This is a genomic window from Amycolatopsis sp. NPDC049159 (genome assembly GCF_040648295.1).
GTDB classification, from domain to species: Bacteria; Actinomycetota; Actinomycetes; order Mycobacteriales; family Pseudonocardiaceae; genus Amycolatopsis; species Amycolatopsis pretoriensis_A.
Window position 1 is genome coordinate 56,478 of sequence record NZ_JBEZDL010000001.1, and the last position, 54,258, is coordinate 110,735.

At 71.4% G+C, this 54,258-nt stretch carries 49 protein-coding genes and 1 pseudogene (1 of these 50 cut by a window edge); 36 read left to right on the forward strand and 14 right to left on the reverse strand.

The genetic code is table 11. The annotated features are described in order from the left end of the window. Together AB0B33_RS00255 and AB0B33_RS00260 are read right to left on the reverse strand one after the other, a co-directional pair. A protein-coding gene (locus AB0B33_RS00255; RefSeq protein WP_360764926.1) for an ABC transporter ATP-binding protein crosses the window boundary here: on the reverse strand, positions 1–204 show its start. 771 nt of this gene lie to the left of the window's left edge; the window shows 204 of its 975 coding nt (coding positions 1–204); its start codon is at positions 202–204; its stop codon lies off the left edge, out of view. Continuing rightward, a complete protein-coding gene (locus AB0B33_RS00260; RefSeq protein ID WP_360764929.1) occupies positions 201–1,292 on the reverse strand; it encodes an outer membrane lipoprotein carrier protein LolA in 1,092 nt (363 codons plus the stop codon). The genes AB0B33_RS00255 and AB0B33_RS00260 overlap by 4 nt, the downstream gene beginning before the upstream one ends. Positions 1,293–1,439: 147 nt before the next feature. Here AB0B33_RS00260 and AB0B33_RS00265 point away from each other — a divergent pair, with 147 nt between their 5' ends. The 3 genes from AB0B33_RS00265 (at position 1,440) to AB0B33_RS00275 (ending at position 3,937) form a co-directional block, all read left to right on the forward strand. Continuing rightward, positions 1,440–2,156 (forward strand): response regulator transcription factor, encoded by a 717-nt coding sequence (locus AB0B33_RS00265; RefSeq protein WP_360764932.1) that lies wholly within the window; start codon positions 1,440–1,442, stop codon positions 2,154–2,156. Continuing rightward, positions 2,153–3,469: an ATP-binding protein gene (locus AB0B33_RS00270; protein ID WP_360764934.1), complete on the forward strand. Its 1,317-nt coding sequence runs from the start codon at positions 2,153–2,155 to the stop codon at positions 3,467–3,469. The genes AB0B33_RS00265 and AB0B33_RS00270 overlap by 4 nt, the downstream gene beginning before the upstream one ends. A 78-nt stretch (positions 3,470–3,547) precedes the next feature. Then, positions 3,548–3,937: an NUDIX domain-containing protein gene (locus tag AB0B33_RS00275; protein WP_360764937.1), complete on the forward strand. Its 390-nt coding sequence runs from the start codon at positions 3,548–3,550 to the stop codon at positions 3,935–3,937. On the opposite strand, the gene trpS is transcribed toward AB0B33_RS00275, so the two are convergent. Next, the gene (trpS, locus tag AB0B33_RS00280; RefSeq protein WP_360764940.1) at positions 3,930–4,949 is read right to left on the reverse strand and encodes a tryptophan--tRNA ligase; all 1,020 of its coding nucleotides are present in this window, start codon (positions 4,947–4,949) and stop codon (positions 3,930–3,932) included. The two genes, AB0B33_RS00275 and trpS, sit on opposite strands and share 8 nt — an antisense overlap. Positions 4,950–5,130: 181 nt before the next feature. Here trpS and AB0B33_RS00285 point away from each other — a divergent pair, with 181 nt between their 5' ends. Then, on the forward strand, positions 5,131–5,430 hold the full coding sequence (locus tag AB0B33_RS00285) for a YciI family protein (protein WP_086859227.1): 300 nt from the start codon (positions 5,131–5,133) through the stop codon (positions 5,428–5,430). On the opposite strand, the gene AB0B33_RS00290 is transcribed toward AB0B33_RS00285, so the two are convergent. Then, entirely contained in the window at positions 5,427–5,579 is a 153-nt protein-coding gene (locus AB0B33_RS00290; protein ID WP_169734962.1) for a hypothetical protein, read from the reverse strand. The two genes, AB0B33_RS00285 and AB0B33_RS00290, sit on opposite strands and share 4 nt — an antisense overlap. Positions 5,580–5,772: 193 nt before the next feature. On the opposite strand from AB0B33_RS00290, the gene typA reads away from it, so the two are divergent. The 6 genes from typA to AB0B33_RS00320 all read left to right on the forward strand — a co-directional run bounded on the left by typA (position 5,773) and on the right by AB0B33_RS00320 (position 15,097). Further along, positions 5,773–7,698 carry a translational GTPase TypA gene (gene typA, locus AB0B33_RS00295; RefSeq protein ID WP_247018781.1) on the forward strand — a complete coding sequence of 642 codons (1,926 nt, stop codon included), beginning with the start codon at positions 5,773–5,775 and terminating at the stop codon, positions 7,696–7,698. A gap of 336 nt (positions 7,699–8,034) precedes the next feature. Next, complete coding sequence (locus AB0B33_RS00300; RefSeq protein WP_360766171.1) at positions 8,035–9,771, forward strand: ABC transporter family substrate-binding protein; 1,737 nt, start codon at positions 8,035–8,037, stop codon at positions 9,769–9,771. Between the two features lie 290 nt (positions 9,772–10,061). Further along, entirely contained in the window at positions 10,062–11,873 is a 1,812-nt protein-coding gene (locus AB0B33_RS00305) for an ABC transporter family substrate-binding protein (protein WP_360764945.1), read from the forward strand. 186 nt (positions 11,874–12,059) lie between these two features. Then, complete coding sequence (locus AB0B33_RS00310; protein ID WP_360764948.1) at positions 12,060–13,076, forward strand: ABC transporter permease; 1,017 nt, start codon at positions 12,060–12,062, stop codon at positions 13,074–13,076. Then, entirely contained in the window at positions 13,069–13,998 is a 930-nt protein-coding gene (locus tag AB0B33_RS00315; protein WP_360764951.1) for an ABC transporter permease, read from the forward strand. The genes AB0B33_RS00310 and AB0B33_RS00315 overlap by 8 nt, the downstream gene beginning before the upstream one ends. Before the next feature lie 82 nt (positions 13,999–14,080). After that, on the forward strand, positions 14,081–15,097 hold the full coding sequence (locus AB0B33_RS00320) for an ABC transporter permease (RefSeq protein WP_360764954.1): 1,017 nt from the start codon (positions 14,081–14,083) through the stop codon (positions 15,095–15,097). 7 nt (positions 15,098–15,104) lie between these two features. Here AB0B33_RS00320 and AB0B33_RS00325 read toward each other — a convergent pair whose 3' ends face one another. Next, positions 15,105–15,455, reverse strand: a complete 351-nt coding sequence (locus AB0B33_RS00325; RefSeq protein WP_360764957.1) for a hypothetical protein — start codon at positions 15,453–15,455, stop codon at positions 15,105–15,107. A 117-nt stretch (positions 15,456–15,572) separates the two neighbouring features. Continuing rightward, on the reverse strand, positions 15,573–17,354 hold the full coding sequence (locus AB0B33_RS00330; protein ID WP_360764960.1) for an ABC transporter ATP-binding protein: 1,782 nt from the start codon (positions 17,352–17,354) through the stop codon (positions 15,573–15,575). A gap of 113 nt (positions 17,355–17,467) precedes the next feature. Between AB0B33_RS00330 and mshB the strand changes: the two genes are divergently transcribed. The 3 genes from mshB to AB0B33_RS00345 are packed head-to-tail and all read left to right on the forward strand — an operon-like array spanning position 17,468 to position 19,468. Continuing rightward, entirely contained in the window at positions 17,468–18,310 is an 843-nt protein-coding gene (gene mshB / locus AB0B33_RS00335; protein ID WP_360764962.1) for an N-acetyl-1-D-myo-inositol-2-amino-2-deoxy-alpha-D-glucopyranoside deacetylase, read from the forward strand. After that, positions 18,307–18,696, forward strand: coding sequence for a hypothetical protein (locus AB0B33_RS00340; RefSeq protein ID WP_360764965.1), 390 nt, complete (start codon positions 18,307–18,309; stop codon positions 18,694–18,696). The genes mshB and AB0B33_RS00340 overlap by 4 nt, the downstream gene beginning before the upstream one ends. Then, positions 18,689–19,468, forward strand: coding sequence for a hypothetical protein (locus tag AB0B33_RS00345; RefSeq protein ID WP_360764967.1), 780 nt, complete (start codon positions 18,689–18,691; stop codon positions 19,466–19,468). Before AB0B33_RS00340 ends, AB0B33_RS00345 begins: the two co-directional genes overlap by 8 nt. Positions 19,469–19,494: 26 nt before the next feature. Here the strand turns inward: AB0B33_RS00345 and AB0B33_RS00350 are convergent, their stop codons facing one another. After that, on the reverse strand, positions 19,495–20,256 hold the full coding sequence (locus AB0B33_RS00350) for a site-2 protease family protein (protein WP_290062035.1): 762 nt from the start codon (positions 20,254–20,256) through the stop codon (positions 19,495–19,497). Positions 20,257–20,519: 263 nt separating this feature from the next. Here AB0B33_RS00350 and AB0B33_RS00355 point away from each other — a divergent pair, with 263 nt between their 5' ends. From AB0B33_RS00355 to AB0B33_RS00365, 3 genes are all read left to right on the forward strand, one after another. Next, positions 20,520–20,807 carry a WhiB family transcriptional regulator gene (locus AB0B33_RS00355; protein WP_247025525.1) on the forward strand — a complete coding sequence of 96 codons (288 nt, stop codon included), beginning with the start codon at positions 20,520–20,522 and terminating at the stop codon, positions 20,805–20,807. Between the two features lie 133 nt (positions 20,808–20,940). After that, a complete protein-coding gene (locus tag AB0B33_RS00360) occupies positions 20,941–24,204 on the forward strand; it encodes a glycosyltransferase family 2 protein (RefSeq protein WP_360764970.1) in 3,264 nt (1,087 codons plus the stop codon). Then, positions 24,201–24,674, forward strand: a complete 474-nt coding sequence (locus AB0B33_RS00365; protein WP_360764973.1) for a hypothetical protein — start codon at positions 24,201–24,203, stop codon at positions 24,672–24,674. The genes AB0B33_RS00360 and AB0B33_RS00365 overlap by 4 nt, the downstream gene beginning before the upstream one ends. Positions 24,675–24,810: 136 nt before the next feature. On the opposite strand, the gene AB0B33_RS00370 is transcribed toward AB0B33_RS00365, so the two are convergent. After that, complete coding sequence (locus AB0B33_RS00370) at positions 24,811–25,275, reverse strand: metallopeptidase family protein (RefSeq protein WP_086865629.1); 465 nt, start codon at positions 25,273–25,275, stop codon at positions 24,811–24,813. 79 nt (positions 25,276–25,354) lie between these two features. Here AB0B33_RS00370 and AB0B33_RS00375 point away from each other — a divergent pair, with 79 nt between their 5' ends. From AB0B33_RS00375 to manA, 5 genes are all read left to right on the forward strand, one after another. Beyond that, positions 25,355–25,708 carry a DUF3499 domain-containing protein gene (locus tag AB0B33_RS00375; protein ID WP_247018803.1) on the forward strand — a complete coding sequence of 118 codons (354 nt, stop codon included), beginning with the start codon at positions 25,355–25,357 and terminating at the stop codon, positions 25,706–25,708. Positions 25,709–25,788: 80 nt separating this feature from the next. After that, positions 25,789–27,144 (forward strand): phosphomannomutase/phosphoglucomutase, encoded by a 1,356-nt coding sequence (locus AB0B33_RS00380; RefSeq protein ID WP_360764978.1) that lies wholly within the window; start codon positions 25,789–25,791, stop codon positions 27,142–27,144. An 85-nt stretch (positions 27,145–27,229) separates the two neighbouring features. After that, positions 27,230–27,442, forward strand: coding sequence for a Trm112 family protein (locus tag AB0B33_RS00385; RefSeq protein WP_360764981.1), 213 nt, complete (start codon positions 27,230–27,232; stop codon positions 27,440–27,442). Next, entirely contained in the window at positions 27,426–28,520 is a 1,095-nt protein-coding gene (locus AB0B33_RS00390) for a hypothetical protein (RefSeq protein WP_360764983.1), read from the forward strand. Before AB0B33_RS00385 ends, AB0B33_RS00390 begins: the two co-directional genes overlap by 17 nt. Before the next feature lie 43 nt (positions 28,521–28,563). Next, the gene (gene manA, locus AB0B33_RS00395) at positions 28,564–29,793 is read left to right on the forward strand and encodes a mannose-6-phosphate isomerase, class I (RefSeq protein WP_360766176.1); all 1,230 of its coding nucleotides are present in this window, start codon (positions 28,564–28,566) and stop codon (positions 29,791–29,793) included. A gap of 803 nt (positions 29,794–30,596) precedes the next feature. On the opposite strand, the gene AB0B33_RS00400 is transcribed toward manA, so the two are convergent. Further along, a complete protein-coding gene (locus tag AB0B33_RS00400; protein WP_360764986.1) occupies positions 30,597–33,527 on the reverse strand; it encodes a BTAD domain-containing putative transcriptional regulator in 2,931 nt (976 codons plus the stop codon). A 213-nt stretch (positions 33,528–33,740) separates the two neighbouring features. Between AB0B33_RS00400 and AB0B33_RS00405 the strand changes: the two genes are divergently transcribed. The 3 genes from AB0B33_RS00405 to AB0B33_RS00415 all read left to right on the forward strand — a co-directional run bounded on the left by AB0B33_RS00405 (position 33,741) and on the right by AB0B33_RS00415 (position 37,230). Next, positions 33,741–34,658, forward strand: a complete 918-nt coding sequence (locus tag AB0B33_RS00405) for a cation diffusion facilitator family transporter (RefSeq protein WP_360764988.1) — start codon at positions 33,741–33,743, stop codon at positions 34,656–34,658. Between the two features lie 99 nt (positions 34,659–34,757). Continuing rightward, positions 34,758–36,287 carry an amino acid permease gene (locus AB0B33_RS00410; RefSeq protein WP_247018815.1) on the forward strand — a complete coding sequence of 510 codons (1,530 nt, stop codon included), beginning with the start codon at positions 34,758–34,760 and terminating at the stop codon, positions 36,285–36,287. Between the two features lie 274 nt (positions 36,288–36,561). Further along, entirely contained in the window at positions 36,562–37,230 is a 669-nt protein-coding gene (locus tag AB0B33_RS00415; protein ID WP_360764991.1) for an LPXTG cell wall anchor domain-containing protein, read from the forward strand. 59 nt (positions 37,231–37,289) lie between these two features. Here the strand turns inward: AB0B33_RS00415 and AB0B33_RS00420 are convergent, their stop codons facing one another. After that, positions 37,290–39,545 (reverse strand): hypothetical protein, encoded by a 2,256-nt coding sequence (locus tag AB0B33_RS00420; RefSeq protein ID WP_360766178.1) that lies wholly within the window; start codon positions 39,543–39,545, stop codon positions 37,290–37,292. Positions 39,546–39,637: 92 nt separating this feature from the next. Between AB0B33_RS00420 and ahcY the strand changes: the two genes are divergently transcribed. From ahcY to AB0B33_RS00440, 4 genes are all read left to right on the forward strand, one after another. Beyond that, on the forward strand, positions 39,638–41,110 hold the full coding sequence (gene ahcY, locus AB0B33_RS00425; RefSeq protein ID WP_247018819.1) for an adenosylhomocysteinase: 1,473 nt from the start codon (positions 39,638–39,640) through the stop codon (positions 41,108–41,110). A 110-nt stretch (positions 41,111–41,220) separates the two neighbouring features. Beyond that, positions 41,221–41,508 carry a toxin-antitoxin system HicB family antitoxin gene (locus tag AB0B33_RS00430; protein ID WP_360764994.1) on the forward strand — a complete coding sequence of 96 codons (288 nt, stop codon included), beginning with the start codon at positions 41,221–41,223 and terminating at the stop codon, positions 41,506–41,508. Next, positions 41,505–41,945 carry a type II toxin-antitoxin system VapC family toxin gene (locus AB0B33_RS00435; RefSeq protein WP_360764997.1) on the forward strand — a complete coding sequence of 147 codons (441 nt, stop codon included), beginning with the start codon at positions 41,505–41,507 and terminating at the stop codon, positions 41,943–41,945. The genes AB0B33_RS00430 and AB0B33_RS00435 overlap by 4 nt, the downstream gene beginning before the upstream one ends. Beyond that, on the forward strand, positions 41,942–42,283 hold the full coding sequence (locus tag AB0B33_RS00440; protein ID WP_360765000.1) for a VOC family protein: 342 nt from the start codon (positions 41,942–41,944) through the stop codon (positions 42,281–42,283). The genes AB0B33_RS00435 and AB0B33_RS00440 overlap by 4 nt, the downstream gene beginning before the upstream one ends. 344 nt (positions 42,284–42,627) lie before the next feature. Here the strand turns inward: AB0B33_RS00440 and AB0B33_RS00445 are convergent, their stop codons facing one another. Continuing rightward, on the reverse strand, positions 42,628–43,626 hold the full coding sequence (locus AB0B33_RS00445) for a hypothetical protein (protein WP_103341215.1): 999 nt from the start codon (positions 43,624–43,626) through the stop codon (positions 42,628–42,630). Between the two features lie 247 nt (positions 43,627–43,873). Here AB0B33_RS00445 and AB0B33_RS00450 point away from each other — a divergent pair, with 247 nt between their 5' ends. The 3 genes from AB0B33_RS00450 (at position 43,874) to AB0B33_RS00460 (ending at position 45,917) form a co-directional block, all read left to right on the forward strand. Beyond that, the gene (locus AB0B33_RS00450; protein WP_360765003.1) at positions 43,874–44,449 is read left to right on the forward strand and encodes a papain-like cysteine protease family protein; all 576 of its coding nucleotides are present in this window, start codon (positions 43,874–43,876) and stop codon (positions 44,447–44,449) included. Then, on the forward strand, positions 44,446–45,201 hold the full coding sequence (locus AB0B33_RS00455; protein WP_360765006.1) for a hypothetical protein: 756 nt from the start codon (positions 44,446–44,448) through the stop codon (positions 45,199–45,201). Before AB0B33_RS00450 ends, AB0B33_RS00455 begins: the two co-directional genes overlap by 4 nt. An 83-nt stretch (positions 45,202–45,284) precedes the next feature. After that, positions 45,285–45,917, forward strand: a complete 633-nt coding sequence (locus AB0B33_RS00460) for a dTMP kinase (protein WP_360766181.1) — start codon at positions 45,285–45,287, stop codon at positions 45,915–45,917. Here the strand turns inward: AB0B33_RS00460 and solA are convergent. Continuing rightward, the gene (gene solA / locus AB0B33_RS00465; RefSeq protein WP_360765009.1) at positions 45,906–47,036 is read right to left on the reverse strand and encodes an N-methyl-L-tryptophan oxidase; all 1,131 of its coding nucleotides are present in this window, start codon (positions 47,034–47,036) and stop codon (positions 45,906–45,908) included. The two genes, AB0B33_RS00460 and solA, sit on opposite strands and share 12 nt — an antisense overlap. A gap of 56 nt (positions 47,037–47,092) precedes the next feature. Continuing rightward, complete coding sequence (locus tag AB0B33_RS00470) at positions 47,093–47,542, reverse strand: hypothetical protein (RefSeq protein ID WP_360765012.1); 450 nt, start codon at positions 47,540–47,542, stop codon at positions 47,093–47,095. A 64-nt stretch (positions 47,543–47,606) separates the two neighbouring features. Between AB0B33_RS00470 and AB0B33_RS00475 the strand changes: the two genes are divergently transcribed. After that, entirely contained in the window at positions 47,607–48,575 is a 969-nt protein-coding gene (locus tag AB0B33_RS00475) for a WYL domain-containing protein (RefSeq protein WP_360765015.1), read from the forward strand. Here AB0B33_RS00475 and AB0B33_RS00480 read toward each other — a convergent pair. Continuing rightward, positions 48,572–49,357, reverse strand: a complete 786-nt coding sequence (locus tag AB0B33_RS00480) for an IclR family transcriptional regulator (protein ID WP_247018832.1) — start codon at positions 49,355–49,357, stop codon at positions 48,572–48,574. The genes AB0B33_RS00475 and AB0B33_RS00480 overlap by 4 nt on opposite strands. A gap of 336 nt (positions 49,358–49,693) precedes the next feature. Between AB0B33_RS00480 and mtrA the strand changes: the two genes are divergently transcribed. The 4 genes and pseudogenes from mtrA to AB0B33_RS00500 form a co-directional block, all read left to right on the forward strand. After that, entirely contained in the window at positions 49,694–50,371 is a 678-nt protein-coding gene (mtrA, locus tag AB0B33_RS00485) for an MtrAB system response regulator MtrA (protein ID WP_005150760.1), read from the forward strand. A gap of 7 nt (positions 50,372–50,378) precedes the next feature. Further along, positions 50,379–52,103 (forward strand): MtrAB system histidine kinase MtrB, encoded by a 1,725-nt coding sequence (mtrB, locus tag AB0B33_RS00490; RefSeq protein ID WP_360765019.1) that lies wholly within the window; start codon positions 50,379–50,381, stop codon positions 52,101–52,103. A 59-nt stretch (positions 52,104–52,162) separates the two neighbouring features. Beyond that, the gene (locus AB0B33_RS00495) at positions 52,163–53,872 is read left to right on the forward strand and encodes an LpqB family beta-propeller domain-containing protein (protein WP_360765022.1); all 1,710 of its coding nucleotides are present in this window, start codon (positions 52,163–52,165) and stop codon (positions 53,870–53,872) included. Between the two features lie 64 nt (positions 53,873–53,936). Next, positions 53,937–54,258, forward strand: a pseudogene (locus AB0B33_RS00500) (hypothetical protein); the annotation flags it as partial.

A 54,258-nucleotide genomic window follows, 5' to 3' on the forward strand; every position in this document is an offset into this window, starting at 1 on the left:
CCGGATGGTGGTCGTCTTGCCCGAGCCGTTCGGCCCGAGCATCCCCACGACCGCGCCCTGCGGGATGTCGAGGTCGACGTGGTCGACCGCGACCGTGCTGCCGTACACCTTGCGCAACCCGCGCGTGCGCGCGGCGAGCGGGACCGCCGGGGCGGACGCCTCCGAAGAGACGTCCGCCCCGGACTCCACAGCCGTGCTGGTCACTTCTGACCCAGCGCTTCGTAGAGAACCTGCTCCGGCACCGCACCGGCGGCGAACCGGCCGTCGTCGGTCAGGACCGCGCTGCCGACCTTCGTGGTGACGAGGTAGCCGCTGCCCCAGGCGCCGTCGACCTTCTTGGCGAACCGCTCGAGCAGTGCCTTCGGGTCGGCCGGCGCACCCTTGCGCTCGCCCTGGGCCTTCGGCGCCGCGTTCAGCGCGTCCGCCGGGACCTTGCCGGTGACGACGGTGTCCCAGCCGTCGCCGACGACCTTGACGTCCTGCTTGGCCTGCTCGGCGAGGTCCTTGTGCTGCTGGTCGACCGTCGGCGTCTTCTCCTGCACCTTCGCGCCCTTCGGCGGGGTGAAGGTGAAGAGGTCGGCCGGCTGCTGCGTGAACCGGATCTCGCTGAACGCGACCTCGAGCGCCGGCGTCGACGTGCCGTTGCTCAGCACCGACACCCGCAGCGGCATGCGCGTCTGCGAGTCGACCGCGACGCGGATCTCGCGCAGCAGCGTCCGCTCGGTCGGCTTCGGCGTCAGGACCAGCTCGTACGCGGGGCGGTCGGCGACGGTCGCGGTGCCGTCGACCGACACCGTGCTGCTCTCGCGGACCTTCGCCAGCAGTTCGGTGGACGCCGTGACCGGGTCGGGCGTCTTCTCGCTGCCCGCGCCCTTCTGCTTGGCCACGTCGGCCGGGATGGTCACCTTGGTCGCGGTGTTGGTCTTGGAGCTGTAGTCCCAGACGGTCGTGCCGTCGTGGACCACGGTCTCCTGGCTGGCCCCCTGCGTGACCGCGAGGCGGCTCTTGCCGGCGCCGTCGCTGAAGATGTGCGCCGAGTCCATGTTCAGCGCCGACGCGCCCGGCACCGCGTTCCCCACCGCGGGCAGGCCCAGGTCGTTGCTCACCTTCACGGTGCCGTCGAACGCGCCCGGCTTCGCCTTGACCACCGACTGGACCAGCTCCTCGGCGCTCACCTGCGGCAGCGCCGGCTTGTCGTCGGCGCTGGCCGGCATCGCGACGAACGCGAGCCCGCCGGCACCGAGCGCGGTGCCGACGACCGCGGCGGTGATGCCCTTCGTCTTCGGTTTCATGCGTCTCTCCCTGTGGTGTTCCCGGGCCGAGTGTGCCCGGTTCCCTGGCCACGACGCTTCCCTCTCGAGGCTGAGATACCCCTGAAGGTTCTCCCTCCCCGGCTGAGATCGTGCTGAGAGCCGCCGCACGACCTGCGCGAACCGGTCATGATGAACCTCGTGAAACCTCGGGTGCTGGTGGTCGACGACGAACCGGGCGTGCGGAAGGCGCTGCAACGCGGGTTGCGCGCGGAGGACATGGACGTGGTCACCGCCGCGGACGGGCCCACCGGGCTGCAGCTGGCGAGCACGGGCTCCTTCGACGTCATCCTGCTCGACATCATGCTGCCGGGCCTGTCCGGCTACCGCGTGCTGGAGCGGCTGCGCAAGGACGGCGTCACGACGCCGGTGCTGCTGGTCTCGGCCAAGGACGGCGAGATCGACCAGGCCGACGGCCTCGACCTCGGCGCCGACGGCTACCTCGTCAAGCCGTTCTCCTTCGTGGTGCTGGTCGCGCAGGTCCGCGCGACGCTGCGCCGGGCGGGGCCGGACGCGAGCCGCGGCACGCTGCGGCTCGGCGCGCTGGCCGTCGACCGCGGGCTGCGGCAGGTGCACTGGAACGACGAGGAGGTCGGGCTGAGCCCCCGCGAGTTCGCGCTGCTGGAAGTGCTCGTCGGACGCGCGGGCACGGTCGTCACGAAGGACGAGCTGCTGCGCGCGGTCTGGGGTGAGGAGCAGGCCGTGACGCGCAACCTCGTCGAGGTCTACGTCGGATACGTACGACGTAAGTTGGACGCGGTCGGCGCGGGCGCGCTGCTGCGGACCGTGCGCGGGCACGGTTACCTGGCCTCGGACGCGCAGCTCGACGAGGTCATCACCCCGTGATCGGCTGGTGGCGGGGCCGGTCCCTGCAAGTGCGGATCACCCTGCTGGCCGCGACGATCACCCTGGTCTGCCTGCTCGGGCTGGCCGCGCTGGCCGCGTCGAACCTGTCGCCGCTGCTCATCGGCTCGGTCGACCGCGAGCTCTCGAGCGCGCTCGGCCCGGCCGGCGCCGAGGTGGGCGCCGGGCGGCCGCTGTCCGGCGCGGCCCCGGTGACGCTGCGGGTGCTGGACACCGCGGGCGCGCCGGTGGACGGCGGGACACCCACCGGCCTTACGGTGTACGACATCTCGACGCTCAAGGCGGGCCAGCCGGTCCAGCGCGACGGCGCGCGGTACCTCGGCGCCGTCGTGAGCGCGCCGGACGGGGCGCAACGGCTGGTCGTGGCCGGTGCGGGCCTGGTCGGGTTCTCGGCCGCGGTGCACTACGGCGGGGTGTGGCTGGTCGTCGTCGCGTCGGTCGGCGCGCTGGTGGCGGGCTTCGCGACGTGGCTGGTGGTGCGCCTGTCGCTGCGGCCGGTCGCGCGCATGCGGGGTTCGGTGCGGGCGCTGCCGCCGGGCGCGCGGCTGGCGCTGCCGGACTCCCACGACGAGCTGCGCGCGCTCGCGGAGGAGTTCAACGCGCTGCTGGAACGGCAGGAGCAGGCCGCCGAGCGGCTCCGGCGGTTCACCGGCGACGCGGCGCACGAGCTGCGCTCGCCGGTCGCGTCGATCCGCGTCCAGGCCGAGGTCGCCGTGACGAACCCGGATCCGGAGCTGTCGCAGGAGACGCTGTCGGACATCCTCACCGAAGCCGAGCGGCTGTCGTCGCTGCTGGACGGGCTGCTGTCGCTGGCGCGGTCGGACGCGGGGGAGGTACCGCCCGCCGCGCCCGTCGAGCTGGTGAGCGAGGTGCGTTCTGCGGTGGCCCGGCTGCCGGCGGAGGCACCGGAGACGCGGGTGAACACGGCGGTGGCGCAGGCGTGGGCGTCGTCCGCGCACGCCGAGGTGGAGCTGGTGCTGGACAACCTGCTGCGCAACGCCTGCCGCTACGCGCGCGGGGAGATCGTGGTGTCGGTGCTGGCGTCCCGCTCGACGGTCCGGGTGGTCGTCGACGACGACGGCCCGGGCATCGCGCCGGAGCACCGCGAGAAGGTGTTCGACCGGTTCTACCGGATCGCCGACGACCGGGCCCGCTCGTCCGGCGGCACCGGGCTGGGGCTGGCGATGGTGGCGGAGACGGTCCGGCGGCGGGGCGGCCGGGTGCAGGTGGGCGAGTCCCCGGACGGGGGAGCGCGGTTCGTGGTGGTCTGGCGCGCGGCTACCGGTCGTGAGTGAGGAACAGGGTTGGAACCCTGTTTCCCACTCACGACCGGCCACGAGCGGGAGTGGGGCTTCCGGGTAGATTCCGGGGCTGTGAACGGTGTGATCGTGGGTGCCGCCCTCGTGCGTGACGGGAAGCTGCTCGCCCAGCAGCGCGCCTGGCCCGCCGACCACGCGGGACAGTGGGAGCTGCCGGGCGGCCGGGTCGAAGCCGACGAGTCCGACGCCTTCGCGCTCGCCCGGGAGTGCAGCGAGGAGCTCGACGTCGTGATCGAGGTCGGCGCGCGCGTCGGGGAGGACGTCCCGCTGCCGGGCGGGAAGGTGCTGCGCATCTACGCCGCTTCGCTCGTTTCACCCGGCGGGGAGCCGCGGGCCGTCGAGCACCGGGCCGTGCGCTGGCTCGGGCCCGACGACCTCGACGACGTCGACTGGCTGCCCGCCGACCGGATCCTGCTCCCGGAGCTGCGCGCGCTGCTCAGTTAGCGCCGATCATCCGCAGCGCCGCGTCGAGCCGGTGGGAGCCCCGCTCCCGAGCCCGTTCCGCACCCGCCTTGCGGACCCGGTCCAGCTCCGCGACGTCTTCGAGCAGCGTTAACGCTCGTTCACGCAGGGGTCGCAGCTCCTCGATCACCGCGTCGGCGACGGCGTCCTTCACCGCGCCGTACGACGTGAACTCCTCGGCCAGGTCCGCCGGCGAGCCGCCCCGGCAGGCGGCCAGGACCTCCAGCAGGTTCGCCATCCCCGGCCGGGTGTCCGGGGCGTGCACCGGCACCGAACCGCCGTCGGTGACCGCCCGGCGGATCTTGCGGCGGACCTGGTCCGGCTCGTCCAGCGCGAACACGACGCCGGCCGCGTCGCGCGTCGACTTCGACATCTTGCGCGTCGGGTCGGTGAGGTCCTTCACCCGCGCGCCCGCCGGCGGGAGGACCGCCTCCGGGATGGTGAAGACCTCGCCGTACGTGCTGTTGAAGCGCTTGGCCAGTGCCCGCGTCAGCTCGACGTGCTGCCGCTGGTCCTCGCCGACCGGGACCTCGTGCGCGCCCTGGAGCAGGATGTCCGCGGCCATCAGCGCCGGGTAGGTCAGCAGCGACAGCCGCACCCCGGCCTGGCCCTTGGACTTTCCATCCATGCCCCCGCCGCCACCCTCAGCGGAGGCGCTGCGCGCCGCTGATTTTTCTTTGAACTGGATCATCCGCGCGGCCTCGCCGTAGTTGCAGGTGCACTCCAGGACCCACGTCAGCGCCCCCAGCTCGCGGGCCAGGTCGGACTGGACGAACACCCGCTCGGGATCGATGCCGGCGGCGATCAGCACGGCGAGCTGCTCCCTCGCCAGTGACCGGAGTTTCGCCGGGTTGTGCGGGGTCGTCATGCCGTGCAGGTCGGCGACGAAGTACAGGTCGTCCGCGCGGCCCTCACGCGCCCAGCGGCGGACCGCGCCGAGGTAGTTGCCGAGGTGGACGTGACCCGACGGCGTGATCCCGGACAGCTTGCTCATGTGTTTTCCTTTCGGGGAGGGACCACCCCGGAGAAGGCACGAAAAAAGGCCGCCCGTCCGGGGCGGCCGCTGGTGATCAGCGCAGGACTAGACGGCCGCCGAGGGCGGCCACCAGCTGGACGTCTGCGCGTGCATGCAGCGAGCATAGGCGCGAAGGGGCTTGCGGGTCTACCGTCCAACCATGTATGTCGTCCTGTTGAACTACACGGCCCCGATCGAGCAGATCGACCTCGCGCTCCCGGACCACCAGGAATGGCTGAACAAGCAGTACGAACACGGCCACTTCCTCGCGTCCGGGCGGCGGAACCCGCGCGTCGGCGGTGTGATCATCACGCGTCCGCTGAACCGCGGGAAGCTCGACGCCATCCTGGCGTCCGACCCGTTCTGCGTGCAGCACCTCGCGCAGTACGAGGTCATCGAGTTCTCGCCGACCAAGACCGCTCCGGAGCTGCGCTTGCTCAACGAAGCGGTACCGCACTAGGCGGCCAGGTCCTGCTTCGCCTTCTTCAGAGCCAATACCGGGCACTTCTTGCAGCGCGGCTTCGACCGGCAGCACTTCTTCTTGACCTTGCCGGCCTTCATCAGCTTGCGCACGACCTTCCTGGGGTCGTCCGGCTGCTTCTTGCCCACGCGCACGCACCTTCCGGATCGGCGAGGTCACCGGGCCTCCACGTTAGGTGAGGCTAACCGATCTGGGGGCGTGGGGCTGCTCACAAACGCGTGGAAGGTATCCTTGGTGAGGTCCGCGTGTGACCAGAGCCGGTCACGGGATGCCTGACGGCTTGCGCGGCCACCCACACCTTTGAAGTTCAGGAGTCTTCGCGTGCCCGCAGCCAGCGCTACCGTCGAAACCGGCCGGCCGACCGGTAAGACCCGGCCCGACCTGCGCAACGTCGCGATCGTCGCCCACGTCGACCACGGCAAGACCACGCTCGTGGACGCGATGCTGCGCCAGTCCGGCGCCTTCGCCGAGCGGGCCGAGCTCGTCGACCGCGTGATGGACTCGGGGGAGCTCGAGCGCGAAAAGGGCATCACGATCCTCGCGAAGAACACCTCGATCCACCGCCAGACGCCCGAGGGCTCGGTGACCATCAACGTCATCGACACCCCTGGCCACGCCGACTTCGGCGGCGAGGTCGAGCGCGGCCTGGCCATGGTCGACGGCGTCGTCCTGCTGGTCGACGCCTCCGAGGGTCCGCTGCCGCAGACCCGATTCGTGCTCCGCAAGACCCTCGAGGCCCGCCTCCCGGTGATCCTGCTGGTCAACAAGACCGACCGGCCGGACGCCCGGATCTCCGAGGTTGTCGAGGAGACCCACGACCTGCTGCTCGAGCTGGCCAGCGACATCGAGGACGCCGACCACGACGCGATCCTCGACCTGCCGGTCGTCTACGCCTCCGCGCGCGCCGGCAAGGCGAGCCTGGAGCAGCCCGCCGACGGCGAGATCCCCGAGAGCGAGAACCTCGACCCGCTGTTCGACACGCTGCTCCGGCACGTGCCGCCGCCCGCCGCCGACCTCGACGCGCCGCTGCAGGCGCTGGTCACCAACCTCGACGCGTCCAACTTCCTCGGCCGCATCGCGCTGATCCGCATCCACGCCGGCAAGCTGCGCAAGGGCCAGACGGTGGCCTGGATGCGCGAAGACGGCAACGTCCAGAACGTCCGGATCTCGGAGCTGCTGGTCACCGAGGCGCTCACCCGCGTCCCGGCGACCGAGGCCAGCGCCGGCGAGCTGGTCGCCATCGCGGGCATCCCGGACATCACCATCGGCGACACCCTCGCCGACTCCGAGAACCCGGTGGCGCTGCCCCGGATCACCGTCGACGAGCCCGCGATCTCGATGACCATCGGCGTCAACACCTCGCCGCTGGCCGGGCGCAACGGCGGCGACAAGGTCACCGCGCGGCTGGTCAAGGCCCGCCTCGACCAGGAGCTGATCGGTAACGTCAGCATCCGCGTGCTGCCGACCGAGCGCCCCGACACCTGGGAGGTCCAGGGCCGTGGCGAGCTGGCGCTGGCCATCCTCGTCGAGCAGATGCGGCGCGAGGGCTTCGAGCTGACCGTCGGCAAGCCGCAGGTGGTCCTGCGCACGATCGACGGCAAGCTGCACGAGCCGTTCGAGCGCCTCTACATCGACTCGCCGGAAGAGCACCTCGGCGCGATCACCCAGCTCCTGGCCGCCCGCAAGGGCCGCATGGAGGACATGAGCGGCAACGGCACCGGCCGGATCAAGCTGGAGTACGTGCTCCCGTCGCGCGGCCTGATCAGCTTCCGCACCGACTTCCTCACCGAGACCCGCGGCACCGGCATCGCGAACCACGTGTTCGAGGGCTACTTCCCGTGGGCGGGCGAGATCCGCACCCGTCACAGCGGGTCCTTGGTCGCCGACCGCACCGGCCCGGTCACCGCGTACGCGATGATCCAGCTGGCCGATCGCGGCACCTTCTTCGTCGAGCCGGGCGCCGAGGTGTACGAGGGCATGGTCGTGGGCGAGAACCCGCGCTTCGAGGACCTCGACATCAACATCACCAAGGAGAAGAAGCTGACCAACATGCGTCAGTCCTCCGCCGACGTGATGGAGACGCTGGCCCGTCCGCGCAAGATGGGCCTGGAAGAGGCGCTGGAGTTCTGCTCCGTCGACGAGTGCGTCGAGGTCGCGCCGGAGGTCGTGCGGGTCCGCAAGGTCACCCTGGACGTCAACACCCGCGCGAAGGAGCGTTCGCGCGCGAAGAGCCGCGACAACGGCTGACCGTTTCGAGACCCCGAAAAGCCTCCCGGTGCGAGCCGCCGGGAGGCTTTTTCGTCCCTTCTCCAGCTACCCCCGGTGCAAAGGCGGCGAACGGGTTGTCACGAAATGCGGTTGCCTTCTCCTTATATCTTTATAGGGCGGTGGGTGGCGTTCGCGCGTGTTCCGCCGTTCCGGAACGGTCCGGGAACCCGGACGGTGGTTCGCGCGTCTTTTCCAGAGCGCCCACCTTGGGGCGGTGAGCCCGGCCGATCCGGGTATGGGAATCTCGGTTCCGGCCGCGAAGGCGGGCGTGGGAGCATGGCTGACCCGATCGGCGGAATCTGGGAGGAACGGGGCGTGCGGGTGAATCGCAAGGCGGTGCCGGTACTGGCACTGGCGGCCGTGCTGCTCACCTCGTGCTCGAACACCCCGCCACCCCCGGTGGTGTCCTCGTCGGTCGCACCGGTGTCGACCACCGGCAAGACCCCGTCGCAGATCGTCGTCGGCGTCGACGACGTGCTCGGCGGGTACAACCCGCACAACCTCGCGGACTCGTCCCAGGTGACCTCGGCGCTCTCGCAGCTGCTGCTGCCCTCGGTGTTCCGGCAGAAGGACGACGGCAGCAGCCAGCTCGACAAGAACCTCATGAAGTCCGCCCAGGTGGTCTCGCAGCAGCCGTTCGTGGTCGCCTACGAGATCCGGCCGGACGCGTCCTGGTCCGACGGCGCGCCCATCGCCGCCGAGGACTTCGACTACCTGCGCACCCAGATGCGCGACCAGCCCGGCGTGCTCGAACCCGCCGGCTACCGCCAGATCTCCGACCTGCAGTCCCGCGAGGGCGGCAAGCGCGTCGAGGTCACCTTCGCCAAGCCGTACCCCGGCTGGCAGGCGCTGTTCTCCGGCCTGCTGCCCGCCCACCTGCTCAAGGACGCCCCCGACGGCTGGCGCGGGGCCCTCGCGGCGAACTTCCCGGCCGTCGCCGGCCCGTTCTCGATCAAGAGCATCGACACCGCCCGCGGCGAGGTCATCCTCGAGCGCAACGAGCGCTACTGGGAGAAGCCCGCGGCGATCGACCGGATCGTGCTGCGCCGGTCGGACCAGAACACCCTGCTGGCCGCGCTGCAGAGCGGCAACGACCAGTTCGCGCTGGCCAGGACCACCGGCGACGAGCTCAAGCGGCTCGGCGAGCTGGGCTCGGCCGTGCGGCTGCACACGGTCGCCCGGCCGGTGGTGGCCGGCGTGCTGCTGCGCCCGGTCAGCGCCACCCTGCAGGACGCCCAGGTCCGCGCCGGGGTCGCCGCGTTCGTCGACCGGACCAAGCTGATCACCGAAGGCGTGGCCGGCGGCCCGTCGTCGGCGCTGCACGCCGACGCCCAGGTCAAGGCGCCTTCGGAGGCCGGGTACGCGGCGACCATCCCGCCCGGCCCGCCGACCGCCCCCGACGTCGCCAAGGCCGAGGAGTCGCTGAAGGCGGCCGGCTACGCCAAGACCGCGGGCACCTGGCGCAAGAACGGCAAGGCGCTCTCGCTCGTGATCGCCTCGCCGGGCACCCAGGAGCCGTACGCGTCGATCGCCAAGGAGCTCACCGCCCAGCTCGTCGCGCAGGGCATCGAGGTCAACGCGATCACCCCGCAGCCGCGCGACCTGTTCGGCGGCCTGCTCGCGATGCCGGTCGTCGACGGCGTCCAGCAGCCGACCGGCGACTCGGCCGGCAACGTCGGGATCGACATCGCGGTCGTGCCGCAGGCGGTCGGCGGCGACCCGGCCTCGGTGCTCGCCTCGAACTTCGGCTGCCGCCTCGAGCAGACGGCCACCGGAACGGACCCGGCCAAACCCGTCGTTCCGGGCAATTCGGCGGGCTTCTGCGACCCGGCGCTGCAGCCCTCGATCGACGCGGCGCTGTCCGGCTCGACGCCGATCACCGAGGCGCTGACCACCCTTGAGCCTGAACTTTGGCGCCAGAACGTGGTACTTCCGCTGTTCCAATTGGCTGACACCCTGGCGATCGGATCCGGCATCTCGGGCGTCACGCCGGGTCCCCCCATGGTGGGCCCGTTCGGGTCCGCGGTGAACTGGACTCGCGGCCCGAAGTAATCGCTCGACTACGCATTCAGTACTACCGGGTGATCTTTACGGACGCCTTCGAGTGGGTGACTTTGAATCCGTGAGGTAACCGTCGTATTTCTGGATGTCCACTGGAAGTCACCCTTTGGTCACGATCGACCCTGAACTGGTGACTGTCGGTGCTTTTCCTTTCTAGCGTGCACCCGCAGTGCGCCAGTTGAGTGTCGCTTGGCGTGTCGTAGGCTCCGGCCCATCCAAACCGGAGCGGTGTGGGCCCTTGTCCCGATATTCAAGGGCTCAGTGCTAGGAGGGCACACTTCATGAGGAGATCCAAAGCAGTCTCCGCTTTGTCGCTCGTCGCCGGCGCTTCGCTGCTGCTGAGCGCCTGCAGCGGTGGTGATTCGGGTTCGGGCAGCACCGATCAGAACGGATCGTCGACCGACGTCAAGTCGATGGCTGCCGGCAAGGCCGAGACCGGTGACCTGTTCAAGCTCGCGGACACCCCGGGGTACGACGGCACGGTCACGATCGGTATCGACGACGGGTACTCGGGGTACAACAACCAGACCCCGGACACCAACAGCTCGTACAACAACTACGTCCTGACCGCGGTGCTCTCCGGTACGTTGAAGCTCGACGGCAACAACAAGGTGCTGCTGAACAACGACGTCTTCGAGTCGTGGGACGTCACGACGAAGGACCCGCAGCAGGTCACCTACAAGATCAAGCCGAACGTCAAGTGGTCGGACGGGCAGGCGTACGACTGCAAGGACCTGTACCTGGCGTGGCTGTCGCAGAGCGGCCTGGCGAAGGGCCCGGACGGCAAGAACCCGTTCAACTCGGCCTCGACCACCGGGTACTCGCTGATCAAGACGGCGACGTGCAAGGACAACCTGACCTTCGTCACCGACTACAGCGAGCCCTACCTCGACTACAAGGGCCTCTTCAACGCGCCGGCGATCATGCCCGCGCACATCCTCGAGGCCAAGACCGGCATCGCGGACATCACGAAGCTGGCCCCGACCGGCGACCCGGCGCAGATCAAGGCCGCCGGTGACTTCTGGTCGAACGAGTGGAAGGGCTTCAAGGCGGACATCATGCCGTCGTCGGGCCCGTACAAGATCACCGCGTTCGACGCCAACCAGAAGGCCGTCACCCTCGAGAAGAACCCGACCTGGGTCGGCGGCAAGGGTGGCCCGTCGAAGATCGTCATCAGGGCCATGGAAGACACCAAGGCGATGGCGACCGCGCTGCAGAACGGTGAGATCGACGTCGCGGCGTCGACCCAGCCGGACGCCACCGCGGCCCAGACGATGAAGGGCCTCGCGGCGCAGGGCGTGACCTACGGTTCGGCCTCGCAGCTGACCTACGAGCACCTCGACCTGAACTTCAAGCGCATGTTCGCCGACAAGGACCTCCGCAAGGCGTTCCTCGAGTCGGTCAACCGCAAGGAGATCACGGACAAGCTGCTCAAGGAGGTCCAGGCGGACGCGGAGCCGCTGAACAGCGTCGTCTTCTTCCAGGGTGAAGAGGGCTACACCGACCTGTACAGCAGCAAGGCGGGCCTGGGCGCCGACGCGGCGGCCAAGACGCTGACTGACGCCGGCTGGGTCAAGGGCGGCGACGGCATCTTCGCCAAGAACGGTGTGCGCGCTTCGTTCAAGATCACGCACAACCAGAACGCGCGCCGCAGCCAGACCGTCGAGATCATCATCTCGCAGGCCAAGGCGGCCGGCATCGAGGTCAAGGACGAGACCGACGCCAACTTCCTCAAGGGTGGCCGCGTCTCGACCGGTGACTACGACGTCGCGCTGTTCGGCTGGTCGGCCCAGCCGTTCAAGGCGGAGTCGAAGTCGATCTACGTCTGCCCGGACAAGGGTGGCGAGCAGAACTACCAGTCGCTGTGCGACCCGAAGATCGACGACGCCTACAACGCCGCGGTGAAGGCGACCGACGAGCAGGTCAAGGTGCAGAAGTACCAGGAGGCCGACAAGGCCATCGCCGACGACTACGCGACCCTGCCGCTGTTCCAGACGCCGAGCATGTGGGCGTTCAAGGGCATCGACCGCGTCTACATGCAGTCGTACGACGGTGTGCTGTGGAACGTCGGCGAGTGGGAGCAGAAGAAGTAGGGCTCGTCCCGCCTCTTCTTTCCCCTCGCTCCAGATGACCTGGGAGGTACCGGGGTCCGGCCACGAGCCGGGCCCCGGTACCCACCGGAAGTAGCTGTTGACCGTAGGGTTACCGCCACTACGGTAGACAACCGGGTAGCGGTCCAGCGCACTTCTGACGACCAGGCCCGGATGAGGAGCAGTTCGTTGAACCTGGTGATCTACATCTTTCGCCGTCTGGCGATATCGATTCCCGTCCTCCTGGTCGGGACTTTCCTGTGTTTCGTCATGGTCGCCGGCACCGGCGACCCGCTGGGCGAGCTGCGCCAGAACCCGCAGATCAGCAAGGAAGCGCTGGCCGCCACGGCCACCAAGCTCGGTCTCGACCAGGGCATCATCCCCCGTTACTTCACGTGGCTCGGTGACTTCCTGACCGGCAACTGGGGCATCTCCATCGCGCAGGGCAACGCCCTCGCGCCGGTGGCCCCGAAGGTGATGGCCGCGCTCGGCGTCACGTTCAAGCTGGTCGTCGGCGCCGAGATCCTCGCGCTGATCATCGGCATCATCGTCGGCGTCCTGGCGGCGGTGAAGCAGTACTCGATCATCGACTACATCGCGACCACCCTCGCCTTCCTGCTCTTCTCGATGCCGATCTTCTGCATCGCGATCGTGCTGAAGCGCTACGCGATCGAGATCAACGGCTGGGTCCGCGACCTGGGCCTGTCCGACGTCCTCGGCAACCCGTGGCTGCGCACGACCAGCCCGGAGCAGCTGCGGACCGACGGCGTCGGGGACTTCATAACCAGCACGATCGGCGCGTACCTGCTGCCGACGCTGTCGATCATGGCGATCAGCTTCGCCGCGTACAGCCGGTTCCAGCGCGCCTCGATGCTCGAGGTCATGGGCTCGGACTACGTGCGCACCGCGCGCGCCAAGGGCCTCCCCAACGGGCGGGTCATCTTCCGGCACGCGTTCCGCAACGCCCTGATCCCCGTGACGACGCTGTTCTCGGTGAACTTCGGCTCGGTCCTGGCCGGCGCCATCATCACCGAGACGGTCTTCAACTGGCACGGCATGGGCACGTTGCTGGTCGAAGCGGTCACGAAGAACGACACCCAGGTCATGATGGGCTGGCTCGTGGTGATCGCCTCCCTCGTGATCATCGCCAACCTGATCGCCGACCTGATGTACGGCATCCTGGACCCGAGGATTCGCGTTGGCTGACTTGAACTCTCTTCTCGCGACCGAAAAAGCGACCGCCGACGGCACGCTCCCGCCGGACGCGCTCCCGGAACCGCGGAGCCAGGGCAAGCTGGTCCTGCGGAAGTTCCTGCACCACAAGCTGGCGATGGCGTCGACGGCGGTGCTGGTCCTGATCGTGCTGATCAGCATCGTCATGCCGATCTTCTGGAAGCACGGCTACCAGGACAGCTCGTTCCCGTCCTTCGCCAAGCCCAGCGGCGACTTCCCGCTCGGCACGACCCAGGTCGGCAAGGACATGGTGTCGCAGGTGCTGCGCGGGACGCAGTACTCGCTGCTGATCGCGCTCACCGTGTCGATCCTCGCGACCGTGATCGGCGTGGTGTTCGGCGCGGTCGCCGGTTACCTGCGCGGGTTCACCGACTCGGCGATCTCACGGGTGACGGACCTGTTCCTGATCATCCCGCAGATCGCCGCGGCGGCCATTCTCGCCAAGGTGTTCGGCGGCGGTACCTGGTACATCGTCGCGCTGGTGCTGTCCGCGTTCGCGTGGATGCCGATCGCCCGGATCACCCGGGCCGAAGCGATGTCGCTGTCCCAGCGCGAGTTCGTCGACGCGGCGCGCGCTTCGGGGGCCGGCATTTCCCGGATCATCTTCAAGCACCTGGTGCCGAACATGGTCGGCAGCATCACGGTCAACGCGACCCTCGCCGTCGCGCAGGCCGTGCTGGCGGAAGCCGCGCTGTCGTTCATCGGCCTCGGTGTCCAGCTGCCCGACACTTCGCTGGGCCGCGTCATCCTGGAGAACTACGCCCAGCTGCAGACGCGGCCGGCGCTGTTCTTTGGGCCGTTCATCGTGCTCGTGCTGATTTCACTGACGATCAACTTCATCGGTGACGGTCTTCGCGACGCCTTCGACCCGCGCCAGCGGAGAATGAAGGCCTGAACGCACGACGCGGGGGTGACCGGGGTTCCGGTCACCCCCGCGCTCGTTCTCGCCGCGGGATCGCCGGACCTGGGGGTTTCGGATGAACCTTGTGCTCTACGTGCTCAGACGGCTGGCCATCTCCGTCCCGGTCCTGCTGGTCGGCACGTTCCTCTGCTTCGTCATGGTGGCCAACACCGGCGACCCGCTCGGCGAACTCCGCAGCAAGCCGGGCATCAGCGCGTCGGCGATCGCCGACACCGAGCACAAGCTCGGTCTCGACCAGAGCGTGGTCGCCCGCTACTTCACCTGGCTCGGCCACTTCCTGACCGGCGACTGGGGCATCTCGATCGCCCAGGGCAACGCGTTCACGCCGGTGGCGCCGAAGGTGATGGCGGCGTTCAACGTGACGTTGGAGCTGGTCCTGACGGCGTCCGTGCTGGCGCTCTTCTTCGGCGTGCTGGTCGGCGTCCTGGCCGCGGTCAAGCAGTACTCGCTCTGGGACTACGCGGCGACGACGCTGGCGTTCCTGATGTTCTCGATGCCCATCTTCTGCGTGGCGATCGTCCTCAAGGGCTACGCGATCCGCGCCAACGTCTGGGTCCGCGACCTCGGCCTCGCCGACGTCCTCGGTGACCCCTGGCTGCGCACGACGAGCCCGGAGAGCCTGTCCGCGACCGGGGTGGGCGACGCGCTCGCGAAGTACGTCGGCGCGTTCCTGCTGCCGACGCTGTCCATCATGGCCATCACGTTCGCCGCGTACAGCCGGTTCCAGCGCGCGTCGATGCTGGAGGTCCTGGGCGCGGACTACGTCCGCACAGCGCGCGCCAAGGGCGTCTCGAACAGCCGCGTGATCTGGCGCCACGCGTTCCGCAACGCCCTGATCCCGGTGATGACGCTGTTTTCGGTCAACTTCGGCGCCACGGTGACGGGCGCGATCATCACCGAGACGGTCTTCAACTGGCACGGCATGGGCACGCTGCTGGTGGAGGCGGTCAACAAGAACGACCCGCAGGTCCTGATGGGCTGGCTGGTGGTGATCGCGGCGAGCGTCATCGTGGCGAACCTGCTGGCGGACCTGCTGTACGGCATCCTGGACCCCCGGATCCGCGTGGGCTGAGCCCGGCTCACCACAGCTCGGCGAGAGCGGCGAGGCGGTTGCGGAAGGTCCGGGCGTCGCCGGCCGGCAGGGCGTGGGCGACGAGGTCCAGGACGTGGCGCACCTCGTGCGGATCGGGGCAGCACCGCAAGACGCCGCACCCGGACTCCGGATCCCACAGCCGGTGGATCGGGTCGCGCACGAACCCCTCCCACGCCCGGAGCGCCTCGGCCGCGGCGCCGGGCCACAGCCGGGTGCGTTCGAGGCGGACGAGGCACGCCAAGCCCCTCGGTGAGAGACCGCCGAGCGTGGGGACGGGCTCGCCGGTGGTGCCGCGAGGGGGGTCCGCGCGGACCCGGGCCGGCGATCTACGCGCCATGGCCCTTTCGCGTGGTCGACATGGACCGATTCTCGCACGCGAGCCCCGCCCACCGCCTCGTAACGCAGGGAAGGCCGCCGCCCAGCCCGGGCGGCGGCCTTCAGTGTGCTCAGAGCGTCAGTCGGCCACGGGAGCCAGCTTGCCGGCCTCCCAGGCCGCGCGGCGCTCGGCCTGCAGGACCGGGTCCGCGACCGGGGCCGCCGACAGCAGGCGCCTCGTGTAGTCCTGCTGCGGCGAGTGGAGCACCTGGTCGCGCGTGCCGACCTCGACCAGCTTGCCGTGCTGCATCACCGCGACGCGGTCGGCCAGGAGGTCGACCACCGCGAGGTCGTGGCTGATGAACAGGCACGCGAACTGCAGCGACTGCTGCAGGTCGAGGAACAGGTCCAGCACGCGGGCCTGCACCGACACGTCCAGCGCCGACGTCGGCTCGTCCGCGATGAGCAGAGCCGGGTCGAGCGAGAGCGCGCGGGCGATGGCCACGCGCTGGCGCTGGCCGCCGGAGAGCTCGTGCGGGTAGCGGTTCATGTAGTGGCCGCCCAGCTCGACCTTGTCGAGCAGCGAACGCACCCGCGCCGACAGCTCCTTGCCGGAGAGCACCTTGTGCAGCACCATCGGCTCGGCGATCGACTCGCCGATCGTCATCTTCGGGTCCAGCGTGGACGCCGGGTCCTGGAACACGATCGAGAAGAACCGGCGAAGCGGGCGGATCTCCTTCGCCGACATCGTCGTGATGTCCTTGCCCGCGATCGCGATCGTGCCCTGGGTCGCGCGCAGCAGGCCCACGGCACAGCGGCCGACGGTCGACTTGCCCGAACCGGACTCGCCCACCAGGCCGACGATCTCGCCCTTGGCGATGGTCAGCGAGACGTCGTCCACCGCGCGGTTCTTGGCCTGGCCGCGGCGGCCCGGGTACTCGAGCACCAGGTTCTTGATCTCGAGGGCCGGCGCGGCCTCCTCGATCACGGCCTCCAGCTCGGCGTCGGCGAGCCGGATCTCCTCGGCGATCTTGGCGGCCTCGGTGCTGTCGGAGGCGATCCCGGTGTCGTCGAGCAGGCGGCGGCCTTCGGGGCGCTGGCCGAGCACCGGCACCGCGGCCAGCAGCCGCCGGGTGTAGTCCTCCTTCGGCGACGCGAACAGCTCGCGCACCGGCGCCTCTTCGACGATCTCGCCCTGGTACATGACGATGACGCGGTCGGCCATGTCGGCGACGACGCCCATGTCGTGGGTGATCAGCACGATCGCGGTGTCGAGCGTGTCGCGCAGCTTGCGCAGCAGGCCGAGGATCTCGGCCTGGACCGTGACGTCGAGCGCCGTGGTCGGCTCGTCGGCGATGATGACCTTCGGGTCGCACGAGATCGCCATGGCGATGACGACGCGCTGGCGCAGGCCGCCCGACAGCTGGTGCGGGTACTGCTTGAACCGCAGCGGCGGGTTCGGGATGCCGACCATCTCGAGCAGCTCGATCGCGCGCTGGTCGGCGGCGGCCTTGGAGATGTCGAGGTGCGAGCGGAGGGACTCACGCAGCTGCCAGCCGACCGTGTAGACCGGGTTCAGCGCGGTCATCGGCTCCTGGAAGATCATCGCGACCTGGTTGCCGCGGATCTTCTGCATGTCCTTCTCTTTGAGGTCCGCCAGGTTGCGCTCGCCGAGGCGCAGCTCGCCGGCGATCCGGCTGGTCTTCGGCAGCAGGCCCAGCACCGACATCGACGTGACGGACTTGCCGGACCCGGACTCCCCGACCACGGCGACGATCTCGCCGGGCTGCACGTCGAACCCGATGCCCTTGACGGCATTCACGACGCCGTCCTCGGTCTGGAACGACACGCTGAGGTCGGAGATCGACAGAACGGATCCGGACACGCCGGCGACGTCCGCCGAAGTTGCTTCAGTGCTCACCAAGATGCCCTTCGTGGGGGTACAGACGATCGCGACGCGGCGGTCGCGACTCGCGCGAGGATAACCGAGGGTGTCCCCGACGAAGGTCGGAGCACGGGAATTACGCTCAACCCGTGATCTCCCCGGTACCGCGCAGGCTGCTGCTCGTCCACGCCCATCCCGACGACGAGAGCATCACCACCGGCGCCACGATCGCACGATACGCCGCCGAAGGCGCCGAGGTGACCGTGGTGACCTGCACGCTGGGTGAGGAAGGCGAGATCATGCCGGGCCTGGCGGAGCTGTCCGGGCTGGGCGCCTGGGCCGCCGACCAGCTGGGCGGCTACCGCGTCAGCGAACTGAAGGCCGCGTGCGCCGCGCTGGGGGTGGCCCGGCACCGTTACCTCGGCGGGATCGGCCGGTGGCGCGATTCGGGCATGGCGGGCACGCCGTCGGCGGCGCACCCGCGCGCGTTCACCGGCGGCAGCGCCGAAGAGCAGGCCGCGCAGCTGGCGGAGATCCTCGACGAGGTGCGGCCCCAGGTCGTCGTCACCTACGACGCCTTCGGCGGCTACGGCCACCCCGACCACATCCGCGCCCACGAGATCACGATGGCCGCGGTGCCACGGGCGGCATCGGTGGCGCGCGTGTTCCACACGGTGGCGTCGAGGAACGCGGTGCGCACCGGGTTGAACGCGCTGCGTGCGGGCTCGCCCGAATACGGCGTCCCCGCCGACGAAGAGCTGCCGACGACCCCGGACGAAGAGATCACGACCGTGCTCGACGTCGCCGCGCACGTCCCCGCGAAGGTGGCCGCCCTGCGCGCGCACGCGACGCAGCTGGCGGTCGTCGAGGGGCCCGTTCCGTACTTCGCGCTCACGAACGAAGTCGCCCAGCCGATCGCGCCCGAGGACTACTACGTACTGGCGCACGGTCCCGCCGAGGGCGCGGCGGACGACCTGTTCGGCGGACTGTGACCGTGGAACCGCTGACCTGGGAGCAGCGGCTGCTCCTGCTGGTGCTCGTCTTCGACACGGTGCTGCTGGCGATCGTCGAGCTGTTCTTCCTGCCGTTGCGCATCGGGGTCGTGCCGCTGCCGGTGACGGTGCTGGTCGGCGCGGTGACGACGCCGTGGCTGGTGTCGACCACCGCGAAGCTGGTGCGGCCCGCTCTTTCGTGGGTACCCCTCGCCGTGTGGGTGCTCGTCGTGTTCGGGGTCGGCATGCTGGGTCCGGGCGGTGATCTGGTGCTGATCCAGGACTGGCGGGCCCTGCTGTTGCTCGGCGCGAGCGCGCTGCCGGGCGCACTGGTGCTCGGCGGCGGGCTGGGCCGTGCGGTGGGAAGGGGAGCGGGACGTGGCTGAGGCGATTTCCGACCGGCAGGTCGTGGCGGTGCTGCGGCCGTTCGTGCGCGCGTGCGGGCCGATGCTGGACGCGCTGCGCGAGTCCGACCCGTTCGGCCTGCAGGCCCGCGCGGCGGACGACCTGGCCGAGGTCGAGTCCGGCCTGAAGGCGAAGCTGATCCACGGCGTCACGTCGGTGAAGGTCCCCGGCACGGCGGCGTGGGCCCGGATGACGGGCTACGACCGGTCCAGCTGGTGGATGAACCGCGTCGGCCGCTTCACGGCGGTGCTGACGTCGATCCCGGGCCTGGGCGGCGCCCTCGCCGACCGCCTCCCGGTGCAGGACGCGCTGGGTTCGGCGTCGCAGGGGCTGCTGCTGTGCGCGATCGCGGGCGAGTACGGCGTCACGGACGTCGGCACGCGCGTGCGCCTGATCGCGTGGGTGCTCTTCGAGCGGGACATCGACGCGGACCTCGCGGCGGGTAAGCACGCGGAGCACGACGAAGCCGCGGAGGCGGACGAAGCCGCGAGGCTGACCGAGGATCTGACGGCGTCGGAAAAGAAGCACGGCAAAGCGACGATCAAGGCCGCCGGTCGCACGCTGTGGCGGCTCGGCCGCGGACTGCTCGGCATCACGGGGGAACTGGAGAAGCGGCCGCGCGGCAACTTCCTGCACCGTGCGATCGGCATGTTGCCGGTCGTCGGTGCCGCGGGGGACTACCTGGGTGAGCGGTCGGGCCTGCGGGTGGTCTGGAAACGCGCGCACGTCTGGCTGACGGAGCACCGCACCTGATTCCCGCGCGGCGCCCCCGCCAAACCTCAGTTCCAGAACTGGAAGACGCTGAACCCGATCTGCGCACCGTCCACATAGCCCCCGAAGGCGCCGAAGATCGAGTACGAGGCGTTCCACAGGAGCGCGTTCGCCGGCTTGATGAACCACAGGACGGCGAACAGGATGATCGGCGCCCACGGGCGGACCTGCGCGCCGATTTCGCGGGCCCGCGGGGGCAGGTACGGCTCGATCGCGCCCCAGCCGTCGAGGCCGGGGATCGGGAGGATGTTGAGGATGAAGGTCACGATCTGCAGCAGCGCCAGGTAGGACATCGCGATCACGAGGCCGCCCGCCATCGGGACCAGCGCGACCACCAGCGCCAGCGCCGCGCCGACCGCGAGATTGCTCAGCGGACCCGCCAGTGAAACCCAGGACGACGTCCCCCGGGAGCGCAGCGCGCCGCGGTTGATCCAGACCGCGCCGCCCGGGAGCGGGATGCCGCCGATGATGAGGAAGATCAACGGCAGGACGATCGACAGGACCGGATCGGTGTACTTCCGCACGTCCAGGGTCAGGTAACCCTTGTGGGCGACGCTGTAGTCGCCGCCGCGGTAGGCGACCATCGCGTGGCCGAACTCGTGCAGCGACAGCGACGCCACCCAGCCGGCGGCGACGAAGATCACGACGCCGGCGATGAGCAGCGGGTCGCGGTCGCGGACGAAAACGGTGTTGATGTCACCGAACGCGGCCATCGCCCCACCGGCGACGGTGAGCGCGAGGATGCCGAGGAAGACCGGGCTGGGGCGCACTGCTGACTTCTGCACGACTCCCAGTCTTCCGTATGCCCGGTGTGAAGTTACCGGCGTGTCCCCTTGCGCGATCGGGCTCCGACGTCCCCCGAACTCGCTACTCCGCTTGACCTGACCGCACTACACGGGTGTAATCACAGTGATGTCATTCGCCGCCAGAGGGGGCGGCGAGTGTCGTTTCACCACCGCCAGCCTGGGGAGTGCTAGGGAGCGAGGAGGCGGACGTGCGGTTGGAAGCCGATGGTAAGGAATGGGGGCACGTCATGAGTTGGGGCGAGATCCCGGAGCAGGCTCTGGGAGATCTCACCGAGCTCATCGATGCCACCGAAGAAGAGCAGGATTGGCAGGAACGCGCCCTGTGCGCGCAGACGGACCCGGAGGCGTTCTTCCCCGAGAAGGGCGGCTCCACCCGCGAAGCCAAGCGGATCTGCCTGGGCTGCGAGGTCAAGGACGAGTGCCTTGAGTACGCGCTGGCCAAGGACGAACGCTTCGGCATCTGGGGCGGTCTGTCCGAGCGGGAGCGCCGGAAGCTGAAGAAACGCGTCGTTTGAGGGGGAGTCACCGGTGATGCGTCGCGTCACCGGTGATTCCACGTGGTGAACGCCCGGCGTGGGTTCACCACCGGGTGACGGGCCGGGGCCGTAGGGTGGCCGCACCGACCCGCCGCCTGATCTGGAGCGTTCGTTGCCCCGCACCGCCGCGCCGCCCGCCCTGCGCACCGCGCCCGTTCTGGCCATTGTGGTCTGTCACAACGGCGAAAACTGGCTGCCGCTGGCGCTTTCTTCGTTGCGCCGCAGCACCGTCCGGCCGCGGCACGTGCTGGCCGTCGACACCGGCTCCACGGACGCGACCGCGCGGCTGCTCGCCGAAGCGGCGGACGACCCCGGCTCGGATTCTTCTCCCGTGCTCTCCGGTGTCATCACACTTTCGAGCGACACCGGCTTCGCGGCCGCGGTCGCCGAAGCCGTCGGGCACGCCACCGAACGCTGGGGCGACCCCGGATCGTGGCTGTGGCTGCTGCACGACGACTGCGCGCCCGAGCCCGACTGCCTCGACGAACTCCTGCGCGTCGCCACGAAAACGCCGTCGGCGACCGTGCTCGGCGCCCTCGGGCTCGACTGGACGGACCCGCGGCTGATCGTCGAAGCCGGTCTGTCCACCGACGCCTCCGGGCACCGCCAGCAGGTCGCCGCGCTCGGCGAGGAGCCGGCCGAGGTGCTCGCCGTGCCCAGCGCGGGCTCGCTCGTGCGCCGCGACGCGTGGGACGACCTCGGCGGCTTCGACCCCGGTTTCCCCTTGCTGCGCGAGGATCTCGACTTCGGCTGGCGCGCCAACGCGGCCGGCGGGATCGTCCTCTCCGTGCCGACCGCGCGGGTCCGGCACGCGCGCGCCGTCACCACCGGCCAGCGCACGGCGGACGCCGTCACCGCGCCGCTGCCCGCCGCGAACCGGGCTCACGGGCTGCGCGTCTTCCTGGTGAACTGCTCGCCCTTTTCCTTCTGGCTGGGGATGATCCGGCTCCCGCTGCTCTCGGTGCTGCGCGCGCTGGCGTTCGTCCTGCTGCGCCGCACCGGCGAAGCGCGGGCCGAGTTCGCCGCGGCCGCGTACCTCCTCAGTGGACGCGGCGGATTGCGCGCCGCCCGGGCCCGCCGGCGGCGGAATCCGCGGCCGGGCACGGTGCGCGGGCTCTTCACCGGGCGCGTCACCCGCCTCCGCAACGCTTTCCGGGCGGGCGTGGTCGGCCTGGTGCGCCGGGGCGTGGAGAGCGACGTCGCACTCGGGCGGGTCCCCGAGACCGTCGAAACCGAGTCGGCGTGGGTCACGCCGGAAGCGCTCGACGCCCGCGAGACCCGTCCCGTCGGCCCGGGCGCGCTGCCCGCGGGTGCGCTGCGCGGGCTCAGCTCACGCGGGTCCGGGCTGCGCCGGCCGGGCACGCTCGTCGCCGTCGCGCTGCCGGAAACCGCGGCGCCGGAACCGGTCTCCGACGAACCCGCCGAAGAGGCCGAGCCCGAACTCGTCTTCGTCGAGGTCAACCGGCGGCGGGTGCTCGCGGCCACGATCTTCGCGCCGCCGGTCGTGCTGCTCGTCGTGATGACGGCGCTCGGGCTGGTCGTCAACCGCGCCCGGCTCGGCCTCGACCTCTTCGGCGGCAAGCTGCTCCCAGTCGGCGGGCTGGGCGAGCTCTGGTCGTCGTACCTCACGCCGTGGCACGCGATCGCGGGCGGCACCGGCGCTCCCGCGTCGGCGACGCTGCCGGTGCTCGGCACGCTCGGCGCGGTCTTCGCCCCGCTCGGCGGGCCGGCCGCGCTCGTGGCGATCCTGCTCCTCGGCGACATCCCCTTGGCGGCGCTGAGCGCGTACGTGGCGACGCGGCGGCTTCGCGTGCGCCGCTGGGTCCGCGCGGTCGTCGCGGCGACGTACGCGCTCCTGCCGGCCGCGACCGCCGGGGTGGCGCAGGGCCGGCTCGACGTCGTCGTGGTGCACCTCGTGCTGCCGCTGGTGGCCGCCGGCATCGCCGGGCTGCTCGTGCGCGCGGACACGCGCTGGCTGCACATTTCCGCGCTCTCGGCGTTCGGGGTGGCGCTGCTGGGCGCGTTTTCCCCGCTGGCGCACGGGCTCGCGCTCGCCGGACTGCTGATCGGGTTCGTCGTACTGCCGGCGCCGACCGGGCTGGCCCGGCGGATCGCGTCGGTCGGCATCGTGGTGCTGCTGCCGCTGGCGCTGCTGCTGCCGTGGCCGACCGTGCTGCTGCGGCACCCGGAACTGCTCGTGCAGGGCCTCGGCGGCGCGGCCGCGCCGGTGTCCGGCACCGATCTGGCCGGCCTCGACCCCGGCGGGCCGGGCGCGTGGCCGATCGGCGTCGCGGTGATCGCCGCGGCGCTCGTGGCGGTGGTCGTCCGCCCGACGAAGCTCGCCGCGGGCGGGATCGCGCTGGCGGTGCTCGGCGCGGGCGGGCTGGTCCTGGTCCGGCTGGTCACGGCGACGCCGATGCAGGGCGGCGCCGCGGCCCACGGCTACGCGGGCGTTCCGCTGCTGATCGTCGGCGCCGGGCTGCTGTGGGTCGTGCTCGGTTCGTGGCAGCGCGGCGGTTCGGCCGGGGTGCCGTCGCCGTGGCTGCCGCAGGTGATGGCGGTGGCCGGGGTGGTGGTGTTCCTGGCACTGGCGGGCGGCGCCGTCGCCGTCGGCGGTCAGGGCCCGCTCCGCGCGGGTCCGCGGCCCGCGCTGGCCCCCGAAGCCGCGGCGGAGATCTCGGCGTCCGGCCGGTCGGTGCTGGACCTGGCGTCCGACGCGACCCGCCAGATCGGCGGCCGCCTGCCCCACTACGGCGACGACGAGCTGGCCCCGACCACGGGCACCCCGGCCCGCCTGGCGGCGTGGCGCCGCGACCTCGGCCAAGGCGACGCGGCGGCGGTCCAGCGCACGTTCGCGGCCGCGGCCGCCGCCGGCGTGGAGTACGTGGTGCTGCCGCCGGGAGCGGACCCGCGGGCGTACCCGCCGCTGGCGAAGGACCTGGTCTCGGTGGCCGCCCCGACGTCGGACGGCCGCGGCGTGCTCCGCCTGCTCGCCCCGGCGGGCCAGGTGATCCTCATCTCCCCGGAGCAGGCGAAGGCAGCGGTCACGGGCGGCGGCGCCCCGGGTCTGGCGCCGGGCGTGGCCCCGGTCCAGGCGGGTCTCCCGGACGTGCGCGTGCGCGTCTCGGACGGCCCGACCGGCCGCCTGCTGGTGCTGGCGGCGGAACAGGAAGCGGGCTGGAAGGCCTCGGTGGGCGGCAAAAGCGTCCCGATCGTGCCGGCGTGGGGCCACCAGGTGGCGGTGTCGGTCCCGCCGACGCCGTCGGAGGTGACGGTGGAGTACCCGGGCACGGAACGCAACCTGTTGCTGCTGGCCCAGCTGGCGGCGGTGCTGTTCACCCTGCTGACGGCGGTCCCGGCCCGGCGCCGCCCGTGACGGTCACCGCGCAGTGGGTCCACGTGTCGTGGACGAAGCACTCGCGTGGTGGTCCGGCCGCGGCGGTCCGCAACGCGGTCCCGGCCGGCTTCGCGTTGCCCGCGCTGCCGGGCGTGCTCGCGCACGTGGTGCGGCTGCGCGAGCAGGACGGGTTCGCGCCGGTCGCGTCGGCGGAGAGCCTCCGGGACGTGCCCGTGGACCTGCGGGAGGCCGATGGCCGGCTGAGGGTGCTGCCCCGCGTCGGCGAGCTGTTCGGGATCCCGCCCCGCGAGCGGCGCCCACCGGCGGTGAAGCTCGCGCCGGGCGAGTGGCTGCGCTGGCGGCTCAACTACCGCTTCAGCAGCGCGGCGGGCCGGCAGGACTGGTCGTACTGGCTGGACACGTTCAACATCGGCTACGGCGAGCTGCCCGCCGCCGCGTTCCTGGGCGAGCCTGTGTACTCCGTCGACGAGCGGGGGCCGGTCCGGTAGGTCACTGGCCTTCGATGAGGTCGGTGGTGGCGGGCCGGCCGCGCGAGTGGCCCATCGGTGCCGCCGAGTGCGACGCGAGCGGACCGTTCGCGACGGCCTTCGGAGCGCGAAGGGGCCCTCTCGACCCGCCGCAGCGTCACTCGCCTTCGATGACGTCCGGTTCCACGCCCAGGTACCCCGCCACCTGCTCCACCAGCACGTCGTGCACCAGCTCGGCCAGCTCCGACGGGTCCTTCGCCCGCGCCTCCAGCGGCCGCCGGTACAGCACGATCCGGGCGCGCGTCGGCATCCCCGTGCGGTCGACCCCCGCCGGGACCAGGCGCGACAGCGGGACCGCGCCGTCGTGGAGGACGCCGTCCGCCGGGGAGTGGCCGTTCTCCCGGATCTCCGGGACGTCGTCCACCGCCACGTCGAGCTTCGTCAGCTCGTGGCGCCAGCGGGCCTCGATCGGTTCCAGCGCGTCGAGCACCAGCGCGTCGAACCGCTCCGCGCGGCTCGCGGCGGCGGGCAGGGTCGCCGGGTACAGCGTCCCGCGCAGGCCCCGGCCGTGCCGGTCCCGTCGCAGGCGCCGCCGTTGTCGGTAGTCACGAGCCGTCGCCACCTCGGAAGTCTATGCGGTCGGCACGTCCCAGCGCGTGTCGCTCCTCCTACCTTGCGGCGACGCGCTATCGTTTCGGATCGTGCGGAACGTACGGAAGTGTTCGCGTACCGGCTGTCTAGAGCCGGCTGTGGCCACGCTGACGTATGCCTACAGCGACTCCACCGCCGTCGTCGGCCCACTGGCCACCGCCTCCGAGCCGCACTCCTACGACCTCTGCGAAGCGCACGCGCTGCGGCTGACCGTCCCCAAGGGCTGGGAAGTCGTGCGGCACGAAGGCGCCTTCGCCGCGCCGGACCCGTCGGCCGACGAGCTGACCGCGCTGGCCGAGGCCGTGCGCGAGGCCGGCCGCTCCGACAAACCGGCCCCGGCACCCGAGCCGGAAGGCCCCTCCGGGCGCCGCGGCCACCTGCGTGTCCTCCCCGGTCGCGCCTGAGCGCGTAACCGACCACCACCGCCGGTAGGCTTTCCGCGCGGCGCAGCGGGCGCCAGGACGACTAATCGCGGGGAGACGGCGTGCCAGACCTTTCGGGCATCGTGAAGGCCTACGACATTCGCGGCGTGGTCGGCGAGCAGCTCGACGCGGACCTCGTCCGCAACTTCGGTGCCGCGTTCGCCCTGCTCGTCAAGCCCGAAGCACCGTCGGTGGTGATCGGCCACGACATGCGCGACTCCTCGCCTGGTCTCGCGGCCGCCTTCGCCGAGGGCGTCACCTCGCAGGGGCTCGACGTCGTGAGCATCGGGCTGGCCAGCACCGACCAGCTCTACTTCGCCTCGGGTTCGCTGAACCTGCCGGGCGCGATGTTCACCGCGAGCCACAACCCGGCCAAGTACAACGGCATCAAGATGTGCCGCGCCGGCGCGTCCCCGGTCGGGCAGGACACCGGGCTCGCCGAGATCCGCGACACCGTCGAGCAGGGCGTGCCCGAGTTCGAAGGCCAGCGCGGCAGCGTGTCCGAGCGGGACGTGCTCGCCGACTACGCCGCCTACCTGCGCAACCTCGTCGACCTGTCGGCCAACCGGCCGCTGAAGGTCGTCGTCGACGCCGGCAACGGCATGGGCGGGCACACCGTCCCGACCGTCTTCGAGGGGCTGCCGATCGACGTCGTCCCGATGTACTTCGAGCTCGACGGCACCTTCCCGAACCACGAGGCCAACCCGCTCGACCCGAAGAACATCGTCGACCTGCAGGCGAAGGTGCGCGAGGTCGGCGCGGACGCCGGCGTCGCCTTCGACGGCGACGCGGACCGCTGCTTCATCGTCGACGAGCGCGGCGAGCCGGTTTCGCCGAGCGCGATCACGGCGCTGGTCGCCGTCCGCGAGCTGGCGAAGGACCCGGGCGGCACGATCATCCACAACCTGATCACGTCCAAGGGCGTGCCGGAGATCGTCGCCGAGCACGGCGGCAAGCCGGTCCGCACCCGCGTCGGGCACTCGTTCATCAAGGCCGAGATGGCCAAGACCGGCGCCATCTTCGGCGGTGAGCACTCCGCGCACTACTACTTCCGCGACTTCTGGCGCGCCGACACCGGCATGCTGGCGGCGCTGCACGTCCTCGCCGCGCTCGGCGAGCAGAACGGCCCGCTCTCGGAGCTGACCAGCGCGTACTCGCGCTACGCGGCCTCGGGTGAGATCAACTCCACGGTCGACGACCAGGTCGCCAAGATGATGGCCGTCAAGGACGCCTTCGGGGCGCGCTCCGGCGTCGAGATCGACGAGCTGGACGGCCTCACCGTGCAGCTGCCGGGCGGCGCCTGGTTCAACCTGCGCCCGTCGAACACCGAACCGCTGCTCCGCCTGAACGTCGAGGCCGCGAACGCCGAGGCCGTCCAGGGCCTGGTCGACGAAGTGCTCGCGATCATCCGCAACTGACCCACCCCCTAACCAGGGTGCCTAGGGGCCGAACTGTGTCCTGAAGTGCTCTTCACCACAGTGCCCCGCGTGGTATGGAGGAACCATGGCCATCACGCTCGACGCCCAGCTCCTCGAGATCTTGGCGTGCCCGTCGCCGGATCACGCCCCGTTGCGCCCCGGCGCACCGGACGATCCCGAGGCCGACGCGCTGACGTGCACCGAATGCGGCCGGGTGTACCCGGTGCGTGACGGGATTCCGGTGCTGCTCCTCGACGAGGCCACCACGCCCGGGAACCCCGATGTCGACAGTGCTTGACGACTCGCTGCTCGACGACCCGGGGCGGCTGGCGGAGGCCGACAGTTCGGGGCTGCTCCGGGCCGCCGCGATGGCCGGCGCCCAAGTGCGCGCGACCACCGAGATGGCGGCCGAGCTGGAGCTCGCCGAACGGCTCGACCGGGGCCGCCCGCGCGCGCTCGTGCTGATCGACCGGCCCGGCGTGAGCCGCACGCTCACCAGGCTGCTCGCTGCGCTGCTGACGCCGTCGTGCCCGGTGCCGGTGGTCGTCGCCGAGGTGGTGCCGAACTGGATCGGCGCGCTCGACGTCGTGTTCGCGCACACCGACGACCCCGGCGACCGCGAGCTCGCGGCGTCGCTGGAGCGCGCCGCGCGTTACGGCGCTTCGGTGGTGCTTTCCGCGCCGGCCGAAGGTCCGGTGGCGGCCGCTGTCGCGGGCAAGGGCGTGCTGCTGGCGCCGCGCATCCCGGTGCCCCCGGAGCTGGCGTTCCCGCGTGGCCTGGCCGCCGGCCTGCTCACCGCGAACGCGCTGGGGCTGCTGGTCTCCGACGTCCAGACGCTGGCCGACCAGCTCGACCTGGAAGCCGAAAAGGACTACCTGGCCCGGGAGTCGTTCGCGAACCCGGCCAAGGCGCTCGCCCTGCGCGTCGCCGACCGCGTCCCCCTGCTGTGGGGGCTGGACCCGGTGGCGGTCGCCGTCGGGGAGCACGCTGCGCACGCGTTCGCCGCACACGCGGCCACGGTGTGTGACGTTGAAGACTATCGGCAGGCTCTTGCGCGTCCCGCGTTGCGGCGGGCGGCACAATCGGACGGCCGGGAGCGTGACATCTTCGCCGATCCGGACGATTCCTCTGGTGAAATCCAGACTCGGGTACTGCTTCTCTCGGTGCGCACCGGTCCGGCCACGGACGCGGCGCGCTACCAAGTCGAGGATCTGCTCCCGGGCGCGGACGTCATCGCGCCGGCCGAGGAGATCGAGGCCGACGAAATCGTGCGGGCCGCGGTGCTGGCACTGCGGTTCGAACTGGCGGCGGTCTATCTCGGGCTGGCGGCGGGCAGGATCGGCGGCGCGGGCCGCTTCGCCCCCGCGACGGCGTGAGACCGGCCCGGGCCGGTGCCGAAGGAGTGGAGTTGAGGTGACAGTGGAGCTGCTGCGCAACGCGGTGCGGCCCTACGCCTGGGGATCGCGGACGGCGATCCCCGAGCTGCTGGGCCGTCCGGTCCCCGCGCCGCACCCCGAGGCCGAGCTGTGGATGGGTGCCCACCCGGGCGACCCGTCGCACGTGATCGGCCCGGACGGCACCGAGCGGAGCCTGCTGGAGCTGGTGGACGCCGACCCGGTGACGCAGCTCGGCGAGAAGTGCGCAAAGAGGTGGGGCGGGCGGCTCCCGTTCCTGTTGAAGATCCTCGCGGCGGAGGAACCGCTGTCGATGCAGGCGCACCCGTCGGCGGCGCAGGCCGCGGAGGGGCACGCCCGCGAGGAGAAGCTGGGCATCGCGCGCGACGCCGCGAACCGCAACTACCCGGACCCGACGGCGAAGCCGGAGCTGGTCTGCGCGCTGACGGAGTTCCACGCGCTGGCCGGGTTCCGCGCCCCGGACCGCACGGTGAAGCTGCTCAAGGCGATCGAGACGCCGGGGCTGGCGAAGTACACCGGGCTGCTCGAGGCGCAGCCGGACCCGTCGGGCCTGCGGGCGCTGTTCACGACGTGGATCACCTTGCCGCAGCGGACGCTCGACTCGCTGCTGCCGGAGGTGCTGGACGCCTGCGTCCGGCACGTCCAGGAGCACGGCGAGTTCGCGGTCGAGTGCCGGACCATCCTGGAACTCGGCGAGACGCACCCGCGCGACGCCGGCGTGCTGGCGGCGTTGCTGCTCAACCGGCTGACGCTGCGCGCGGGCGAGGCGATCTACCTGCCGGCCGGCAACCTGCACCTGTACCTGCACGGAACGGCCGTGGAGATCCTGGCGAACTCGGACAACATCCTCCGGTGTGGTCTGACGCCGAAGCACGTGGACGTCCCTGAGCTGCTGCGGGTGGTCGACTTCGCGTGCGGCGAGATGCCGGTCCAGTGCGGAGACGGTGGCGGCCGCCTGTCGGTGTACCGCACGGACGCACCCGAGTTCGAGCTGTCGCGCGTCGAGTGGGCCGAGGGTCAGGACGACGAGATTTCGGTCGACAGCGTCGGTCCGCAGATCCTGTTGTGCACGGCCGGTGACCTGTTGGTGACGGCGGACGACGGCGAGAAGGTGGAGCTGCGCCGCGGCCAGTCGGTCTGGCTCCCGGCGGCGGATCCCCCGGTGCGGATCCGCCCGCTGGACGGCGCGCGTGCGCAGATGTTCCGGGCGACTGCCGGGACTTGCGAGGACTGACGTTCAGGTGTTTTCGGCGGGGGCCTCTTCGGGGGCCTCCGCCGTTTTTGTGTGCGTTCCGTGTGGTGGCGTCGGCCAGTATCTGACTCAACGGGGGGACCCTGGTGCGCTGGCGCGCGCTGCCGGTCCGCTGGGGGTGGCGCCGGTCGGTTCCCGCCCGGCGCCCGTGGGCTGAAGGTGGTGCCGCGAGGGGGCGGCATCACCTGCCCAGGGGTTTCGCGCAGCCGGGCCGGGGAGGACCCGGAGGCGCGATCACAAGGGGCGGCGGGGATCACCGGTGCTGCGGTGCTGCCGGGGGGCGAGCACTGGAGGGGGCGGGCCGGTCGTGGGGGGGCGAGCAACGGTGGGCTGGCGCGGTCGGTGGGGGCCGTGGGCTGGGCGAGCACTGGCTGGGCGGGGCCAGGCAGGGTGGGACTGTGCGCTCGCGATGGGCGAGCAGCGGCTGGTGCCGGCGGGGCGCGGGGGCGAGCGATAGCGGGCTGGCGCGGTCGGTGGGGGCCGTGGGCTGGGCGAGCACTGGCTGACCGGCGGCGGTGGGGTGTAGCCGCTGGCTGGGCGAGCCGACTGGGTGGGGAGCCGGGCCGCGGCAGGCAGCTGGTGGGCCACGGCCGTTGAGGTGGGCGAGCGTCGGCCGGGTGGGGAGCCCGGCGGGCCTGCTGCGGTTCAGGTCGGGCGAACAGGTGGGCGGTTCGAGCGAAATCGGCCGACTGGGCGCTTGGGGGCGAGCATTAGCCGGGGCGGATGAGCAGCGGCTGCGGCCAGGGGCGGCGAAGGAGCCAGCGGCTCGCGCCAGGCCGTCAGGCTCACACCCGGTCGGTCAGAGCCAGCAGTGCTCGCCTCAGTGCTGCCGCGCTGGCGTCGCGGGGGTCGGTGTACTGCGCCACCTCCGCGGCCGCCTCCGCTGCTCCCTCCCCGTCGCCCAGCGCTTCGCACGCCCTCTCCAGCACCAGCCACGTCAGGCCCGTCGCCGATCTTCCGCCCATCTCGCGGAACTCTGTCAGGCACTGCCGTAGCACCGGGATCGCCTGCGCCGCACGGCCTTCGCCGATCCAGCCTGCCGCCAAGGCACGGGTGCACGACAGCTCGCGGGGGCGCTCGTCCAGTTCCCTGGCCAGCTCGCGAGCCTCTCCGAACGCCGCCATCGCGCGTTCGCGGTCGCCCGTTGCCGCGGAGATCGCGCCCAGGGTGCGCAGCGACTTCGCCAGCTCCGAACGGGCCGGGGTCCGGCGGAGGTGGTCCACCGACTCCGCGATCGCCGTTGCCGCTTGGGGGTCGGCGCCGTTCAGGAGGGAGGACCACGCGAAGCCGTGCAGGGCCATGCCGATCTGGCGGGCGTCGCCCGTTTCGCGTGCTGCCGTCAGGGCGATGTGGTCGACCTCCTGTGCCTCCGCCACCCGGCCGAGGCGCAGCAGGGCCGCCGATTCCGCCGAGCGGACGCGGATCGGCTCCGGGTGACCGTCCACAGTGAACAGTTCGCGGGCCTGGGCCGCCGTCTCCAACGCCTCTTCGGCGTGGCCCAGACCGATCAGGCAGTGCGCCAGGTTCGCCGTCACCCATGCGTGGGTGCGGTGATCGCCGCGCACCTCCAGCTCCTTCGCGCACTGGCGGTACGCGGCCGCGGCCTCTTCGTACTGGCCGCGTTCGTGATGCAGCAGCGCGAGGTTCGCCTCGGCGAGCAGCGTGACCGCCGGGTCGTCCGTCGCCGCCAGGACCGTTTCGTACGCCGCGCGCATCTCCGCGTATTGGCCGTGCAGGTACAAGTAGACGCTCAGCTTGTCCAGCAACCGCACCGCATCCGGGGCCGGCAGCCAGCCGATCAGCAGGACGAGGTTCGCGCGCTCGGCGGCGAACCAGTCGTCCGGGCGGGCCAGCAACCGCGTCACCAGCTCGTCGGGCAACGGCTGGGGAAGCGGTGCGGCGGCCGGCGGTGGCATCGGCACCGTGCGCGGCAAGCGGGCCGCCGCCGCGTCGGCCAGTGCGAGCGTTGCCGACAGCACCGTCCGGAGGCCGCCGGTGTCTTCGGCGAGCTCCGCCGCGTACAGCCGGACGAGGTCGTGCATCCGGTAGCGGCCCTCGCCGGCCGGGTCCGCGCCGCGTGCCTCCAGCAGGCTCGCCTCGACGAGCTCTTCGACGGCTTCGTCGGCGTCCGGGGCGCCGACCAACGTCGTCACGGCCCAGGCCGGGAGGTCGGCGAGGCGGCAGCGGCCGAGCAAGCGGAACGCGCGTTGCGCAGGCGGCCGCAGGCCTTCGTAGCTCAGCGCGATGCTGCTGCGGACGGCCAGATCGCTCACGGTCAGCTCGTCGAGCCTGCGGACCTCGTCTTCGAGGCGCCCGGCCAGCTCGCCGAGCCGCAGGTGCGGGCGGATGGCCAGCCGGCTGCCGGCGATCCGCAGCGCCAGCGGCAGCCGCGCGCACGCCGCGATGATCCGCTCGGCGTCGGCCCGCTCGCGGACGACCCGCGCGCCGGCGAGCCGGTTCAGCAGCTCGGCGGCGTCGGCGCCGGACAGCGGGCCGAGCGGCAGCCGGTGCGCCCCGGCGAGCCCGCTCAACCGGCGCCGGCTCGTCACCAGGACCGCGCAGCCCGGCGTCCCCGGCAGCAGCGCGCGGACGTCGCCGGGGTCGGCGGCGTCGTCGAGCACCACCAGCACCCGCCGGTCGGTGAGCCGGCCGCGGAACACCGCCGCGCGCGCCCGGACGTCGTCCGGTACCGCCGGGCCGGGCACGCCGAGCGCGCGCAGGAGGTCGGCCAGGACCTCGCCGATGTCGCGGCCGGCGAGCGGGACGTACAGCTGCCCGTCCGGGAAGCGCGCCCGCAGCCTGTGCGCGGCCCGCACGGCCAGGGTGCTCTTGCCCGCGCCCGGCTCGCCGCTGAGCACGGCGACGGGGACGCCGCGGTCTTCGCCCAGCACCCCGGTCAGTTCGGCGAGCTCGGCTTCGCGGCCGGTGAAGTCCCCGATGTCCGGCGGCAGCTGGCACACCGGCCAGACCGGCGGCGGCAACCGCGGCACGGGGTCTTCGCCGCGCAGGACGGCCGCGTGCACCCGGCGGGCCTCCGCGCCCGGTTCGACGCCGAGCTCCTCGATCAGGGTGGTCCGCAGCCGCTGGTAGACCTCGAGCGCGTCGCCCTGGCGCCCGGCCCGGTGCAGCGCGATCATCAGCTGCGCGGCGAGCCGTTCGCGCAGCGGGTGTTCGGTGATCATGGCCTGCAGCTCGCCGGTGAGTTCGCCGTGGCGCCCGGCGGTGAGCTCGGCGTCGGCGCAGTCTTCGAAGACGGCGAGCCGCTCGGACTCCAGCCGCGCGACGTCGGCGTCGAGCCGCGGCACGTGCAGCCCGGCCAGCACCGGCCCCCGCCACTGCGCGAGTGCCCGCCGGTAGTGCCCCGCCGCGGTGACGGCGTCGCCTGCCCGCTTCCCTTCCGCGACGGCGGACCGGAAGACGAGCAGGTCGAGCTCCTCCGGCTCGACGCGCAGCCGGTAGCCGAGCGGGCCGTGCTCGATCCGGAGGCCGCCGATCCGCTCGCGCAGCCGGGAGAGGTAGGTGTGCAGGTTCGAGGTGTGCGACTTCGGCGGGCCGCCGGGCCACAGCGCTTCGACCAGCACGTCGACGTGGACGTGCTGGTTGGCGTTGAGGAGCAGCACGGCCAGCAGGGTGCGCTGCCGCTCGCCGCGCAGCGCGACCCAGTGCCCGGGCGCCCCTTCGACGGCGAGCGGCCCGAGCACGCCGAAGTGAGCCATGTCCACCCTCCCGGTACCGGAACGGCCACCGTAGCGAAGGGGTCCGACAGAAACGGGCGGCCGCGGGAGGGCGGTGGGTGCGGCCGGGTCGAAGTGCCGAACGAACCGTCGCCCGAGCCGAACCCGCGCCCGAAGGCACGGGCGGTGGGGACCCGGCCGGACCGCGCCCATTACGCTCCACCCGGACATTCAGGACCTACCAGGGGAGCGGTCGTGTCAGCTGGAGGCGGAACCAAGGCGATCATCGCGGCCCTCGGGGCGAACGCCGGGATCGCGGTCGCGAAGTTCGCCGGCTTCCTCGTCACCGGGTCGTCGTCGATGCTGGCCGAGTCGGTGCACTCGCTGGCCGACACCACGAACCAGGGGCTGCTGCTGCTCGGGCAGAAGACGTCCAAGCGGGAAGCGGACCAGGAGCACCCGTTCGGCTACGGCCGCGACCGGTACTTCTACTCCTTCATCGTCGCCCTGATGCTCTTCACCCTGGGCTCCGCCTTCGCGATCTACGAGGGCATCCACAAGATCGGCCACCCCGAGCCGCTCGAATCGCCGATCGTCGCGGTGATCATCCTGCTCGTCGCGATCTGCCTCGAGGGCTACAGCTTCTACACCGCCATCGGCGAGTCGAAGAAGATCAAGGGCGACGCGAGCTGGTGGGGCTTCATCCGCCAGGCCAAGGAACCCGAGCTGCCGGTCGTGCTGCTGGAGGACGCCGGTGCGCTGCTCGGTCTCGTCCTCGCGCTGGCCGGCGTCGGGCTGTCCGTGGTGACCGGCAACCCCGTCTGGGACGGCGTCGGCACCCTCGGCATCGGCGCGCTGCTCGGGGTCATCGCGATCATCCTGATCATCGAGATGAAGAGCCTGCTCATCGGCGAAGGCGCCACCGCGCCGGTGCTCGCGGTCATCGTCGACGAGCTCGCCGCCGGGAAGGTCGAGCGCGTCATCCACATCCGCACCCAGTACCTGGGCCCGGACGAGCTGCTCGTCGCGGCCAAGCTCGCGATGGTGCCGGGGCTCGACACCGCCGAGCTGGCGATGGCCATCGACGACGCCGAGGCCCGCGTCCGCGCCAAGGTGCCCGTCGCGAAGCTGATCTACCTCGAGCCGGACCTCGACCGCAGCCTGGCGAAGTAGTTCCAAGATCCACTCCCCGGCGCTCGGCGAGCCGTCACGGACGTGACCCGTTAGGGTGACGTACCGCGATACACGCAGTTCAGCCGCAGGAGGTCAACGGTGCCCGGAACGGGATTGTGGCGCACTAAATCGATCGAACAGTCCATTTCGGACACTGACGAGCCGGACACCAAGCTCCGGCGGAACCTCAGTGCCTGGGACCTGACGGTGTTCGGCGTCGCCGTCGTCATCGGCGCCGGCATCTTCACACTGACCGCGCGCACCGCCGGTGACTACGCCGGCCCGTCGGTCTCGCTGGCGTTCGTGTTCGCGGCGATCGCCTGCGCGCTGGCCGCGCTCTGCTACGCGGAATTCGCCTCGACCGTGCCGGTCGCGGGCAGCGCGTACACGTTCTCCTACGCCACGTTCGGCGAGTTCATGGCGTGGATCATCGGCTGGGACCTGATCCTCGAACTCGCCGTCGGCGCCGCCGCGGTCGCCAAGGGCTGGTCGGTCTACCTCGAGACGGTGCTCGGCTACCTCTTCGGCAAGGGCAGCAAGACGACGTTCGACATCGGGAGCGTGACCGTCGACTGGGGCGCGCTGCTCGTCGTCGTGGTCCTGACGACGCTGCTGGCGCTGGGCACGAAGCTGTCTTCGCGGGTGTCGATGGTGATCACCGGCATCAAGGTCGCCGTCGTGCTGTTCGTGATCATCCTCGGCATCTTCTACATCAAGGGCGCCAACTACACGCCCTACATCCCGCCGGGTGAGACCGGCGGGGCCGGCCAGACCGGCGTCGACCAGTCGCTCTTCTCGCTGATCGCGGGCGGCGCGAGCAGCTCGTTCGGCGTCTTCGGCCTGCTCGCCGGCGCCTCGCTGGTGTTCTTCGCGTTCATCGGCTTCGACATCGTCGCGACCACCGCCGAGGAGACCAAGAACCCGCAGAAGGCCGTGCCGCGCGGGATCATGGGCTCGCTGGCCATCGTCACCGTGCTGTACGTCGCCGTGTCGCTGGTGGTCGTCGGCATGACGAACTACAAGAAGCTCGCCACCGACGCCGGCGACGGCAGCCACAAGACGCTCGCCACGGCGTTCTCCGACAACGGCGTCGACTGGGCCGCCAACATCATCTCCTTCGGCGCGCTGGCCGGCCTGACCACCGTCGTCATGGTGCTCATGCTGGGCCAGGTCCGGATCATCTTCGCGATGTCGCGCGACGGCCTGATGCCGCGCCGGCTGGCGAAGACCGGCGAGCACGGGACGCCGAAGGGCGCGACGCTGATCGTCGGCGGCCTGGTCGCGCTCGCGGCCGGCTTCTTCCCGGCGGACAAGCTCGAAGAGATGGTCAACGTCGGCACCCTGTTCGCCTTCGTGCTCGTCTCGGCGGGCGTGCTCATCCTGCGCCGGACGCGCCCGGACCTGCCCCGCGCGTTCAAGGTGCCGCTGGTGCCAGTCATCCCGATCCTGGCGATCCTGGCCTGCCTGTGGCTGATGCTGAACCTGACCGTGCTGACCTGGCTGCGGTTCGTCGCCTGGATGGTGCTGGGCGTGGTCATCTACTTCGCCTACAGCCGCCGGCATTCGCTGCTCGGCAAGCGGCAGGCCGACGGCGGCACCGGCGACCCCGTCAAGGAACTCGACGCCTGATCCGCACGAGAAGGCCCCGTCGACCGGATTGCCCAGGTCGGCGGGGCTTTCGCGTGCGCATGGTACGGAACGGCCGGTCACGAACGAGTTAAAAGGATCTTGCTCTGCGCGCCCAAAGGGGGACCCCACGTAAAGGGTCAAGTGACGTGCGATACCTTTCGTTCCTCCGCGTGCCACTGACGGGTGAATTACAGCAGTGTGGTTACACGCTCAGTGGTGCCGCGACCACAGATTTCGCAAGTGCTGTCCTCCCCGCCGGTACAGGAGTTCCCCTATGCGCAGACGTACCTTCCGCGGCGCCGTTGCGGTCATGGCGCTGACCACCGCTGCCCTCATCGGCACCGCCGGCTCCGCGCTGGCCTGCCACAGCGACGACAACCGCCCGCACCCCACGCCGGGCAAGGCGACGCCGTGCGCCGAGGGCACCGACCTCAGCCAGAGCGACGTCGACTTCAAGATCGTCAAGAACCGCCTCAACATCTCGAAGGTCAACGAGGGCGTGACGGTCAAGCGCATCGTCGTCATCGGTGGCGACGACGGCTTCAACGACTACACCCCGGGTGCCCGCGGCCTCGACAAGGCCGCGCCGTGGAACGACCTGCGCGCGCCGTTCAGCCGCAACGGCCGTCAGGCCGACATCGAGAAGTGGTACCTGTGCGGCACGAAGACCGAGAAGCCGACTGAGACCACCACGGCGCCGACGCGGCCGACCAAGCCGACCGAGACCACGAAGCCGAGCGCCCCGGCGTCCTCGGAGACGGTCGCGCCGACCAGCACCACCGCTCCGGCCGCCGTCCCGGCGGGCAACGAGTCGGGCACCGGTGGCGGCCTGGCCAACACCGGTTTCGACAACAGCTGGCTGATCTGGATCGCGGCCTTGCTGCTGGTCGCCGGTGGCGGTCTGCTCGCGCTGCTGAAGTTCCGCCGCAAGGCTTCCGAGTAAGCCTCAGCGAAGTGCCGTGAAGGCCACTTTCGGGAACTACGAGTTCCCGAAAGTGGCCTTCACGGCTTTCCGGGGAAGTCGCCGAAGAGCAAGCCCTGTTCGCCGCCGGAAGGTTTGCCGAGGCCGGCGGCCATCGCCACGGCGTGGTCCCACTCCGCGTCCACCACGTAGTCCTGGTGCCGGAGCACCCCCGGCGCCCAGCGGTGCCGCCCGGTCGGGCCGCGCAGCGGGTCCGGCAGCCAGTGGTCGCCGCCGAGGATGAGGACGCCGTTCTCGTCGGCCTTCGCCTTCAGCGGCCCGATGCCGCCTTCGGGCTGGTAGCCGACGCCGAAGAGCTGCCGGTCGGAGACCTCGTGCCGCCAGGTCGTCACGCCGCCGCCGAAGATGTCGGTGCCGCGGCAGAGGGCGCGCCAGCGGCCGTCCAGGTCGGCGAACAGCGTCTCGAGCGACTCCTGCGGCAGCAGCGCCGGGAACGCGCGCTGGTAGCCCCACTGCAGCGGGGACCCGGCGGTCAGCACGCCGACGCGTTCGAGGTCCGCCGCCGGCAGCTCGGCCGCGAGCCGGGCGGCCGCCATGACCGTGAGCAGGCTGCCGAGGTTGTAACCGGAGAGCACCACCCGCGTCCCCGGTTCGGCGAGGTGCTCGCGCGCCCGCGCGGCCAGTTCCGGGACGACCTTCAGCGCGTAGCACGGCGGGACCGTCGGGTGCGCCGCCCGCGGCCAGAAGCAGACGAGGTCGGCCAGCGCCCCGAGGTGCCGGCTGCGCTGCGGGGTGCGCGCGGCCGTGTAGACCACGCGCAGCAGGCCCGCGGCCAGCGCGCCGAGCGCGACCACGCCGATCGCGGACAACGGCTTGAACCAGCCGGGGACCAGCCCGAACCCGAAGCGCAGCACCAGCAGCGCCGCGCCGCCCGCGGACATCGCCGACGCCACCGCGAGGGCCAGGTGGTGCAGGTGCCGCCGTTCCCACGCCGAGCGCGCCCACGCCGCCGCGGCCTGGGCTTCCTGGCGCTCGTCGTGCTCCATCAGCTCGACGATCTCCGGGACGCCGCGCCGCAGCCGGCGCAGCGGGACGGCGACCGCGAAGCCCAGCAGGGCGAGCACCGCGGCCAGCGCCAGCCCGGCGCCCCACAGCACCGTGACCAGCAGGTACGTGTCAGGAACCTGCAGCAGTTCCGCGCCGGACAGCCGCCGGAGCGCTTCGGCGAGGCCGGCGCCGAACCCGCCGCCGAGCAACCCGGCCAGCGCGAGCACCGGCGCGGCCGCCCAGCCGCCCAGCCACGGCCGCAGCCGGCGTGGCTTGTGCCGCCAGCTCGGCCGGGCCAGCAGCGCGGCCGGCACCAGGACCAGCGCGAACAGCACCGCGACCGCGACCAGCGCCGCGCCGAGGCCTTCGACGACGCCGTTCGTGCCCGGCAGCGGGCCGGTCCCGGGGCGCAGGCGCACCGCGGCCACGACGACCAGCAGGCTCGCGAAGGCGAGCACGCCGGGCCGGGCGAACCGGCCGGTGTCGACGCCGATCGCGGCCGCGACGACGACCGCGAGCACCACGGCCAGCGTGACGATCCAGACGACCAGGCCGAAGGTGTCGCCCGGCACCCGGAACGGCCCGCCCAGCAGCAGCAACGCGACCGAGGCCAGCGCCGCGACGGTGTGCAGGCAGCGCAGCGCCGGCGTCTCCGGGTCGGCGCGCATCCGCAGCGGGCCGCCGGTGAGGTCGCCGTCGGCGTGCACCGCCCACGTCGCCGACGAGATCCGGTGCAGCACGAAGATCACGGCCAGCAGCGGCACGACGCCGAGCGCGATCCGCGCGGGCACCGTGCGGATCACGTCGGGGACCACCGGCAGGCAGCCCGAGCCGGGCGCGAGGCACTGGGTGGCGAACAGGTCGAGCGCGATCGCCGCGAGCTGGCCCATCAGCAGCATGGTCAGCAGCAGGGCGCCGACGCGCAGCAGGCCGCGGCACACGGCGCCGACGGCGCCCGGGAACCGGCGGTCCGGCAGCGGCGGCAGCATCCAGAAAGCGACGTTCGCCAGCGAGAACGGGAACAGCAGCGCCCAGGTGGCCTTGGCGGCGCCCCCGGAGGTCATGCCGTGCCACAGGTAGCCTTCGAGGGTCCGCGGGATCGTCCGGCCGAGTGCCGGCAGCACGGGCCCGGGCGCGGGCCGCCGCAGCCGGTCGGCCGGGCGGATCACCCGGCCCAGTCCGTCGCCGGCGACGTCGACGGTCGCGACCGCGTCGAGCAGCGTTTCCCCGCTGGTGCCCACGAGGCCGGCGACGCGGATTTCGACGACACGGGTGTCCGGGCCGGGCATCGGCACGGTAAGGGTCTCCTAACCGCTCTAGGGAAGGTCGAGCGGACAACGGTAGTGTTCCGGTGTCATCGAGTCTTGGAGGAATCGCCACTATGCCCCCCGAAAGCGTTGCGAAGCGGCACGAGACCCGCAACGGAATCGAATTCGCCGTCGCCGACCTCGCCGCCGCCGAGTTCGGCCGCAAGGAGATCCGCCTCGCCGAGCACGAGATGCCCGGACTGATGGCGCTGCGCCGCGAATACGCGGAGGTCTACCCGCTGCGCGGGGCGCGCGTGTCGGGCTCGCTGCACATGACCGTGCAGACCGCGGTGCTGATCGAGACGCTGGTGGCGCTGGGCGCGGAGGTGCGCTGGGCTTCCTGCAACATCTTCTCGACGCAGGACCACGCGGCCGCCGCGATCGTCGTCGGCCCGCACGGCACGCCCGAGGAGCCCAAGGGCGTCCCGGTCTTCGCGTGGAAGGGCGAGTCGCTCGAGGAGTACTGGTGGTGCACCGAGCGCATGCTCACCTGGGACGGCGAGGGTCCGAACATGATCCTCGACGACGGCGGTGACGCCACGATGCTCGTCCACAAGGGCACCGAGTTCGAGAAGTCCGGCGTCGTCCCGACCCCGGACGAGAACACCTCGGACGAGTTCCGCGTGTTCCTCGAGCTACTGCGCGCGTCGGTCGCGGCCGACACGGGCAAGTGGACGAAGATCGGCGAGGGCATCCGCGGCGTCACCGAGGAGACCACCACCGGCGTCCTGCGGCTCTACCAGCTCGCGGCGGCCGGCGAGCTGCTGTTCCCGGCGATCAACGTCAACGACGCCGTGACGAAGTCGAAGTTCGACAACCGCTACGGCATCCGCCACTCGCTGATCGACGGCATCAACCGCGGCACCGACGTCCTGATCGGCGGCAAGGTCGCGGTCGTGTGCGGCTACGGCGACGTCGGCAAGGGCGCGGCGGAGTCCCTCCGCGGCCAGGGCGCCCGCGTGGTCGTCACCGAGATCGACCCGATCTGCGCCCTGCAGGCGGCGATGGACGGCTACCAGGTCCGCACGCTGGAGAACGCGCTGCCCGAGGCCGACATCGTCATCACGACGACCGGCAACAAGGACGTCGTGCTGGTCGAGCACATGGCGAAGATGAAGCACCAGGCGATCCTGGGCAACATCGGCCACTTCGACAACGAGCTCGACATGGCGGGCCTGCAGCGGTACCCGGGCATCCGCCGGATCAACATCAAGCCGCAGGTCGACGAGTGGATCTTCCCGAACGGCAACACGATCATCGTGCTGTCCGAGGGCCGGCTGCTGAACCTGGGCAATGCCACCGGGCACCCGTCGTTCGTGATGTCGAACAGCTTCTCCAACCAGGTGATCGCGCAGATCGAGCTGTTCACCAAGCACGAGGAGTACGACAACGAGGTGTTCCGCCTCCCGAAGAAACTCGACGAGAAGGTCGCGAAGATCCACCTCGACGCGCTGGGCGGTGAGCTGACGAAGCTCACGAAGGAGCAGGCCGAGTACATCGACGTGGACGTCGAAGGCCCGTTCAAGCCGGAGCACTACCGGTACTGAGTTTTCCGCGTTTTGGCTGGTGAGGGCCGCCCCGAAAGTGTTCGGGGCGGCCCTTTGTTCTGCGTTGTGAACAGTGATAGCTCGAATGGGTGACGCGCTATCATGGTGGGGTGAAGCAGTTGATCACGAGGATCGACGACGAGCTGCACGCCCGGTTGAAGGCGAAGGCCGAAGCTGAGGGGCGCAGCATGAACGAACTGGTCACCGAGCTGCTGCGAGGTGCGGTCGCCAAGACCGAGACGCGCGCCGAATGGAAGCAGCGCCTGGTTGCCGAAGGCAAGCTGATCACCTTCGAGCCCGAAGGTGAGCCGCCGGGCCACGACGAACTGGAGGAACTCTCGCGCGGCTGGGGTACTGCCGTCAGCGAGGCGCTCGACTGGACCAGGGGTGAACAGTGACCGTGTTCTACGCCGACACGAGCGCCGTGGTCGGGGCCTATCTCACCGACGAGCCCGACCACGCCGAGCTGCGGAAACTGCTGATCGACGGTGACCACCGCGTGCTGACCAGCGAGCTGACCCGGCTGGAGTTCGCCAGCGCGATCACCGCGGCCAAGCGGACCGGGCGAATTCCGGACGCCCGTCGCTTCCTCGACCAGTTCGACGAGGACGCCCGAACGGTGCTGGGGGTCATCCCGCTGGAGCCACGGCGGATCTTCGCGGCGGCCCGGCGGCTGGTCACCGAGAACCACCCGGTGCGCACGCTCGACGCGATCCACATCGCGGTCGCGATGCACGACACCGCCGAACTGACCGCAGGCGAGCCGGTCACCTTCGTCACCCGCGACGAGCGCCAGGCCGATGCCGCGAAGGCCAACGGATTCGAGGTGCTGTGAGCGTCGAGCTCTTCGCCGGGATCGCCGTCCGCGACTTCGCCGGCGCCGTCGCCTGGTACGAACAGCTCTTCGGTTCCCCGCCGACGTTCATCGTGCACGACACCGAGGTCCTGTGGGAGGTCACGCCGCACGGCTCGGTCTACGTCGTGCTCCGGCCCGAGCGCGCCGGTCTCGCCATGCACACCCTCTTCGTCGAGGACCTGGACGAGCGCGTCGCCGGGATTTCCGCGCGGGGCATCGAGCCCGCGGACCGCGAGACCTACGACAACGGTGTGCGCAAGATCATCTACCGCGACCCGGAGGGAAACGAGCTCGGCATCGGCGGCGGACCCGCGTAGTCCGGGCGGCGCAACGGGGCTGGTGCCCGGCAAGGGAATCCGGTGGCGCCAGGCTGAGGGTGTTCACGCTGTCCCACGACGGCCGCTTCCGGGTCGGCGTCTACGAAATCCACGAAGACGGCCTGGTTCCCTGGCGCGGCGTCCGAAGCGGACCAACGACGACGAGGGCATCGGCACCGCCGCCCAGCGGGCGCTCCAGTACGCGGTTACCGAGCGGGCGACCGAAATCGAAGCAGCCCGCAAACGCCGTGCCGCGCCGAAGCCGCCCGCCGTCGTGTGCTCGCCAAAGCGAAGTCGCGCCAGACACCGCGGCCGCTGGCGTCGCTTTCACGTGAAAGCGACGCTCAGTTCCACTCCACCGCGACGCCGGCCAGCCCCGGGCCCGCGTCGTTGAAGAACGCGCTGCTCACCCCGCCCATGTCGCACGCCAGTTCCTCCGCCACCACCGGCAGGGCGTCGTCGCGCGCCCGCACCTGGCGCGTGCACCGCGCCGGCAGCGCGTTGCGGTCGAAGCGCAACTGCACCAGGTAACTCGCGCACCGGTCCCGCAGCATCCGGTAGTACCCCGGCGACGCCGAACCGGAATCGTCGCGGACCTCGAAGCAGAACACGTGGATGTCGCCCTCGGCGAGCTTGCGGTCGAACAGCAACTCGGTCGCCATCGTGTCCGCGTCCGGGTTGCGGCGCATGCGGCCCACCCGGCAGCCCTCGTCGGTGATCAGCTCGACGTCGTCGATGCGGCAGCCCGGGTCGCCGTTGTACACCGTCAGGTAGCGGTCCGGGCCGTGGCGGCGGGCGCGGGTCACCAGCCGCGTGCGCAGGCTTACCTGGCGGTGCTCCGCGTCGAACGTGATCGTGTCGTGGACCGACAGCAGTTCGAGGTCGGCGTTGTAGTGGTTCGACGACGGGTACGCGCCCAGCTCGGCGAGCAGGTCCTCCACGATCGAGCCCATGTCGCCGGACCGCAGGTCGTGGAACGACGCCGCCGGCTGGTGGCCGCGGCGGACCAGGCGCGGTCCGATCAGCACCACCAAGGCGTCCGCGGGCAGCTGCAGGACCGATTCGAGGGCCCGGACCGCCGGCAGCGCCTTCGGCACCTCGGGCTGGCGGAGCCCGCGTTGCCAGTAGCTCAACGTGGACTGTCCGATTTGGACCCCGCGCAGCGCGAGGTGCGCGCGCAGCCGCGCGAGCGAGAGGCCGCGGTAAGCGATCGCCAGTCTCAAGGCGTGGTGGAACTCGCCCGTGCGGAGCGCCTCGGTCAGCTCTTTGGGCAGCTCGGCTACCGATGCCCGGGTCGTGCGGGCGCCATCGATGATCAGTGGGAGGTTCCCGTCTTGTGCCACCGCTCGTCCCTTCACCCGACCAGTGTGTGCGCTGGGCGTGAACACCGCGGAACGTTCACGTTAGCAGCGTAGAGTGCCCCGGCCGACCCCCGTTCAGGGTGGTTGGCCACGTAATGGTGACTGTTCCGCGTTCCGGCTGTCCCCCGGAACGGTCCGTTCCTCCGGATGGCGTTCTTGCTCCGGGTGACCACGTTGTTCACCGTTGTGACCACCGCTGGTTCGCCCACGTTCGAGCAGGAGGCCGTCCGTGCTGGTGAAGTCGAGGCAGGTGCAAGCCGCACTGGCTCTGAGCCTGATGATGTGCCTGGTCGCCCCGGTCACCGCCGGAGCCGCGCCCGGAGTGCCTTCGACCTACCGCAACCAGATCGTGATGCAGGTGCAGCAGAAGAGCCAGTGGTGCTGGGCCGGCGCGGGCAGCACCATCGCCGCCTTCCACGGTGCCGCCGTCGGGCAGCCGGAGTTCTGCCGGCTCGCGCACGGCGAGACCGGCCGGGACTGCGCCAACCTCCCCGGCACGCTCGCCGACCCGCAGCGCGCCTTCGCCCGGCTCGGGTTCACCTCCCCGGGCCGCTACCTCGACCGGCCCATCACCTACGCGGCGATCCGGGCGCAGACCGCGGCCGACCGGCCGGTGGAGACCAGGGTCGGCTTCCGCTCGGGCGGCGGGCACTCGCACGTCGTCTACGGCTACGACACCCGCGGCGACTGGGTGTTCTGGGGCGATCCGGGCCCCGCCAAGCGCTACAACTGGTCGACCTACGGGTTCTACCGGCACAATCCGTCGTTCTCCTGGACGCACACGCTCACCGGGATCGCCCGATGAGCAGGCGAGTGGTGGTCCTCGCCGTGCTGACCGGCGCGGCGCTGCTGATGACGGCACCGGTGTCAGGCGCGGCCCAGGCCGCCGGCATCAGCAGCGCCGACGCCGTGGCCGCCCACGCCGCGGCCGCGAACCTCCAGGACACGCTGGTCCGGTTCTTCGCACAGGCCCCGGACGCGCGGGGGCCGGTCACGGTGAAGATCGCGCCGGACGCCTACCCCGTCTACGAGCTGTCGCCGGGCTTCGTCGCGGGCGAGCCGGGCGCGGCGCCGGGTGATTTCGCCTACTTCGCCGTCCCCGCCCAGGCGTCGGACGGCCGGACCGCGACGCTCTGGTCGGTGCGCGGCGACGACGGCGCCTGGCAGGTGGGCAACATCGCTTCGGGCGACGTCGAAGGCGCGTACGCCCGGCAGTTGCCCGCGGGAGCCCAGCTCCTGCACGAGCCCCAGGTCGACGCCTGGTACGCGGTGCGGGACGGCCGCCTCACGCCCCTCGCGGGCGGGACTGCGGTCACCGTCGCCGACTACCAGCGGACCGTCGGCGCGCGCTACGCCGACAAGCTGCCCGGCTCGGCCTACGCCCGCGACGGTGAGGCCGGCGGCTACGACGCCACGTCCCAGGTGATGCCCCGCGGCGACGGCGGCCCGGCGGCGCCGAGCCACGACACCGGCTGGGTACCGCTGCTGATCCTCGTCGGCGTGCTCGCGGTGAGCGGCGCCGGCTACGTGTTCCACCTGCGGCGGCACACCGCATAGACGAACCGGCGGGCTCGGCGTCGATCCCCTTCCACCGAGCCCGCCGGTCCACCACCGTTACTGTTGCGCCCGTGGGTCGATTGGTGGTCATCGAAGGGCTCGACGGCGCGGGCAAGCGCACGTTGACCGACGGGCTGACGGCGGCGCTGGGCGCCCAGGGTGCGAGCGTCGCGTCGCTGGCGTTCCCGCGCTACGGCAAGAGCGTGCACGCCGACCTCGTGAAGGAGGCGTTGCACCGCGGGCACGGCGACCTCGCCGACTCGGTGTACGGCATGGCCGTGCTCTACGCGCTGGACCGCAGCGGCGCCGCGGACGACATCCGCGCGCTGCGGGACGCCCACGACGTCGTCCTGCTCGACCGGTACGTCGCTTCGAACGCCGCGTACGCGGCCGCGCGGCTGCGCCAGGACGCGACCGGCGACGTCGTGCGGTGGGTGTGGGAGCTGGAAGTCGACCGCTTCGGCTTGCCCCGACCGGACGCGCACCTGCTGCTGCGGGTCGCGCCCGCGGTGGCGGCCGAGCGCGCCGAACGCCGCGCCGCGGCCGAGACCGACCGCGAGCGCGACGCCTTCGAAACCGACGACGGCCTGCAGCAGCGCTGCGCCGCCGTGTACGACGAGCTGGCCGCGTCGGGCTGGCTCGCGCCGTGGCACGTCCTGGACGGCGTCGCCGGTGTCGACCACGAAACGCTCGCGACGACGGTGCTAGGCCAGTAACCGAGCCGGGTCGAACCGCTCGATCGGGTACGGGGTGGTGCCGTCGACGACCAGGTCCGCGAGAACCTCGCCGACCACCGGCGCGAACTTGAAGCCGTGGCCGGAAAAGCCGCAGGCGAGCACGACCCGTTCTTCGGAGGGGTGTGGTGCCAGCACGAAGCTTTCGTCGGCGGTGTCGGTGTACATGCACGTCGCCGCGCGGAGGAACGCGCCGGGCAGCGTCGGCAGGTGCCGCTTCACCGCCGTCGCGATCCGGTGGACCTCGTCGCCGGTCACCGCGCGCTCGATGCCCTCGGGCGTGCACACGCCGCCCCCGCTGTGGAACGCGACCTTGACGCCGTCCGCGGGCGCGTTGTGCGCCGGGAAACCGTAGAACGTGTAGTCCTCGCCTTCCCAGATGTACACCGGGTGCCGCTGGAACGGCTCGACCCCGCCCGAAGGCGCGAACCAGTACTGCACCTGCCGCCGGACCGTGAATTCGACGCCGAAGTCACGCAGCAGTTCGCCGGCCCACGCGCCGGGGCACAGCACCAGCCGGTCCGCCGTGTAGTAGTTGTGCGACGTCCCGACGCGCACCCCGCCGGCCGGCGTGCTCCAGGTGAAGACCTTCTCTTCGTGGTGCAGTTCGGCACCGCTGCGCGCGGCGAGCTGGAGGTGCGCCGCGACGCTGCCCTCGGGCGACACGAGCCCGGCGCCCGGCTCGTACAGCGCGACCTCGTCCGGCGACGGCGCCATGGTCGGGAACCGCCGCCGGACTTCCCGCGCGTCCAGGAGTTCGTGCGGGATGGCGAAGGCCGCCGCCGAGGCCAGGCTGCCGGTGATCGTCCGCGAGTCCGCCGTGCCGACCATGACGCCGCCGCAGCGGGTGAACAGCCGCCGTCCGCTGTCGCGCTCGAGGCCACCCCACAGCTCGTGCGCGCGCAGCAGGAGCGGTACGTACTCCGGCCCCTCGAGGTACGCCTGGCGCGTGATGCGCGAACCGCCGTGGCTCGACCCGCGGTTGTGCACCGGCGCGAACTGGTCGATGCCGAGCACCCGCTGCCCGCGTTGCGCCAGCCGGTACGCGGCCGCGCTGCCCATGCCGCCGAGCCCGACGACGATGACGTCGTAGTGCGTCATGGCACCCTCCGAAGTTGCGCCCTCGGCAACAACGTGCGTGGTGCGCGACGCGCTTGTCAAGCGCGGGCGAACTCCATGACCCAGTTGGACTCCCAGGTCCGGCCGCCGTCGGTGGAGAACGCCTGCTCCCACCGCGGCGAGCCCGTCGTCGTGCCCGTCCAGGCGTAGTGCACCTTGATCGGCGTCCCCTCGTAGGTGTCGTCGCCGTAGAAGTCGCCGCGGCCGTCCTTGAACGCGCCGGTGACCGGCGGCTGCAGCAAGCCGTCGCGGCTGCTGGCCCAGTACAGCGACCACTCTTCGCGCTCGACGTCGAAGAGCCGGAGGGTGCAGCCGCGGGAACCGAGGGTGGGGAAGGTGATCTCGTCCACGTTGCCGCGGCCCTCGAAGAGGGACCAGCAGGTCGACGTGCCGGGGAATTCGGTCCAGTCGTCGCTGCCGGCGAGGAGCGTCCCGAGCCGTCGGTTCGTGACGGTCCAGGAGCCGATGAAGAAGTCGAAGTCGTTCATGAGGAAGAGCTTGGGGCCGCACCACTGACACCTTTTGTCAGTGGTAGCCGGCAAACTCCGGCGGGTGCGTGCGAGCCGGCTGGTGTCCCTGGTGTTGCTGCTGCAGAACCGCGGGCGGCTGAGCGCCGCGCGGCTGGCGGCGGAGCTCGGCGTGACCGCGCGGACGGTGTACCGCGACGTCGAAGCGCTCGCCGCCGCGGGCGTCCCGATCTACGCCGAAGGCGGCCCGAACGGCGGCTACCAGCTGGTGGACGGCTACCGGACGCGGCTGACCGGGCTGACCGAAGGGGAAGCGGGTTCGCTGTTCCTCACCGGCTTGCCGCAGCCGGCCGCCGAACTGGGACTCGGCGCGCAGGTGGCGGCCGCCGAGCTGAAGCTGATGGCGGCGCTGCCGACGCCGTACCGGGACGCGTCGCTGCGCATCCGGGAACGCTTCCACCTCGACGCGCCCGGCTGGTACCGCGAAGCAGACCCGGTGCCTCGGCTGCTCGCCGCCGCGGAAGCGCTGTGGCAGGACCGGGTCGTCGAGGTCCGGTACCGCCGCTGGTCGCCGTCTCCCGGCGTCGTGACGCGGCGGCTGCACCCGCTCGGCCTCGTCCTGAAGGCCGGCGTCTGGTACCTCGTCGCCGGGCCGGAGCCGCGGACCTACCGCGTCTCGAACGTCGAAGACCTGCGGCCGCTCGACGAACACTTCACCCGGCCGGCCGGCTTCGAGCTCGCGGACTTCTGGCGCGCGCACGTGGAACGGTACGAGGAAAGCGAAATCGACGAGACCGCCGTCGTCCGGCTCACGCCGGCCGGGATCGCGGCCCTGCCGGACGTCCTCGGCCCGAAGGCCGCCCGGCTCGTCTCGCGCACGCTCGGCCCCGAGGACGCCGAGGGCTGGCGCCGCGCCCGCGTACCCCTGGAAAGCGTGCCGCACGCGGCCACCGGGCTGCTGCGGCTCGGCGCGGACGCGCAGGTGCTCGCGCCGCCGGAACTGGTGGCGCACATGGGAAAGACCGTCGCGGCGATGGCCCGGCTGTACGCCTAGTCCCGGAAGTACCCGAGCTGCGCGGAAAGTTCGTCCGCCGCCTCGGTCATCGGGCGCACGACCTGCTTCACCCGCTGCTTCGAAAGCCGGTACGCCGGACCGGAAGCGCTCATCGCGGCGACGACGTCACCGCCGGGGCCGTGGATCGGCACGGCGACCGCGTGCATGCCGAGTTCCAGCTCCTCGTAGCAAGCCGCGTAGCCGTCTTCGATCACCCGCTCCAGTTCGGACAGCAGCTCGTCCGGCTCGACCGTCGTGCGCGGCGTGTACTGCTCCAGCTTCCGCTTGAGCACCCGCTTGCGCTCGGCTTCGCCCATGTACGCCAGCAGGATCTTGCCGCTGGACGTCGCGTGCAGCGGCGTGCGCTGGCCGGTCCAGTTCTGCGTGGTGATCGCGGCCGCGCCGCGGGCCTGGCTGATGTTGATGGCGACGCCGTCGTCGGCGATCGCGATGTTCACCGTCTCGCCCAGCTCCTCGGCGAGGGTCAGGCAGCTCGCGCGGCCGAGCTTCGCCAGGTCCATCCGCCCGGTCGCGGCGCCGGCCAGCCGGACGATCCCGAACCCGATCGCGTACTTCCCGCGTTCCCCGAGCTGTTCGACGAGCCCTCTGGACTCCAGGACGCTGAGCAGCCGCGACGCCGTCGACTTGTGGACGCCCAGCTCGCCCGCGATCTCGGTGATGCCGGTTTCGCCGTGGCGGGCGAGCAGCTCCAGCACGCTGATCGCACGGTCGACCGACTGCACCTGGCTCTGAGTTGCGTTGCCCGAGTCCTGGTTCCGCATAGCGCAACAGTATCCGTTTCGTGCGTTTCCTATCGGCTGAGTGGGCGAATCGCTTGACGGACCGGGCGGGGAGGTCCGATTGTTGCGCACGGGGCACGGAGTAGCGCACTGCGCAACTTTCACGCACTGCCGCGACATCCGGCCAGCCGTTTCCCAGAACTCGCCTCGCAGGTCCGCGGAGGCCGCGCCGAACACCCGCGCGGCCTCCGCGGACCGTCCAAAGCCGCCGGTACCGGCACCCGGATGGAGCAGAGGCCGGTGGCGATCTTGATCTTTCTGGTGGTCAAACACGCGGGTCGCGCGTCCGGCCGCCGGAACTAGTGCGAACATGTGGACATGAAGGCACGTGTTCTCGTGGTCGACGACGACCCCGCCCTCGCGGAGATGCTCACCATCGTGCTCCGTGGGGAGGGGTTCGACACGGCGGTGGTCGCCGACGGCTCACGCGCGCTTCCCGCGCTGCGCGAGCTGAAGCCCGACCTCGTCCTGCTCGACCTGATGCTGCCCGGCATGAACGGGATCGACGTCTGCAAGGCGATCCGCGCCGAGTCCGGCGTGCCGATCGTCATGCTCACCGCCAAGAGCGACACCGTGGACATCGTCCTCGGCCTGGAGTCCGGCGCGGACGACTACGTCGTCAAGCCGTTCAAGCCGAAGGAGCTGGTCGCGCGGGTCCGGGCGCGGATGCGCCGCACGGAGGCCGAACCCGCGGAGTCGCTGACCATCGGCGACCTGGCGATCGACGTGCCGGGGCACGAGGTCACCCGCGAGGGCAAGGCCATCCCGCTGACCCCGCTCGAGTTCGACCTGCTGGTCGCGCTGGCCCGCAAGCCGCGCCAGGTGTTCACCCGCGAGGTGCTGCTCGAACAGGTCTGGGGCTACCGGCACGCGGCCGACACCCGGCTGGTGAACGTGCACGTCCAGCGGCTGCGTTCGAAGGTGGAAAAGGACCCGGAACACCCCGAGGTGGTGTTGACCGTTCGTGGTGTCGGGTACAAGGCAGGCCCGCCGTGATGAGTCGATGACCAGGGAGACCGGCAGACGGCTCCCCGCGTTCGCGCGTTCGACGGCACGCCTGGTGCGGCGTGTCGTCGTTTTCGCGCGCCGGCGCGCGGTCGCGTTCAACGAGCTGTGGAAGCACTCGCTCCAGTTCCGCGTCACCGTGTCGACGCTCGCGCTGTCCTCCGCCGTGGTCTTCGTGCTGGGCATGGTCCTGCAGAACCAGATCACCGAGCGGCTGCTGGACACCAAGCGGGACGCGGCGATCGCGCAGACCCGCGCCGCGGCGGAGACGGCGGCCGGCGAGCTGGTCGGCCTCGGCGGCGAGGCGCGCGACGCGACGACCAACCGGCTCGAGAACGCGCTGAAGAAGATCGCGATCACACCGACCAGCCAGGACGCGGCCGGGTCGGCGGCGGGCACGTTCGTCCCGGTGCTCGCCAGCGGCGGCCACGACCAGTCCGGCGACGAGCCGGCGTCCGCGGGCCCGTTCGAGAACGTGCCGCCGCGGCTGCGCCAGTTCGTCGAGGCCGACCAGATGAGCTGGCTCGAGCACACGGTCCCGGACACGATGGGCGGGCGCACGACGTACCTGATCGTCGGCATCCCGCTGAACACCGTCGCGAGCCCGCTGCAGCTGTACTTGCTCTTCCCGCTGACGACCGAGCAGAACACCGTCGCGACCGTGCAGAACACACTGCTGGTCGGCGGGCTCGTGCTGCTGCTCCTGCTGGCGGGCATCACGAACCTGGTGACCCGGCAGGTGGTCCGGCCGGTCCGCTCGGCCGCCGCGGCGGCCGAGCAGTTCGCCGGCGGTGACCTCGACCAGCGCCTCGCCGTGCTCGGCGAGGACGACCTCGCGAAGCTCGCCGTGTCCTACAACGGGATGGCCGCCAGCATCCAGCGCCAGATCCGCCAGCTCGAGGAGTTCGGCGGGCTGCAGCGCCGGTTCACCTCCGACGTCTCGCACGAGCTGCGCACGCCGCTGACCACCGTCCGGATGGCCGCGGACGTGCTGCACGCGTCGCGCGAGCAGTTCCCGGCCGGGCTGGCCCGGTCGACCGAGCTGCTGGTCGACGAGCTCGACCGGTTCGAAGCGCTGCTCGGCGACCTGCTGGAGATCAGCAGGCTCGACGCCGGCGTCGAGGAGCTGGCCGCGGAGTTCATCGACGTCCGTCCGATCGCGACCCGCGCGGTCGAGCAGGTGCGGGTCATCGCCGGCAACGCGGGCAGCTCGGTCGAACTGGTGCTGCCCGACGACGAGGTGATCGCCGAGGTCGACGCGCGGCGCGTCGAGCGGATCCTGCGCAACCTGCTCGCCAACGCGGTCGACCACAGCGAAGGCCGCCCGGTGGTGCTGCGCGTCGGGGCGAACGAGAACGCCGTCGCCATCACGGTCCGGGACCACGGCGTCGGCCTGCGGCCCGGCGAAGCGGACCTGGTGTTCAACCGGTTCTGGCGCGCCGACCCCTCGCGCAACCGGCGCACCGGCGGCACCGGGCTCGGCCTGGCGATCAGCCAGGAGGACGCGCGCCTGCACGGCGGCGAGCTCGACGCGTGGGGCGAACCCGGCTACGGCGCCTGTTTCCGGCTGCTGCTGCCGCGCCGCCAGGACGTGCCCGCGGGTGATTCGCCGTTGACCCTGCCGCCGCCGGACCACGTCCCGACGGAGGTGCCGCTGGGGATCATCGAGGTCACGCCGGCGCCGGAAGCGATCTTCGCGGAACGTGAGGGAATCGGGCAGTGACACCACAATCTTTTCGGGGGTCCGGGTGGCGAAGCCCCCGGCTCGGGGCGAAGCCCCGCATGTCACGGCTTTTGGTGTCCTTGCTGTGTTTCGTGCTGGTCGCCGGCTGCGCGAACGTCCCGCTCGAATCGCAGCCCGTCGTCGTTCCCGGGCAAGGCCAGGGCCAGGGTTCGGGGGACGTGGTGGCCGAGCCGCGGCCGGACCTCGACCCCCTGACGCTGGTCCGGGAGTTCGTCCGCGCGACGCTCAAACCGGGGCAGAACAACGCCGCCGCCCGCGCGTACCTCGACGACGCCGGCCGCGCGAGCTGGCGGCCGAGCCGCAGCCTGACGATCATCCAGAACACCTTCGGCACGGTCTACGACACGAACCCGCAGCCCGACCCGAACACCCAGGTCGTCAACGTGCGCGGGAGCGACATCGGCACGCTGGACCAGAACAACGCGTTCGTGCCGGACTTCAGCCCGGCGCTGCTGCAGGTCAAGGTGCGCAAGCAGGCGAACGGCCAGTGGCGGATCGTCGACCCGCCCGCCGACCTCTACGCGACCGAGTCCGACTTCAGCGAGAACTACACGCCGGTCCCGGTGAGCTTCTACTCGGAGTCGTCGAACACGTTCGTCCCCGACCGCCGCTACGTCGTCGCGAAACCGCAGTCCGGGCTGCCGGGCCGGGTGATGGACCTGCTGGTCAGCGGGCCGTCGACGAGCCTGGCCGGCGCGGTGAAGAACTTCCTCGGCGAGCCGGTCGAGATCGACACGAACGTCAAGAGCCTCGACGACGGCACGCTGGTGGTGCCGCTGACCGGGCTGGCGGGGGTGTCCGACGACACCCGGAACCTCATCGCGGCGCAGATCGTCCTTTCGCTCCAGTACGTCACTTCGGCGCGGATCCGGATCCTCGCCGACGGCGCCCCGCTGGTGCCGAACCACCCGGACTGGCGCCTGAACGACCTGCCGGCGTACGGCGCGACGCTCTCGCCCAACCTGGAGCTCTCGGGCCTGATGACGGTCGGCGGCCGCGTCCGTTCCCTCGGCGACGGCGCCCCGGTCCCCGGCCCGGCCGGCAACGGCGGCTACGACGTGGTGAGCGCGGCCCAGTCCCTCGACGGCAAGCGCCTGGCGGTGGTGGAACGCGATGGCGGCGGCGTCCGCCTGCGGATCGGCGACATGGGCCGCGACCTGTCCCAGGTGGCCCTCGGCGGCTCGACCCTGAGCCGTCCGACGTGGCGCCCCGGCACCGGTGAGGTGTGGACGGTGGTCGACCGCCTGTCGGTGGGCCGGATGGTGGTCAACCAGAACGGCGTCTGGACGGCGCTGGGCGTCAACGCGACGGACCTGAACCAGCAGGGCGAGATCTCGGAGCTCAGGTTCTCCCGCGACGGCGCCCGCGTGGCCGCGGTGATCAAGGGCGAGCTGTGGGTGGCCTCGGTGGTCGGCGTCGGCGACTCGGTCTCGTTGCGCGAGCCCCGCCACCTCCAGCCCCACGACCTCGAAGACGTGGTCGACGTCGACTGGGTCGCCCAGGACAACCTGGTGGCGGTGACGAAGTCCTCGTCCCAGCCGGTGGTCCGCGTGACGGTGGACGGCCAGCGCATGGACGCGTTCAACAGCTCCAACCTGACGCCCCCGGTCCACGGCGTGACGGCGGCCCCGGGCCGCCAGATCGTGGTGGCCGACTTGAGTGGCTTGTGGACGGCGTCGGTGCTGGGTGAGGTGTGGCGGCCGCAGGCGCACACGATGAAGGACGCGGATCCGTTCTACCCGGGGTGATTTCACTCGTGTGGGTGGCGGTCGGACGTTCGAAACTGTCGGTGGTGGCCGCGAGACTGTCCGTGTGCTGGAGAAGCTGCTCGACCTGGTGATCCCGAGCCGGTGCGCCGCGTGCGGGGCGCGCGGCGAGCCTTGTTGCGCCCGCTGCCGGGTGGTGTGGGGCGCGGTGCGTGAGGTCACGCGGGTGCCGACGACCGGGGTGGTGCGGGTGTTTTCCCTGGCCCGCTACTGCGGCGTGGGCCGGCGGTTGCTGCTCGCGTACAAGGAGCGGGGGCGGCGTGATCTGGCGCCCCCACTGGGTCTTGCGCTGGCGGAGGCGGTGGTGGAGCTGCCGCTGGGGGAGGCTGTGGGCGCATCCGTGTCGCGGGCGTGGGGGGAGGCTGCGG

Coding starts and splice junctions, on each gene's coding strand:
- AB0B33_RS00260 (WP_360764929.1), bottom strand. CDS start 1,292: ATGAAACCGAAGACGAAGGGCATCACCGCCGCGGTCGTCGGCACCGCG.
- AB0B33_RS00265 (WP_360764932.1), top strand. CDS start 1,440: ATGATGAACCTCGTGAAACCTCGGGTGCTGGTGGTCGACGACGAACCG.
- trpS (WP_360764940.1), bottom strand. CDS start 4,949: ATGAGCAAGCTGTCCGGGATCACGCCGTCGGGTCACGTCCACCTCGGC.
- AB0B33_RS00285 (WP_086859227.1), top strand. CDS start 5,131: ATGTATGTCGTCCTGTTGAACTACACGGCCCCGATCGAGCAGATCGAC.
- AB0B33_RS00305 (WP_360764945.1), top strand. CDS start 10,062: ATGAGGAGATCCAAAGCAGTCTCCGCTTTGTCGCTCGTCGCCGGCGCT.
- AB0B33_RS00320 (WP_360764954.1), top strand. CDS start 14,081: ATGAACCTTGTGCTCTACGTGCTCAGACGGCTGGCCATCTCCGTCCCG.
- AB0B33_RS00325 (WP_360764957.1), bottom strand. CDS start 15,455: ATGGCGCGTAGATCGCCGGCCCGGGTCCGCGCGGACCCCCCTCGCGGC.
- AB0B33_RS00355 (WP_247025525.1), top strand. CDS start 20,520: ATGAGTTGGGGCGAGATCCCGGAGCAGGCTCTGGGAGATCTCACCGAG.
- AB0B33_RS00385 (WP_360764981.1), top strand. CDS start 27,230: ATGGCCATCACGCTCGACGCCCAGCTCCTCGAGATCTTGGCGTGCCCG.
- AB0B33_RS00390 (WP_360764983.1), top strand. CDS start 27,426: ATGTCGACAGTGCTTGACGACTCGCTGCTCGACGACCCGGGGCGGCTG.
- AB0B33_RS00400 (WP_360764986.1), bottom strand. CDS start 33,527: ATGGCTCACTTCGGCGTGCTCGGGCCGCTCGCCGTCGAAGGGGCGCCC.
- AB0B33_RS00415 (WP_360764991.1), top strand. CDS start 36,562: ATGCGCAGACGTACCTTCCGCGGCGCCGTTGCGGTCATGGCGCTGACC.
- AB0B33_RS00420 (WP_360766178.1), bottom strand. CDS start 39,545: ATGCCCGGCCCGGACACCCGTGTCGTCGAAATCCGCGTCGCCGGCCTC.
- ahcY (WP_247018819.1), top strand. CDS start 39,638: ATGCCCCCCGAAAGCGTTGCGAAGCGGCACGAGACCCGCAACGGAATC.
- AB0B33_RS00455 (WP_360765006.1), top strand. CDS start 44,446: ATGAGCAGGCGAGTGGTGGTCCTCGCCGTGCTGACCGGCGCGGCGCTG.
- solA (WP_360765009.1), bottom strand. CDS start 47,036: ATGACGCACTACGACGTCATCGTCGTCGGGCTCGGCGGCATGGGCAGC.
- AB0B33_RS00470 (WP_360765012.1), bottom strand. CDS start 47,542: ATGAACGACTTCGACTTCTTCATCGGCTCCTGGACCGTCACGAACCGA.
- AB0B33_RS00480 (WP_247018832.1), bottom strand. CDS start 49,357: ATGCGGAACCAGGACTCGGGCAACGCAACTCAGAGCCAGGTGCAGTCG.
- mtrA (WP_005150760.1), top strand. CDS start 49,694: ATGAAGGCACGTGTTCTCGTGGTCGACGACGACCCCGCCCTCGCGGAG.
- mtrB (WP_360765019.1), top strand. CDS start 50,379: ATGACCAGGGAGACCGGCAGACGGCTCCCCGCGTTCGCGCGTTCGACG.
- AB0B33_RS00495 (WP_360765022.1), top strand. CDS start 52,163: ATGTCACGGCTTTTGGTGTCCTTGCTGTGTTTCGTGCTGGTCGCCGGC.